Annotated in this window: 55 protein-coding genes and 1 pseudogene (2 of these 56 cut by a window edge); 14 read left to right on the top strand and 42 right to left on the bottom strand. The window is 71.0% G+C overall.

Annotated elements, in window-relative coordinates; translation table 11 throughout:
- Window positions 1-1,176 carry the 3' portion of an MFS transporter gene (locus ACFVSN_RS25425; protein ID WP_387956639.1) on the top strand. 159 nt of this gene lie to the left of the window's left edge, so only the last 1,176 of its 1,335 coding nucleotides appear in the window; its start codon lies beyond the left edge, outside the window; it ends in the stop codon at window positions 1,174-1,176.
- Window positions 1,177-1,250: 74 nt separating this feature from the next.
- On the opposite strand, the gene ACFVSN_RS25420 is transcribed toward ACFVSN_RS25425, so the two are convergent.
- From ACFVSN_RS25420 to ACFVSN_RS25365, 12 genes and pseudogenes are all read right to left on the bottom strand, one after another.
- A complete protein-coding gene (locus tag ACFVSN_RS25420; protein WP_387599292.1) occupies window positions 1,251-1,991 on the bottom strand; it encodes a BTAD domain-containing putative transcriptional regulator in 741 nt (246 codons plus the stop codon).
- 72 nt (window positions 1,992-2,063) lie between these two features.
- Window positions 2,064-2,717, bottom strand: a complete 654-nt coding sequence (locus ACFVSN_RS25415) for a hypothetical protein (protein ID WP_387956638.1) — start codon at window positions 2,715-2,717, stop codon at window positions 2,064-2,066.
- A 301-nt stretch (window positions 2,718-3,018) separates the two neighbouring features.
- The gene (locus tag ACFVSN_RS25410; RefSeq protein WP_387956637.1) at window positions 3,019-3,897 is read right to left on the bottom strand and encodes a glycosyltransferase family 2 protein; all 879 of its coding nucleotides are present in this window, start codon (window positions 3,895-3,897) and stop codon (window positions 3,019-3,021) included.
- A 121-nt stretch (window positions 3,898-4,018) separates the two neighbouring features.
- Window positions 4,019-4,432 (bottom strand): NUDIX hydrolase, encoded by a 414-nt coding sequence (locus tag ACFVSN_RS25405; RefSeq protein ID WP_387956636.1) that lies wholly within the window; start codon window positions 4,430-4,432, stop codon window positions 4,019-4,021.
- Window positions 4,429-4,586 (bottom strand): annotated as a pseudogene (locus tag ACFVSN_RS25400) (NUDIX hydrolase); the annotation flags it as partial. The gene ACFVSN_RS25405 and the pseudogene ACFVSN_RS25400, both read right to left, overlap by 4 nt.
- A gap of 185 nt (window positions 4,587-4,771) precedes the next feature.
- On the bottom strand, window positions 4,772-5,302 hold the full coding sequence (locus tag ACFVSN_RS25395; RefSeq protein ID WP_387956635.1) for a GNAT family N-acetyltransferase: 531 nt from the start codon (window positions 5,300-5,302) through the stop codon (window positions 4,772-4,774).
- Entirely contained in the window at window positions 5,299-5,448 is a 150-nt protein-coding gene (locus ACFVSN_RS25390; RefSeq protein ID WP_387956633.1) for a hypothetical protein, read from the bottom strand. The genes ACFVSN_RS25395 and ACFVSN_RS25390 overlap by 4 nt, the downstream gene beginning before the upstream one ends.
- 47 nt (window positions 5,449-5,495) lie before the next feature.
- Window positions 5,496-6,047: a GNAT family N-acetyltransferase gene (locus ACFVSN_RS25385; RefSeq protein ID WP_387956691.1), complete on the bottom strand. Its 552-nt coding sequence runs from the start codon at window positions 6,045-6,047 to the stop codon at window positions 5,496-5,498.
- Window positions 6,048-6,054: 7 nt separating this feature from the next.
- Window positions 6,055-6,789 carry a lasso peptide biosynthesis B2 protein gene (locus tag ACFVSN_RS25380; RefSeq protein WP_387956632.1) on the bottom strand — a complete coding sequence of 245 codons (735 nt, stop codon included), beginning with the start codon at window positions 6,787-6,789 and terminating at the stop codon, window positions 6,055-6,057.
- Window positions 6,782-8,602, bottom strand: a complete 1,821-nt coding sequence (locus tag ACFVSN_RS25375; RefSeq protein ID WP_387956631.1) for an albusnodin/ikarugamycin family macrolactam cyclase — start codon at window positions 8,600-8,602, stop codon at window positions 6,782-6,784. Before ACFVSN_RS25375 ends, ACFVSN_RS25380 begins: the two co-directional genes overlap by 8 nt.
- Window positions 8,603-8,668: 66 nt before the next feature.
- The gene (locus ACFVSN_RS25370; protein WP_387956630.1) at window positions 8,669-8,806 is read right to left on the bottom strand and encodes an albusnodin family lasso peptide; all 138 of its coding nucleotides are present in this window, start codon (window positions 8,804-8,806) and stop codon (window positions 8,669-8,671) included.
- A gap of 286 nt (window positions 8,807-9,092) precedes the next feature.
- A complete protein-coding gene (locus ACFVSN_RS25365) occupies window positions 9,093-9,776 on the bottom strand; it encodes an ATP-binding protein (protein WP_387956629.1) in 684 nt (227 codons plus the stop codon).
- A 322-nt stretch (window positions 9,777-10,098) separates the two neighbouring features.
- Between ACFVSN_RS25365 and ACFVSN_RS25360 the strand changes: the two genes are divergently transcribed.
- Complete coding sequence (locus ACFVSN_RS25360) at window positions 10,099-11,412, top strand: DNA-binding protein (RefSeq protein ID WP_387956628.1); 1,314 nt, start codon at window positions 10,099-10,101, stop codon at window positions 11,410-11,412.
- On the opposite strand, the gene ACFVSN_RS25355 is transcribed toward ACFVSN_RS25360, so the two are convergent.
- On the bottom strand, window positions 11,413-12,438 hold the full coding sequence (locus ACFVSN_RS25355; RefSeq protein ID WP_387956627.1) for an NAD-dependent epimerase/dehydratase family protein: 1,026 nt from the start codon (window positions 12,436-12,438) through the stop codon (window positions 11,413-11,415).
- Between the two features lie 411 nt (window positions 12,439-12,849).
- On the opposite strand from ACFVSN_RS25355, the gene ACFVSN_RS25350 reads away from it, so the two are divergent.
- Complete coding sequence (locus tag ACFVSN_RS25350) at window positions 12,850-13,587, top strand: hypothetical protein (protein WP_387956626.1); 738 nt, start codon at window positions 12,850-12,852, stop codon at window positions 13,585-13,587.
- 205 nt (window positions 13,588-13,792) lie between these two features.
- Here ACFVSN_RS25350 and ACFVSN_RS25345 read toward each other — a convergent pair whose 3' ends face one another.
- Genes ACFVSN_RS25345 through ACFVSN_RS25310 form a run of 8 tightly spaced genes read right to left on the bottom strand, consistent with a single transcriptional unit; the run spans window position 13,793 to window position 20,603 of the window.
- The gene (locus tag ACFVSN_RS25345) at window positions 13,793-14,203 is read right to left on the bottom strand and encodes a metal-sulfur cluster assembly factor (RefSeq protein ID WP_380444475.1); all 411 of its coding nucleotides are present in this window, start codon (window positions 14,201-14,203) and stop codon (window positions 13,793-13,795) included.
- A 22-nt stretch (window positions 14,204-14,225) separates the two neighbouring features.
- Window positions 14,226-14,678 carry a Fe-S cluster assembly sulfur transfer protein SufU gene (gene sufU, locus ACFVSN_RS25340; protein WP_380444473.1) on the bottom strand — a complete coding sequence of 151 codons (453 nt, stop codon included), beginning with the start codon at window positions 14,676-14,678 and terminating at the stop codon, window positions 14,226-14,228.
- 17 nt (window positions 14,679-14,695) lie between these two features.
- A complete protein-coding gene (locus ACFVSN_RS25335; RefSeq protein ID WP_380444471.1) occupies window positions 14,696-15,955 on the bottom strand; it encodes a cysteine desulfurase in 1,260 nt (419 codons plus the stop codon).
- Window positions 15,952-16,716 (bottom strand): Fe-S cluster assembly ATPase SufC, encoded by a 765-nt coding sequence (sufC, locus tag ACFVSN_RS25330; protein WP_380444470.1) that lies wholly within the window; start codon window positions 16,714-16,716, stop codon window positions 15,952-15,954. The genes ACFVSN_RS25335 and sufC overlap by 4 nt, the downstream gene beginning before the upstream one ends.
- 6 nt (window positions 16,717-16,722) lie before the next feature.
- Entirely contained in the window at window positions 16,723-17,040 is a 318-nt protein-coding gene (locus ACFVSN_RS25325; RefSeq protein WP_329928500.1) for a bifunctional 3-phenylpropionate/cinnamic acid dioxygenase ferredoxin subunit, read from the bottom strand.
- 5 nt (window positions 17,041-17,045) lie between these two features.
- Window positions 17,046-18,275 carry a Fe-S cluster assembly protein SufD gene (gene sufD / locus ACFVSN_RS25320; protein WP_387956625.1) on the bottom strand — a complete coding sequence of 410 codons (1,230 nt, stop codon included), beginning with the start codon at window positions 18,273-18,275 and terminating at the stop codon, window positions 17,046-17,048.
- 60 nt (window positions 18,276-18,335) lie between these two features.
- Window positions 18,336-19,751, bottom strand: coding sequence for a Fe-S cluster assembly protein SufB (gene sufB / locus ACFVSN_RS25315; RefSeq protein WP_380444466.1), 1,416 nt, complete (start codon window positions 19,749-19,751; stop codon window positions 18,336-18,338).
- 9 nt (window positions 19,752-19,760) lie between these two features.
- On the bottom strand, window positions 19,761-20,603 hold the full coding sequence (locus ACFVSN_RS25310; RefSeq protein ID WP_380444464.1) for a helix-turn-helix transcriptional regulator: 843 nt from the start codon (window positions 20,601-20,603) through the stop codon (window positions 19,761-19,763).
- Window positions 20,604-20,766: 163 nt separating this feature from the next.
- Between ACFVSN_RS25310 and ACFVSN_RS25305 the strand changes: the two genes are divergently transcribed.
- Entirely contained in the window at window positions 20,767-21,696 is a 930-nt protein-coding gene (locus ACFVSN_RS25305; protein WP_387956624.1) for an ABC transporter ATP-binding protein, read from the top strand.
- A 41-nt stretch (window positions 21,697-21,737) separates the two neighbouring features.
- Window positions 21,738-22,457, top strand: a complete 720-nt coding sequence (locus ACFVSN_RS25300; RefSeq protein ID WP_380509540.1) for an ABC transporter permease — start codon at window positions 21,738-21,740, stop codon at window positions 22,455-22,457.
- Between the two features lie 73 nt (window positions 22,458-22,530).
- Here the strand turns inward: ACFVSN_RS25300 and ACFVSN_RS25295 are convergent, their stop codons facing one another.
- Window positions 22,531-23,223 carry an LAETG motif-containing sortase-dependent surface protein gene (locus ACFVSN_RS25295; protein ID WP_387956623.1) on the bottom strand — a complete coding sequence of 231 codons (693 nt, stop codon included), beginning with the start codon at window positions 23,221-23,223 and terminating at the stop codon, window positions 22,531-22,533.
- A gap of 299 nt (window positions 23,224-23,522) precedes the next feature.
- A complete protein-coding gene (locus ACFVSN_RS25290) occupies window positions 23,523-24,851 on the bottom strand; it encodes a choice-of-anchor A family protein (protein WP_387956622.1) in 1,329 nt (442 codons plus the stop codon).
- 178 nt (window positions 24,852-25,029) lie between these two features.
- Between ACFVSN_RS25290 and ACFVSN_RS25285 the strand changes: the two genes are divergently transcribed.
- Window positions 25,030-26,010: a heme A synthase gene (locus ACFVSN_RS25285; protein WP_380444481.1), complete on the top strand. Its 981-nt coding sequence runs from the start codon at window positions 25,030-25,032 to the stop codon at window positions 26,008-26,010.
- 74 nt (window positions 26,011-26,084) lie between these two features.
- Here the strand turns inward: ACFVSN_RS25285 and ACFVSN_RS25280 are convergent, their stop codons facing one another.
- A complete protein-coding gene (locus tag ACFVSN_RS25280; protein ID WP_387599339.1) occupies window positions 26,085-26,417 on the bottom strand; it encodes a hypothetical protein in 333 nt (110 codons plus the stop codon).
- 92 nt (window positions 26,418-26,509) lie between these two features.
- On the opposite strand from ACFVSN_RS25280, the gene ACFVSN_RS25275 reads away from it, so the two are divergent.
- The gene (locus ACFVSN_RS25275) at window positions 26,510-27,151 is read left to right on the top strand and encodes a DUF2461 domain-containing protein (RefSeq protein ID WP_380444455.1); all 642 of its coding nucleotides are present in this window, start codon (window positions 26,510-26,512) and stop codon (window positions 27,149-27,151) included.
- A gap of 78 nt (window positions 27,152-27,229) precedes the next feature.
- Here ACFVSN_RS25275 and ACFVSN_RS25270 read toward each other — a convergent pair whose 3' ends face one another.
- The gene (locus tag ACFVSN_RS25270; protein ID WP_380444454.1) at window positions 27,230-28,177 is read right to left on the bottom strand and encodes a heme o synthase; all 948 of its coding nucleotides are present in this window, start codon (window positions 28,175-28,177) and stop codon (window positions 27,230-27,232) included.
- Between the two features lie 448 nt (window positions 28,178-28,625).
- On the opposite strand from ACFVSN_RS25270, the gene tkt reads away from it, so the two are divergent.
- From tkt to pgl, 5 genes are all read left to right on the top strand, one after another.
- Entirely contained in the window at window positions 28,626-30,725 is a 2,100-nt protein-coding gene (gene tkt / locus ACFVSN_RS25265; RefSeq protein WP_387599343.1) for a transketolase, read from the top strand.
- 85 nt (window positions 30,726-30,810) lie between these two features.
- Window positions 30,811-31,953, top strand: coding sequence for a transaldolase (tal, locus tag ACFVSN_RS25260; protein WP_380444452.1), 1,143 nt, complete (start codon window positions 30,811-30,813; stop codon window positions 31,951-31,953).
- A gap of 70 nt (window positions 31,954-32,023) precedes the next feature.
- A complete protein-coding gene (gene zwf, locus ACFVSN_RS25255) occupies window positions 32,024-33,571 on the top strand; it encodes a glucose-6-phosphate dehydrogenase (RefSeq protein ID WP_380444480.1) in 1,548 nt (515 codons plus the stop codon).
- Entirely contained in the window at window positions 33,568-34,680 is a 1,113-nt protein-coding gene (gene opcA / locus ACFVSN_RS25250) for a glucose-6-phosphate dehydrogenase assembly protein OpcA (protein WP_380444450.1), read from the top strand. Before zwf ends, opcA begins: the two co-directional genes overlap by 4 nt.
- Entirely contained in the window at window positions 34,677-35,465 is a 789-nt protein-coding gene (gene pgl / locus ACFVSN_RS25245; RefSeq protein ID WP_380444449.1) for a 6-phosphogluconolactonase, read from the top strand. The genes opcA and pgl overlap by 4 nt, the downstream gene beginning before the upstream one ends.
- A gap of 58 nt (window positions 35,466-35,523) precedes the next feature.
- Here pgl and ACFVSN_RS25240 read toward each other — a convergent pair whose 3' ends face one another.
- The 11 genes from ACFVSN_RS25240 to uvrA form a co-directional block, all read right to left on the bottom strand.
- A complete protein-coding gene (locus ACFVSN_RS25240; protein WP_030308030.1) occupies window positions 35,524-35,811 on the bottom strand; it encodes an RNA polymerase-binding protein RbpA in 288 nt (95 codons plus the stop codon).
- A 240-nt stretch (window positions 35,812-36,051) separates the two neighbouring features.
- Window positions 36,052-36,288, bottom strand: coding sequence for a preprotein translocase subunit SecG (gene secG / locus ACFVSN_RS25235; RefSeq protein ID WP_380444447.1), 237 nt, complete (start codon window positions 36,286-36,288; stop codon window positions 36,052-36,054).
- An 87-nt stretch (window positions 36,289-36,375) separates the two neighbouring features.
- On the bottom strand, window positions 36,376-37,161 hold the full coding sequence (gene tpiA / locus ACFVSN_RS25230) for a triose-phosphate isomerase (RefSeq protein WP_359960816.1): 786 nt from the start codon (window positions 37,159-37,161) through the stop codon (window positions 36,376-36,378).
- A gap of 5 nt (window positions 37,162-37,166) precedes the next feature.
- Entirely contained in the window at window positions 37,167-38,369 is a 1,203-nt protein-coding gene (locus tag ACFVSN_RS25225) for a phosphoglycerate kinase (RefSeq protein WP_380444445.1), read from the bottom strand.
- A 154-nt stretch (window positions 38,370-38,523) separates the two neighbouring features.
- Window positions 38,524-39,531: a type I glyceraldehyde-3-phosphate dehydrogenase gene (gene gap, locus ACFVSN_RS25220; protein ID WP_380444443.1), complete on the bottom strand. Its 1,008-nt coding sequence runs from the start codon at window positions 39,529-39,531 to the stop codon at window positions 38,524-38,526.
- Window positions 39,532-39,860: 329 nt separating this feature from the next.
- A complete protein-coding gene (gene whiA, locus ACFVSN_RS25215; RefSeq protein WP_218199523.1) occupies window positions 39,861-40,841 on the bottom strand; it encodes a DNA-binding protein WhiA in 981 nt (326 codons plus the stop codon).
- Window positions 40,832-41,929 (bottom strand): uridine diphosphate-N-acetylglucosamine-binding protein YvcK, encoded by a 1,098-nt coding sequence (yvcK, locus tag ACFVSN_RS25210; protein ID WP_387599377.1) that lies wholly within the window; start codon window positions 41,927-41,929, stop codon window positions 40,832-40,834. Before yvcK ends, whiA begins: the two co-directional genes overlap by 10 nt.
- A gap of 63 nt (window positions 41,930-41,992) precedes the next feature.
- Window positions 41,993-42,877 carry an RNase adapter RapZ gene (gene rapZ / locus ACFVSN_RS25205; protein WP_380444441.1) on the bottom strand — a complete coding sequence of 295 codons (885 nt, stop codon included), beginning with the start codon at window positions 42,875-42,877 and terminating at the stop codon, window positions 41,993-41,995.
- 118 nt (window positions 42,878-42,995) lie between these two features.
- Window positions 42,996-45,050, bottom strand: coding sequence for an excinuclease ABC subunit UvrC (gene uvrC, locus ACFVSN_RS25200; protein ID WP_380498188.1), 2,055 nt, complete (start codon window positions 45,048-45,050; stop codon window positions 42,996-42,998).
- 96 nt (window positions 45,051-45,146) lie between these two features.
- On the bottom strand, window positions 45,147-45,593 hold the full coding sequence (locus ACFVSN_RS25195; protein WP_380444438.1) for a Rieske (2Fe-2S) protein: 447 nt from the start codon (window positions 45,591-45,593) through the stop codon (window positions 45,147-45,149).
- A gap of 97 nt (window positions 45,594-45,690) precedes the next feature.
- Window positions 45,691-48,603 carry an excinuclease ABC subunit UvrA gene (gene uvrA / locus ACFVSN_RS25190; protein ID WP_380505493.1) on the bottom strand — a complete coding sequence of 971 codons (2,913 nt, stop codon included), beginning with the start codon at window positions 48,601-48,603 and terminating at the stop codon, window positions 45,691-45,693.
- Between the two features lie 268 nt (window positions 48,604-48,871).
- On the opposite strand from uvrA, the gene ACFVSN_RS25185 reads away from it, so the two are divergent.
- Window positions 48,872-49,606 (top strand): maleylpyruvate isomerase family mycothiol-dependent enzyme, encoded by a 735-nt coding sequence (locus ACFVSN_RS25185; protein WP_387956621.1) that lies wholly within the window; start codon window positions 48,872-48,874, stop codon window positions 49,604-49,606.
- 45 nt (window positions 49,607-49,651) lie between these two features.
- Window positions 49,652-50,305: an MBL fold metallo-hydrolase gene (locus tag ACFVSN_RS25180; protein WP_380498191.1), complete on the top strand. Its 654-nt coding sequence runs from the start codon at window positions 49,652-49,654 to the stop codon at window positions 50,303-50,305.
- Window positions 50,306-50,380: 75 nt separating this feature from the next.
- Here the strand turns inward: ACFVSN_RS25180 and ACFVSN_RS25175 are convergent, their stop codons facing one another.
- The 6 genes from ACFVSN_RS25175 to zapE all read right to left on the bottom strand — a co-directional run.
- The gene (locus ACFVSN_RS25175) at window positions 50,381-51,358 is read right to left on the bottom strand and encodes a TerC family protein (protein WP_387956620.1); all 978 of its coding nucleotides are present in this window, start codon (window positions 51,356-51,358) and stop codon (window positions 50,381-50,383) included.
- Between the two features lie 224 nt (window positions 51,359-51,582).
- Window positions 51,583-52,161, bottom strand: coding sequence for a TerD family protein (locus ACFVSN_RS25170; protein ID WP_380444424.1), 579 nt, complete (start codon window positions 52,159-52,161; stop codon window positions 51,583-51,585).
- 256 nt (window positions 52,162-52,417) lie between these two features.
- Entirely contained in the window at window positions 52,418-54,508 is a 2,091-nt protein-coding gene (uvrB, locus tag ACFVSN_RS25165; RefSeq protein WP_380444422.1) for an excinuclease ABC subunit UvrB, read from the bottom strand.
- Window positions 54,509-54,552: 44 nt separating this feature from the next.
- Complete coding sequence (locus ACFVSN_RS25160) at window positions 54,553-54,861, bottom strand: helix-turn-helix domain-containing protein (protein WP_380444421.1); 309 nt, start codon at window positions 54,859-54,861, stop codon at window positions 54,553-54,555.
- Complete coding sequence (locus ACFVSN_RS25155; protein WP_387956619.1) at window positions 54,858-55,235, bottom strand: type II toxin-antitoxin system RelE/ParE family toxin; 378 nt, start codon at window positions 55,233-55,235, stop codon at window positions 54,858-54,860. Before ACFVSN_RS25155 ends, ACFVSN_RS25160 begins: the two co-directional genes overlap by 4 nt.
- A gap of 60 nt (window positions 55,236-55,295) precedes the next feature.
- Window positions 55,296-55,992 carry the 3' portion of a cell division protein ZapE gene (gene zapE, locus ACFVSN_RS25150; RefSeq protein WP_380505534.1) on the bottom strand. 350 nt of this gene lie beyond the right edge of the window, so the window shows 697 of its 1,047 coding nt (coding positions 351-1,047); the start codon falls outside the window, past its right edge — the gene reads right to left on this strand; its stop codon occupies window positions 55,296-55,298.

Here is a 55,992-nt window from a genome sequence, read left to right as displayed (position 1 = left end):
CTGGTCGCGGCCGGCCTGCTGTTCATGCTCATCGGTGCCAACCTGGCGACGCCGATCTACCCGATGATCCAGCAGCGCCTCGGCCTGACGACGCTCGACACCACGATCCTCTTCACGATCTACATCTTCGCGCTGGTCCCGGTCCTCGCCGTGGTCGGCCACTGGTCCGACCTGCTCGGCCGCCGCGCCCTGATCCTGCCGGCCGTCGCGCTCGCCGCCGCGGGCGACGTGGTCTTCGCCACCGCAGGGAGCTTCTGGCAGCTCGCCCTCGGCCGGGCCGTCCAGGGCATCGCCGTCGGCCTGTCCACCGGCGCCGCCGGGGCCGCCCTCGGCGATCTGCTGCCGGACCACCCGACGCTCGCCGCCAAGCTCACCCTGGCCTGCTCGGCGGGCGGTGTCGCGCTCGGCCCGGTGGTCGGCGCCCTGCTGGCCGACGGCTCGGACCCGCTGCTGACGCCGTTCCTCCTGCACGCCATCGCGCTCGGTGCCCTCTGCATACCCCTGGCCGTCGTGCACCCCCGGATGCCCGGCCGCAACCGCCCGCCGGCCTCGCCGCCGCGCATCACCACCCCGGCCCACCTGCGCCCGCGCAAGCCCGCCCTGCCGATCGCCGGCCGCCGCGAGTTCCTGTTCGCCGCGACCGCCGGCTTCATCTCGTACGCGGTGTTCGGCGTCTACCTCAGCCTGGCGCCGTCCTTCGCGGCCAAGCTGCTGCACACCCCCTCCCACCTGGTCGGCGCCGTCGTCGCGGCCCTGCTGCTGGGCTCCTCCGCGGCCGCCCAGCTGCTCGTCCCGCCGACCTCCGACCGCCTGGTCATCGCCCTCGGCATGACCGGCCTGGCCACCGGCCTCGGCCTGGTCGTCGCGGCCGGGTACAGCGGCACCCCCGCCCTGCTCTTCATCGGCAGCGTCCTCGGCGGCGCCTGCCAGGGCGTGGCGTTCCGCTCACTGTTCACCAGCGCCGTCGCCGCGATGGACCCGGAACGCCGCGGCTCCGAACTGTCCTCCCTGTGGATCATCGTCTACCTGGGCAGCTCGCTCCCGATCGTCATCGTCGGCGCCCTCGTCCAGGCCTACGGCCTCCTCCCCGCCGTGAGCGGCTTCGCCACCGTGGCCGCCCTCCTCTGCACGGCCCTCGCCGTGGCGGTGGCCCGCAAGCCCAAGCAGACGGCCTGACCGGCAGCGCACGAAGCCGAATGCCGCCGCCCGGAAGCCCCGGACGGCGGCATTCGTCGTTCCCTCGCCCCCGGCTATCCCGACTCGGCGACCAGGCGCCACAGGCGGGACGGGGCGGGGAGGCCGAGTTCGGTGCGCAGGCGGCGTTCGTAGCGTTCGACGTCCTGCAGGGCGTCGCCGGGGTTGCCCTCGGCGAGGTGGGCGCGGATCAGGCACGCCTGGCTGCTCTCGCGCAGCGGGTCCGCCCGGACGGCCGCGCCGGCCGCGGCCACCGCCTCCGGGAAGCGGCCGGTCCCGACGAAGGCGCAGGCCAGGGCCTCCAGGGCGTGCACCCGCAGGCGCCGCCAGCCGTCCGCCTCCAGCAGCGTCCAGTCCTCGTACCAACCCGGCAGCAGGTCGGCCGAGAGGTCCTCGACGGCCGCCAGCCCGAGGCCGTCCCGGCCCGGCGCCGAACCGGGGGCGAGGATCCGGCGGGCCAGCGCCCGGGCGTCGCGCAGGTCCACGCCGACGCCGTCGGCCAGCCTCAGCTCGGTCGGGCCGATCTCCAGCGCCGACCGGCCCGCCGCCGGCAGGCGGGACAGCGCCGAGCGCAGGCTCGCGAGCGCGCAGCGCTCCGTGGCGTCCGGCCACAGCGTCCCGGCGACCAGCCCTCGCGGCACGTTCCCGTTGCAGCACAGGGCGACGAAGGCGATTAATCGCTCCGCCCCCGCGGAGACGGCCACCGGCGCCCCACCGGCCGACAGCGCGAAGCCGCCCAGCAGGCCGAGCCGCACGCCCGCGCCCCGAACCGGCGGGCCCCGATCGCCGCAGGCCATCGAACCACCATCTCTTCGCGTACGGATGGACCTCCTCATCCATGCTGCGCCGCACGCCGTGGGCTGTCGACCTCAGTCGAAGTTGACGCAGTACCCGACCGGGATCGAGGCCGTGACCCGCCCCGAGGTCAGGTCGATCGCCCGCGCGGTGGCGTTCTTCGTCCCGCAGTTGAACGGATGGCCGGTGAACAGGCCGAAGCTGCCGCCCGCGAACCCGGCGTTCCGGACCGCCGTCACAGTCTGCGACCACTGCACGGTGCCGGTGGAGTTCAGGACGATCTGCACCCGCACCCCGCCGTTGACGTTGAAGTGGTCACCGCCGAACTCCAGTTGGCCGTTGGTGTCGTCGGCCCAGATCCGCACCGCCAGCCGCCGGTCGTCGGCCTGGCCGTTGTCGAACCGCGTCTGCGACCGCGTCTGCGGCGGCACGCAGACGGTGTCGCCGACCCAGGCCTCGCGCCAGACGAAGCCCTGGACGCAGAAGCCGTCCGGCAGGGTCCGGAAGGGCACCTGGCTGTTGTCGAACGCCGCCTGGGAGCGGATGTCCGGGGTCACGCAGACGTGGTCCCCCGGCCTGGCGTCGCGCCAGACGAAGCCCTGGCGGCAGGTGTCCGGGCCGAAGTCCTGGGCGTGCGCCGAGGACGCCCCCAGCGCGGCGCCGCCGAGGGCCATGACCGCGGCCATCGCCGTGGTCACCCCGGTTCGCAGGATCCGTCGAGTGCTCATCGTCCGCACCTCCTCGAAGAACCTGCGCCCAGCCTGCGCCGCCCCCCGTCACAGCGGTGTGACGGCCGGGAACGCCCTCCTCGGGGTGAACCCCCGCGCGCCATCTGCTCCGCTGAGCAGGGCTACCACCGTTCCCCACCATCCACCCCCCACCCGCCTCCCGGCGGGTGCCCGCCCCCGGCCCGCGCGGCGCTGGGCGACCAGGTCGAGGGCAAGGATGCGCGCGTAGGCGGACGTGCAGCGCGTCATCGACGCGCTGCACGTCATCTGGTCCTGACCCCCGGTGTGCTGAGGCCGGCTGTCAGATCACCGGCGGCCGGCCCAGCCGCGTCATCCGCCACACCGTGCTCCACCGCATCGGCCGCCGCGGCGGGCACGGCACCCGAACACCCTCGAAGAACCCGGACCACCAGGCCTTCAGCCCGGACATCGGCGGCCGGCGAACCAGCGTGTACAGCGCCCAGGAGGTGAGGTAGACCGGTACCAGAGGAGCGGGCAGGTGACGCTTGGCCAGCCACACCCGGTTGCGGGCCGTCATCCGGTAGTAGGCGGCGTGACGGGCCGGGTCGGTACGCGGGTGCTGCAGCACCAAGTCGGCGCGGTAGTCGATCCTCCAGCCCGCGTCCAAAGCACGCCAGGCGAAGTCGGTCTCCTCGTGCGCGTAGAAGAACGGGGCGGGGAACAGGCCGACCTGGTCGATCACGCTCATACGGATGGCGTGCCCGCCACCCAGGAACGTCGTGACCGGACCGGACTGCATCGGATCGCTCGCGCCGAAGCGCGGCACGTGGCGACGCTGGGTGAACCCGGTCTCATCCGCGATCCGGAAGCTGACGATGCCGAGCTTCGAGTCCCGCTCGAAGGCATCCCGGATCAGCCGGAACGTGTCGGTGCGGGGCAGCAGCCCGTCGTCGTCCAGGACGACCAGCACGTCCATACCGCCCAATTCGCGCAGCCGCTCGACGCCGGCGTTGCGGCCCCCAGGGATGCCGAGGTTCTGCGGCAGCTCCACCGCGTCCACCCACTCCGGCAGCTCGGGCAGCTTCACGCCCTGCCCGAGCACGACGGTCCGAACCCCGCTGTCACCGCCGTCCTGGGCCCGTACCGACTCCAGCAGCGCCGCCAGCTCCGCAGGCCGGTTTCCCATCGTCAGCACCACCACACCCAGCGTGACGCCCATCGCACCCGACCCTTCGAGGAACCTTCATGATCTCGCCGATACCTTGCCCGCCGGGCAGCACACGGCGCTGATGCACCAAGTGACCACCGGCTCCATGGGTGACCACCCATGGAGCCGGTGGTCAGGCAGTGAGCGCAATGTCCAGGTACGCCTGCACCGGCTCGAAGAGCCTGTACGGCACGTGTTCAGGGATCTCGGCGAGAGCCACCCAAGCGAGCTGGTCCAGCTCCTCCGTATCGACCACTTCAGCCGTACCGCTGACGGCCTCGCAGGCCGTATACGACATCAGCCGACCAGTCTTCGGATGAACCCGCTCTCCCAGGAGCTTGACAGCGGCTACGCGGAGCCCGGTCTCCTCCGCCGTCTCCCGGACAGCCGCCTGCTCGGGCGACTCCCCGACCTCGATCTCACCGGCCGGGAACTGCCAGGAGAGCTGGCCCTCGCTCACCCGGCGCCTCACCATCAGGACGCGGCCTTCGTGGACCACGATCGCGGCGGCAATACCCGGGCGTTCCTCCGCAGCCTGCTGTGTCACGTCTGCTCCTCCGGGACGGCCAGGACGGGTGGGAAATCGTATCGGCGTCGATAAAGCGGGTCACCGAGTTTCGAGAAACCCACATCACGCCGACGTTCTCGACGGCGTCACTTTTGGTTGCCTCGCCGGCCAGGTACTCACACACGAAGCACTCGTAGGACACGTACCCCACCTTGGCCGCCTATTGGCAGACCTACCACTGCCGCGCAAACGTTTCCCCGAACGAGAGGTTTGCCCAGCGGCCGGTTGACGAAATGACCCGCCCCTGACGCTGTGGACGCTCACCCACGGCGAGCACGGCAACATCGGTGTGTACTACCAAGTGCCGGCGTCCCAGGCTCAGCGGATCGGGCGGATCATCGCGGTCAGCCGGGGCGAGTCCGGAGAGGGCTGTTGCGCATTGAACGCCCTATAGCCCCAGGACTCGTAGAGCCGCTGGACCTTGCCGTCTCCGGCGAGCGGGTTGACCAAGAGGGTGACACGGCCCTCAACGCGGCGGCGCAGCAGGTCATCGTGGATTCGGCGGGCGGCACCCGTGCCCCGCCATGGGATCCGGACGCCGATTTCCTTGACGGCCAGAGCAGGGGTCTCCGCGTAGCCGTCCGGAAGGGGCTCGGTCATGCGCTTCCAGTACCGGTCGCCCGCCTCGATCGTGTTGCCGTAGGCGTAGCCGACCGGTACCTCGCCGTCGTAGCCGAGGACGAGCCCGAAGCCGGGCTCGGTGGCATGCCGATCGAGGCGTTCGGCGAACACGTCGACGCGGTAGTTCGGCAGGTGCAGCAGTGGGGCCCGCACATCGGCGTACACGTCCAGCAAATCCTGCCGGGCCTCAGGAGGCAAAGTGGTGTGGTGGCGGAGTTCAACGGTCACGCGGGGGTCCTCCAGGTGTTGTGGGCGTACGCCGTCCAGGTCCGGTCCGGGCCGCTGCCGTCGGCCAGCTCGTGCAGCGAGGCACCGAAGGCGGCCAGCATCCGGGTGACGCGGGGGTGCACGGAGTCCTCTGCCGGAACGGACATGGCGAGTGACCTCCACGCCATGTCACTGCGCGAATCGTCCTCGTGGCCTACGGCAGAAGAGACGTGATCGCCGAGGGGCCGGGGAACTCGTCAGCGATGGCGTCCATGATCAACTCGTCGCAGACCCGGCCGAGCCAGTACCCGGCTTGACGGAGGCTGCCTACAGCACGGAACCCGGCCTTCTCGTAGGCGCGGACGGCTGCCACGTTGGGGGCGAGGACCTTGAGCCAGATCATCCGCAGGTTAGTGATGTGGAAGCCGTAGTCGAGGACGAGCCGAGTCGCGGCGGTGCCCAGGCCCTTTCCGCGGGACTCGGGGGCAAGCATGATCACGTACTCGGCGGTGCGCACGGACGGATCGGGCAGCAGCGTGACGACGCCGACCGGGACAGGCGCCCCACCGGCAAGGTCGTAAACGGTGAAGCGAATGTTGTCGCCACGCAGTTGGGCGGCGATGCCTTCGGTGCGGGCCTCCAAGGATTCGGGTTGCTGGCGGCCGTAACCGACGAGGAGGGCCGGGTCCTGTTCCCAGCGCCAGTACGTCTCGACCAGATCTGCACGATAAGGGCCGAGACCGCAGGTGTTGTCGCGGACCCAGATGATCGGGTCAGAGCTGGTGGCGATGGCGGGCTCCGAGGGTGAGGACGGGCGTGTAGGCGAGGGTGGACGGCGGCTCGGCAACGGGGCTGCCGTCCTCAGTCTGCACCCAGGCGTGGAGGCGAACCGGGTCGGCGGCGACTCCGTGGCACCAGGTAATGCCGAGGCGGCGAGCAGCCAGCAGCAGCACGGCAGCGGCGGACTCCTCCAGACAGGCGGTTCGGGCCGGGGAGTGCCAGGCCGCGCCACGGACGGCGCGGACGGCGGCGGCCGCTTGGTACGGGGAGGCCTGGTGGTGGCAGGTTGACGCGGCCAGGTGGATCGTCCGGATGAGGCGGTGCATCGCGGTCGCGGGGCTGCCGACGCACTTGACGGCGAGGATCGCGGTGAGGGCACTGGCTGCGGTCAGGGTGACGCCCACCGGGGCGCGAGCGGGGCGGTCGACGCCTGCCGGGTGCTCGGTGCTCCCCCAGCTTGCGTCGGGGGCTGCCATCAGCGCCGGCGACCGCCATGGTGCCGGGACAGCCGCAGGAGACAGAAGCCCGGCGCCCAGGAACTGCTCGGCCAACGCCGATGGCAAATCTGTGGTGCGGCCGGTGCGGGCGATCTGCCGCCAGTGTTCGGCTGCGGCCGGGAGGAGTCCTTGGACACGGCCGCTGCGGTAGTCGACGAGGACCAGGACATGGCCGAAGTCGACGACCCTGATGTGAGCAGGCGCCGTGACGAAGGCGGGCAGATCAGTCATGGGAGTTGCTCCTGGCTTGGTCGTAGGTCCAGTCCTGGGTCGGGGCGCGGTGGTGGGTGGCCAGCCATGCCTCGGCTGCCAAGGCCTGCTCGATCGTGGCGAGCGGCATCGGCAACCCGGCTGCGGCCTGGCGCAGATGGCGGCGGAATCGGGCCGGGTGTAGGAGGCCGAGATCGGCAAGGTAGCCGTCGGCCAGGTTCGTCAGGTCCGGGAGGTTGGCGCGCATCCCGGCGTAGTGGTCGGCATCGAAACTGCCCTTGGTGGTGCGAGCCGCGAGTTCCGTAGGCAGCAGGCGGACCATCGCGCTGGCGAGGTGCGGCTTGTAGCGGTGGAGCGCGGGGCGCTGGTCCAGCGGAGTCCGGAGCACGGTGTCGACCACGGCAGAGTCGAGGAACGGGTTCTGCAGGTCGATTCCGTGGACTGCGGCGAGGGCGGCGTCGGCGGTCGCGGTGCGGGCGATCTCCCGGATCTCGTCCACCAGTACCCGTACCGAGGCGTCAAGGCCGGTCAGCGGGTCCTTCGCCGTGACGGCTTCGCGTCCGGCCTGGACCAGTAGGTAGCAAGCGGGTGGCTCCGCCCAAGCGGGGAAAGGCACGAGTGGGAACCAGGTCACCGTGCCGTGGTCATCGCGGTCCGGGGTCCCGACGGTCTCGGCTAGACGGTGCAGAGCTTGGGTTCGGCTGGTCCGGGCCGCGCGAGTGGCGTCGCGGAGCAGGGGCGGCACGCCGGTGTGCCGAAGCCGGGCCCAACCGGTCGCTTCGCTCACCGCTCGGCCAAACCGACGATGGCGAATCAGGTCGGCCAAGTGGATCGGGGGCTGGAAGAGCACGCTGTCACCGCCGTCCCCCGTCAGGTGGGTCCGGGTGCCGAACTCGTCGCGCATCCAGACGAACTGGGCAGTCAGGCGGGCCCGGGTGAGGGTCGAGGGCAGCGGCTCGTCCGTAACCGGGATCTCGGTGATGGCGGTATAGGGCAGGTGGTCGCCGGTCAGGGGCAGCAGGCGGTGGTCGATCCGGCCACTGCGAGCGGCCACGAGCCGCGCATAACGGAGGTCGGCACCGGCTTGGTTGCCGTCGGGGTGGACGGTGACCGCGTTCAGCCGCTGTCCGGCCGGGAGGGACTCGGCGGCCAGGACGGCGACACTGCTGGAGTCCAGGCCACCGGAGAGGTCGCTGGACAGGTCCGAGTCTGCCGTGGTTCGCAGGGCAACGGCCGCTGCGAGCGCGTCATGAAGTTGCAGGCCCGGCTGACGGCCAGACAACGGCTCCGGGCGCCATACCGGCCGGTGGCGGGCCGATCCACCATCGGCGGGCAGCTCGATCCGATGGCCGGGGTTCAGTAGCTCGATGCCAGCGAAGAACGACCTCGTCCCGGCCAGGGCCGGGACGGACGGCAGGAAGAGCGCGCACGCCAGCCGCTGGGTGTCGACCGCGGCGCCGGTGAGCGAGGCCAGCATGCGGGCTGATGTGGACCAGGCCCAGCCGCCCGCGTACCGCGTCGCATAGACGGGGCGGGCGGCGGCCGGATCGGTGTGCACCACCACGGAGTCGGCCGTTTCCTCCACGACCGCGTAGGCGCCGGGCCACCGCCAGGCCACGTCGGGAGGCAGCGTGGTGTCAGCCAGGCAGGACAGCTCGAATTCGCTGGCTCCGCACAGGCCCAGCACCAGAACTCGCCGCGCTCCGGCCTGTGCGGTGACCATCGTGGCCAGCCCATCGCCGAGCTGCCAGCTGCGGGAGCCGTCGGCCAGAAGCCGGGAACCGTGTGGACGTGGGGTGATACGCGTGGCGCTGAATCCTCCGAAGATCACCACGGGACTCCTTCCGGGGCCGAATGGGGTGCTGCCGCCCCCGCCGGGCGGGGGCGGCAGCACGTCGGGTCAGCAGTTGTAGGCGCGCCGCTTGTCCTCGCTGCTGCCGCCGCCCTGGCCCTCGGTCAGAGCGGCGGCATCACCGACCTGGACCAGCGCCGGCTCGTCCTCGTCGGCGGTGTCGACGGGGTGGATCAGCTCGTTCATTCGTTCCTCCTCGAACACGAAGGGGTCTCCATGCCAACCCCGTCGGTCGGCATGGTTCGGCACCACCTGGTGCCGCATCCCGACCTGGCGCAGACCAGGCGGGAAGTCTCAACGGGCAGCTATGCGCTGGGCCCCGGCATCCGGCAGGGTGGACACGATCTGGGGCAGCGTTTCGCCGGAGAGCTGTTACCGGGCGGCTGTCCCGAGCAACCGAGCACGGCGAGGTGTCCGGTCCGCCAGGACACGAGCAGGACGACACCGATCAGGTCGCGCAGTGGGCCGGCCCTCACGCCCGTGCGGCCCGCAGGGTTCGCAGATGGGCCTCGGCGGCCGATCGGGTATAGAAGCGCCTGATCCGGTCCGAGGAGCCCGGAACGCGCACGTACTCGTACTGCTGCCGGTCGTAGATCCCCCAGCACTCGAGCAGACGGAAGTGGGGGCTCCGGGCATCGATCAGGCGGACCTCGTACCGAGGCAACGTGAAAGGTGTGGCGTGAACCTGCGCCGCAAAGACCAGTGCGGCAAGCCTCGCGTCTCCCGTCACGGATTCGTCTGGCGCAACCTCGAACCACACCACTTTGCCCACGCCCCCCGCGTACCAGCCCCAGGAATGGGCCAGCGCCTCCACCAGGACGAGGCTACGACCATTGGTGGACAGGTCGTCGGCCGTGTTCCCGAGCGGCGGCTGCGAACTCCGATCCGCGATCTCGACTCGCAGTCGCGTGCCGGTCCACTGGACCGTGACACAGCAGGGTTCCTGCACGTGGTTGACGGCGTTGGCAAGCAACTCATCGGCGCACAGCTCTACGTCCCGCAGTTCATTGTCCGACAGCGGCAGACGCCAGGACTCAGCAATGTGCCGAATCAGCCGACGCGCAGGTCGGACTGCCTCCGGGCTCGGTTCGACATCCCAGGAACGCGGAGGCGGGATCGTGGCGGAGCACTGTTGAGTGGCGGTGCTGCCGGGCATGCGAACTCCCAGGAGTAACGGGGCTACTGGCAACCCACAATGAATGTGGAACCAACGGCAAATCCGAGGGTGAGGAATGGCACCGTGACCGGAACTCCACTAGGAGCCGGCTAGCTGACCAAGAGTCAGGGAGGAGAGGATGTCACCGCCATTACTCAGCGGGTGCCACCTGGGCACGCCTTTCGGTGACCGATGTGGCGCGAATATGTCGCCTGGGTGTCACGTCGCCAGACGGGGTTGCGGCGGACGATGTCGGGAAGGTCCCCTGCGGGTGAGGGAGTTGACCTGGCGCTGTGCGCCGGATGTTTTCTGAGGAGCTGACATGCGCGAGACGCCCCAGACGCTGCTCAAGGTCTTCGTCGATCAACGGCGCTGGCGATACGTCGACTTCGAGCGCCACTTCCGGCGCTCGGCAGCGGAACTCCTCGACGGCGGAGCCCGGAACCTCACTGTGTCCGAGTCGCAGTTCCGCCGCTGGACCGCCGGCCGGATTCAGACGTTGCCGGGGCCGGACGCTTGCCGAGTCCTGGAGTACATGTTCGGCACCGATGCCGCGACGTTGTTCGGTCCGCCTCCCTCGGATCTACCCGCACCCACGTTCAACCTGGAAGACGAGATCGACATGACTGCACGAGACGCCCAGAACGAGGCCGGCACAGCCGCCGCAGCGTCCATTTCCGATATCGCGCTCGACCAGCTTCGCGATGACGTTTCCACCTTGGCCCGCGAGTACGTCACCACACCGACTTACGTCGTCTTCCAGAAGGCGAAGGAGATGCGGGAGTCGGCCGAGGTGAACCGTGAACGTACGCAGGTCCCCGCCCAGCAGCAGGAGCTCCTCATCATCGCTGGACAAGCCTGCGCACTTCTGGCGACTGCGGCCTTCGATCTGGGTTCACTCGACGGAGCGAGGCGACTTTCCCGGTCGGCTGCGCTGTACGGCGAGGTGGCCCGGTTCGATCCGCTGCGGGCGTTCGCAGGCGGCACGCTCGCCTACATCGCCTACTTCTCCGGGCGGCCGGCTGAGGCCGCGCGGCTCGCTCGTACGGCACAGGCATTCAACGGCCTGGGTGACGTGGCACAACGCAGGCTGGCGGCGATCGAGGCCCGCGCCTTCGGGCATCTGGGGAATGTCTCCTCCGCGCAAATGGCCCTGAACGCCTCGACCACGGACGGAATCGGGCGGAGGGACGATCTCCATGACGAGGTAGGAGGCGAGTTCGGGTTCAGCCTGGAGCGACTGGCGATGTCGAACGCGTCGACCTGCCTGCTCATCGGGGACGGAGGCCAAGCGGAACAGATCGCAGCCCAGGCGTTGGACCTGGCGCGTTCGAGGCCTTCGGCGACCCGGTCCGCCCGCGTGGTCGGTGGTGCAGGTGCCGACCTGGCCGCTGCTCGACTTCTGCGGGACGACCTCGACGGTGCGGCTCAGGCCCTCGAAGCCATGTGGGCGGTGCCGAACGAGCAACGCGCCACCGGCCTGCTGACTCGAGCGGCACTCGTACGACGCGGGCTGGCCAACGACAGGTACGCCCAGGTTGCGCTCGCGGCAGAGCTGGGCGAGCGGATCGAGGACTTCACCCGGCAGTCGGCCCCGCACCAGCTCGGCGCGGGACCACTCACGATCGAAGGCTGATCAGTTCAACGAGGCCAGGATCTTCGCTTCCTTATCAGGGTCGATCCCGTGGTCCGCCCAACGCGGATGGTCCACGGGGCGGCCGTCAGCCTGCCACCACGCCCACGTGTCCGCGATCGTCTCCCGCAGCGGCCGACAGCGCAGCCCAGCCTCCACCGCACTGCTGGCGTCCACCGCCCAGGCACCTGCGTGGGTGCGCCACAGCGGCAGCTCCGTCCACTCCTTCACCCCACGCTCCAACAGTGCTTCCGGCGCCGCCCACACCGGGCGGCCGGAACCCCCGGTCACCTCCAGGCACGCCTCGATGAACCCCGCGAAGGAGATGGCCTCCGGATGGGCAACGTTGTAGGCGCCGCCCTTTCGCGCCTGACTCCGATCCAGCGCGAACGCCGCGACATCGCGCACGTCCACCGGCTGGATCAGCCGGTCGGCGGGGGCGGGAGCCAGGATCGGACCGCCACGCTGAGCACGGGACAGCCACCACGGAAGACGCCCGATGTACTCTCCTGGCCCAAGGATCACACCGGGCCGCAGCACACACGCCCGGGTTCCGCCGAAGGCCGCCAGCACCGCGCGCTCGCAGCCGGCCTTCTGCCGACCGTAGTGGAGGTTGGGGCCCTGCCAGCCCTCCGGGTTCCGCCCGTAGTCCTTGTCGGCGTGCGGCGGCCCGTCCAACAGTGCGTCGCCGACCCGCAGCGGCAGGTCGGGCCACCCGGCGTAGACGCTCACCGTGGAGATGTAGACGTACGTGCCGCTGACGGGCTCCAGGGTGCGTGCTCCCTTGAGGACAGCGCTCGGCGGGAGTTCCGATGCCGAGGTGTCCACCACCGCATCCCAAGGGCCGTACTCGGCAAGGCGGTTGAGGTCATCGACGCTCGTGCGGTCGCCATGGACAGCCTGCACGCCCAGGACATCAGTGCCCGACAGCCCGCGGTTGAAGGTCGTTACGCTCCAGCCTCGGGCCAGCGCATCCGCCACGACAGCCCGACCCAGGAACCAGGTTCCACCCATCACCAGGATTCGCATGGTCACTGATCCTGCCCGTCCAAGGCCGGTTGCCGCCACCTCGCCCCGCGGGTCCTTCCACGCCTGGCCATTCTTGCGGCGCTCCCTTGCCTCGCCAATGGAGCGTCGATGTCAACTGCTCAGGGCACTGGTCTCACGTTGAATGCCACGAACAATTCACGCTACGTCAAATGTCGTGGTACGTTCCGTAATCTAATCAAAAACAGGTGACCCCGGCGGTGCTACCAACACCCCGGGGTCCGGCACCAGGAGCAGCAACTCCAGATGCGGATCCATCGTAGCGCCCACGTGCGCAACTTCACTGTGCTACCCAACGCCGTACTCCAGTACCGGCGGCTGAGTTACACCGCCCGAGGCCTGCTCGCGGACCTCCTCTCCCGCCCCGACGGCTGGCGCGAGGACGGACGGCACATGGCCGACACCAGCCCGCAGGGGCGTGGCGCCGTCCACAAGGCGTTGAAGGAGCTGACCGAGGCCGGGTACTACCGGGTCGAGAAGATCCGCATGCCCGACGGCACGATCATCACCGAAACCCACGTCTACGACACCCCGCAGCTCGCGCCACCGGGTACCACCCGTCCGGCGCCCGGTGAAGCGGCAACCGGCCCTGCTGGCAGCCCTCTTGTAAAGAACCGGCATCAAGAACCCTCCCTCCGCCCGAGCCCGGAAGACGAAAGCGACCGGGGAGGAGAGGAGGAATCGCCCGAGATCCGCGAGGCGGTCGCCACGCTGTTCCGAGTGATCCGACCCGAGCCCCGGCTACGCCTGGGCGAGGCCGAAGCCGCCGAACTCGCGCCCCTTGTCGCACAGTGGCTGCGACGCGGCGCGGACCACGCCGACCTCGCCCAGGCACTGCTGCCGGGCCTGCCCACCCCGGTGCACTCGGCGGCCGCCCTGCTCCGCTACCGCTTGGAGCAGAAGATGCCGCCCGACCGGCCCGTTGCACGGCCACCGGCCCGTTACGCCGAGTGCGCCAGGTGCCACGACCCCGTGCCACGACCGGGCATCTGCCGCCCGTGCGCCGGGCTGACAACCCGCGCCCAAACAGCCGGCAAGGGGGCAGAGGTGGCCGCCGCAGGTGCCGCCCGAGTCCGAACTGCCCTGCGCTCCGCAATGACCGGCAGTGGGCCTGCACAGATCGCAGCCTGAGACGCGTTCCACCAGCACCGGGCGCCGCCTGGCCGGGCGGCGCGCGGCCAGGCCCGGGGTGGGCACCCGCCGGGAGGCGGGTGGGGGGTGGATGGTGGGGAACGGCGGTGAACCTGCTCAGCGGAGCAGATGGCGTGCGGAAACGCCGCTGCCGCGCGAACCCCGGGGGTTCGCGCGGCAGCGGAACGACGATCGACCAGCGACCTCAGACGTTGAAGCCCAGCGCGCGCAGCTGGTCGCGGCCGTCGTCGGTGATCTTGTCCGGGCCCCACGGCGGCATCCAGACCCAGTTGATCCGCAGGTCCTGCACCAAGCCGTCGGTGGCGGTCTTGGCCTGGTCCTCGATGACGTCGGTCAGCGGGCAGGCCGCCGAGGTGAGCGTCATGTCGATGGTGGCCACGTCGGACTCGTCGATGTGGATGCCGTAGATCAGGCCCAGGTTGACGACGTCGATGCCCAGTTCGGGGTCGACGACGTCCATCAGGGCCTCGGTCAGGTCCTCGACGGAGACGGTGCCGGCGGTGGTGCCGACGATCAGGCCGGTCGGCTGCTCCCCCGCGGCGGTGTCCGCAGCGGAGGCCGTGGCGTCGGCGGTGGTGGTGCTCTCGTCACTCATGGTTGGTCCTCCTCTGCTCGGGTCAGTCGTTCACGGCGGGGTGCTGGGCGAGCGCCTTGGCGGTGGCGTCCTTCCAGGCCATCCAGCTCAGCAGGGCGCACTTGACGCGGGCCGGGTACTTGGAGACGCCGGCGAACGCGACCGCGTCCTCCAGCACCTCCTCGTCGCCCTCGCCCTGGCCCTTGCTCTGCATCAGCTCCAGGAAGGCCTCCTGGACGGCCTGCGCCTCGCCCACGGTCTTGCCGACCACCAGGTCGTTCAGCACCGAGGCGCTGGCCTGGCTGATCGAACAGCCCTGGGACTCGTAGGACACGTCCACGACCTTCGCGCCGTCGAGCTTCACCCGAAGGGTGATCTCGTCGCCGCAGGTCGGGTTGACGTGGTGCACCTCGGCGTCGCCGTCCCGCAGCCCCTTGCCGTGGGGGTTGCGGTAGTGGTCCAGGATGATGTCCTGGTACATCGAGTCGAGCTTCATGTCCTGCGCCTGTCCCGTCAGCCGAAGAAGTTCCGGACGTGGTGCAGGCCGTCGATCAGCGCGTCGACCTCGCCCGGCGTCGAGTACAGATAGAACGACGCCCGCGTGGTCGCCGGAATTCCGTACCGCAGGCACACCGGCCGCGCGCAGTGGTGGCCGACGCGCACGGCGATGCCCTGCTCGTCCAGCACCTGGCCCACGTCGTGCGGGTGGATGTCGCCGAGGGTGAAGGAGATCGCGGCACCGCGGTCCACGGCCGTGCGCGGGCCGATGATCCGCAGGTCCGGGACCTCCAGCAGGCGCTCCACCGCGTACTCGGTGATGGCGTGCTCGTGCGCGGCGATCTTGTCCATGCCGATCGACGACAGGTAGTCGATGGCCGCGCCGAGCCCGACCGCCTGGGCGATCGGCGGGGTACCGGCCTCGAACTTGTGCGGCGCCGGGGCGTAGGTGGACGAGCCCATGGTGACGGTCTCGATCATCTCGCCGCCGCCGAGGAACGGCGGGAGGTCCTCCAGCAGCTCCTGGCGGCCCCAGAGCACGCCGATGCCGGTCGGGGCCAGCATCTTGTGGCCGGTGAAGGCGACGAAGTCGGCCTCCAGCGCCTGCACGTCCAGCACCATGTGCGGCGCGGCCTGCGAGGCGTCGATGAGGACCAGCGCGCCGACCGACTGGGCCTTGCGCACGATCGTCTCGACCGGGTTGACGGTGCCGAGCAGGTTGGAGACCAGGGTGAAGGAGACCACCTTGGTCTTCTCGGTGATCAGCTCGTCGATGTTCGACAGGTCGAGCCGGCCCTCGTCGGTCAGCCCGAACCACTTGAGCTTCGCGCCGGTGCGCTGCGAGAGCAGCTGCCACGGGACGATGTTGGAGTGGTGCTCCATCTCCGTGATGACGATCTCGGAGTCGGCGTCCACCCGGTACGGCTCGTCGGCCCAGCCGAGCATGTTGGCGACGAGGTTGAGCGACTCCGAGGCGTTCTTGGTGAAGATCACCTCGTTGCGGCTCGGCGCGTTGACGAACGCCGCGACCTTGTCGCGCGCGCCCTCGTACAGGGCCGTGGCCTCCTCGGCGAGCACGTGCACGCCGCGGTGGACGTTGGCGTTGTGCCGCTCGTAGTAGGCGTTCAGGGCTTCGAGCACCTGGCGCGGCTTCTGCGAGGTCGCCGCGTTGTCCAGGTAGACCAGCGGCTTGTCCTCGTGCAGCACGCGCTGCAGGACCGGGAAGTCCTTGCGGATCGCGTCGGTGTCGAGCAGACCGGTCAGCGTATGGGTCACTCGGAAGCGCCACCCTTCACGTACGTCTCGTAGCCCTCGTTCTCCAGCTTGTCGGCGAGCTCGGCGCCGCCGGACTCGACGATGCGGCCGCCCGCGAACACGTGGACGTAGTCGGGCTTGATGTACCGCAGGATGCGGGTGTAGTGGGTCACCAGGAGGGTGCCGACCTCGCCGGTCGCGCGGACCCGGTTGATGCCCTCGGAGACGATCCGCAGCGCGTCGACGTCCAGGCCGGAGTCGGTCTCGTCGAGGATCGCGATCTTCGGCTTGAGGAGCTCCAGCTGGAGGATCTCGTGGCGCTTCTTCTCACCGCCGGAGAAGCCCTCGTTGACGTTGCGCTCGGCGAAGGCCGGGTCCATCTGGAGGGCGGCCATCGCCTCCTTGACCTCCTTGACCCACAGGCGCAGCTTCGGGGCCTCGCCGCGGACCGCGGTGGCGGCGGTGCGCAGGAAGTTGCTCACCGAGACGCCCGGGACCTCGACCGGGTACTGCATGGCGAGGAACACGCCGGCCTTGGCGCGCTCGTCGACGGACATCTCCAGGACGTCCTCGCCGTCCAGCAGCACGGAGCCGCCGGTGACGGTGTACTTGGGGTGGCCGGCCAGCGAGTAGGCCAGGGTGGACTTGCCGGAGCCGTTCGGACCCATGATGGCGTGGGTCTCGCCCTGCTTCACGGTCAGGTCGACGCCCTTCAGGATCTCGCGCGGGCCGTTCTCGGCGTCGACGGAGACGTGCAGGTCGCGGATTTCAAGGGTTGCCATGTGTACTCAGGACTCCTGGTTGACGGAGACGAGCACATCGTCCCCTTCGATCTTTACGGGGTAGACAGCGACCGGCTTGGTGGCGGGCAGGCCGGAGGGCTTGCCGGTGCGCAGGTCGAAGCTGGAGCCGTGCAGCCAGCACTCGATCATGCAGTCCTCGACCTCGCCCTCGGAGAGCGAGACGTTCGCGTGCGAGCAGGTGTCGTTGATCGCGAACACCCCCTCGTCGGTGCGGACCACGGAGACCGGCACGCCGTTGAGGTCGACGCGCTTGGGGACGTCCTCCTGGAGGTCGCTCAGCGCGCAGGCACGGAGGTAGGTCATCGGGGTCAGACCGCCGCTTCCAGCTCGGCCTCGATCTTCTCCATGAGCTGGTCCTGGACCTCGGCCACGCCGATCTGCTGGAGCAGCTCGGCGAAGAAGCCGCGCACGACCAGGCGGCGGGCCTCGTCCGCGGGGATGCCGCGGGCCTGCAGGTAGAACAGCTGCTCGTCGTCGAAGCGGCCGGTGGCGGAGGCGTGGCCGGCGCCGACGATCTCGCCGGTCTCGATCTCCAGGTTCGGGATCGAGTCGACCCGGGCGCCGTCGGTGAGCACCAGGTTGCGGTTGAGCTCGTAGGTGTCGGTGCCGAGGGCGGCGGCGCGGATCAGCACGTCGCCGACCCAGACCGCGTGGGCGTCCTTGCCCTGCAGCGCGCCCTTGTAGGCCACGTTGGACCGGCAGTGCGGCGTGTCGTGGTCGATGACCAGGCGGTGCTCGAGGTGCTGGCCGGCGTCGGCGAAGTAGAGGCCGAACAGCTCGGCCTCGCCGCCGGGGCCGGCGTAGTTGACCCGCGGGTGGAGGCGGACCAGGTCGCCGCCGAAGGTGACGACGACGGACTTGAACGAGGCGTCGCGGCCGACCAGCGCGTTGTACTGCGCGGCGTGGACGGCGTCGCGGTCCCAGTCCTGGACGGAGACGAAGGTGAGCTTCGCGCCGTCGCCGACCAGGAGCTCGACGTTGGCGGCGCGGGTGCCGGTGCCGACGTGGTTGAGCACCACGACGGCCTCGGCGAACGGCTTGACGTCGATCACCACGTGGGCGAAGCGGACCCCGCCCTCGGCGCGCACGTCGATCCGGACCGGCTCGGTGAGCACCGCGTCCTTGGGCACGGTGACGACCAGGGCCTGCTCGAAGGCGCTGAACGCCTGGGCGGCGACCCGGTCGACCGGCTTGCCGGCCTTGCCCAGGCGGGCGTCGTCGCGGCCGACGGTCTCGGCGGTGACGCCCTCGGGCAGCGCGAACTCGACCTTGTCCTCGCCCCGCTCGGCGGCGGCGGCGGTGCCGTCGTGCAGGCCGCCGAGGCGGTGCATCGGCGTGAACCGCCAGTCCTCCTCGCGGCCGGTCGGCACCGGGAAGTCGTTCACGTCGAAGGACGGCTTGACCGCGACGCGGGCGTCGATCGGCTGCTGGACCGTGGCCCGGCCGGTGCCGGGGCCGGCGAGCTGCGCGCCCGCACCGGCGGTGCCGACCTCGATCGAACCGGCGGTGGTGGAGCCGGTGGTGTTCTGCTCAGCCATGGCTGTTCGTTGTGCTCTCTTCCTCGGAATTCAATGGATGGCGGGTGCTCGGCCGGGGGGTCAGCCGACCGCGCCCTCCATCTGCAGCTCGATCAGCCGGTTGAGCTCCAGCGCGTACTCCATCGGCAGCTCGCGCGCGATCGGCTCGACGAAGCCGCGCACGATCATCGCCATCGCCTCGAACTCGGTCATGCCCCGGCTCATCAGGTAGAACAGCTGGTCCTCGCTGACCTTGGAGACGGTCGCCTCGTGGCCCATGGACACGTCGTCCTCGCGGACGTCCACGTACGGGTAGGTGTCCGAGCGGGAGATGGTGTCGACCAGCAGCGCGTCGCACAGGACGTTGGACTTGGCGCCGTGCGAGCCCTCGCCGATCTCGATCAGACCGCGGTAGGAGGTCCGGCCGCCGCCGCGCGCCACCGACTTGGAGACGATGTTGGAGGAGGTGTTCGGCGCCATGTGCACCATCTTGGCGCCGGCGTCCTGGTGCTGGCCCTCGCCCGCGAAGGCGATCGACAGGGTCTCGCCCTTGGCGTGCTCGCCCATCAGGTAGACGGCCGGGTACTTCATGGTGACCTTGGAGCCGATGTTGCCGTCGACCCACTCCATGGTCGCGCCCTCGTACGCCACGGCGCGCTTGGTGACCAGGTTGTAGACGTTGTTCGACCAGTTCTGGATGGTCGTGTAGCGGCAGCGGCCGCCCTTCTTGACGATGATCTCGACGACCGCCGAGTGCAGCGAGTCGGAGGAGTAGATCGGCGCGGTGCAGCCCTCGACGTAGTGGACGTAGGCGTCCTCGTCGACGATGATCAGCGTCCGCTCGAACTGGCCCATGTTCTCGGTGTTGATCCGGAAGTAGGCCTGCAGCGGGATGTCGACGTGCACGCCCTTCGGCACGTAGATGAACGAGCCGCCGGACCACACCGCCGTGTTCAGCGCGGCGAACTTGTTGTCGCCGGCCGGGATGACGGTGCCGAAGTACTCCTTGAAGATCTCCGGGTGCTCGCGCAGCGCGGTGTCGGTGTCCAGGAAGATGACGCCCTGCTCCTCCAGGTCCTCGCGGATCTGGTGGTAGACGACCTCGGACTCGTACTGGGCGGCGACACCGGCGACCAGGCGCTGCTTCTCGGCCTCCGGGATGCCCAGCTTGTCGTAGGTGGCCTTGATGTCCGCGGGCAGGTCCTCCCAGGACTCGGCCTGCTTCTCGGTCGAGCGGACGAAGTACTTGATGTTGTCGAAGTCGATGCCGGAGAGGTCGGAGCCCCAGGTCGGCATGGGCTTCTTGCCGAACAGCTTCAGGCCCTTGAGCCGCAGGTTCAGCATCCACTCGGACTCGCTCTTCTTCGCCGAGATGTCGCGGACGACGTCCTCGCTGAGCCCGCGCTTGGCCGCGGCACCGGCGGTGTCCGGGTCGGCCCAGCCGTACTCGTAATTGCCGAGGCCTTCGAGCTCGGGGTGCGAAACGGTGTCAGTCATGCGAGCTTCCTAACGCGCGGACGCTGAATCTTCGGTGGACGTACCGGCAGTCGGCACTGCATCGGGACCCGGCCGCGCGCTGCGCGCGGCGGACGACGATGCGGCACCGGGTGCCGGCACATAGGTGGTGCAGACCCCGTCGCCGTGGGCGATGGTGGCCAGCCGTTGCACATGGGTGCCCAGGAGCTGGGAGAAGACCTCGGTCTCCGCCTCGCAGAGCTGGGGGAACTGCTCGGCGATGTGCGCGACCGGGCAGTGGTGCTGGCAGAGCTGGGCGCCCGCCGGGGCCTTCGCCGCGGCCGACGGGACCCGCCGCACCGTGGCAGCGTACCCGTCCGCGCTCAGCGCCTGGGCGAGCGCCTCGGTGCGCTCGGAGGCTTCGGCCGTTCGCAGGGTCTCCAGGTACTTCTGGCCCTGCTTGCCGAAGCGGGCGCGCGCGAAGGCGGCGACCGCCTCCTCGCCCGCCTTGCCGCCGCCCACCGAGTCGGAGATCCAGCGCAGCGCGTCGGCCGCGAGCTGGTCGTACGCCTGGTAGAAGGCGTCCCGGCCACCGTCGGTGAGGGCGAAGACCTTGGCCGGACGGCCCCGGCCGCGGCTGCCGTAGACCCGCTGGTCGCGGGACTCGACCAGGCCCGCGGCGGCCAGTCCGTCGAGGTGGCGGCGCACGGCGGCGGCGGTGAGGCCGAGCCGGGTCGCGAGGTCGGCGGCGGAGGACGGGCCGTGGTCCAGGATCGACCGGGCGACCCGGTCGCGCGTGGCGCGGTGGCCCTCCAGCAGCACCTCGGCCGCCGTCACGGGCACGTCACAGCCGGGGGCCGACTCGGCCTCCTGGTGCGTGGCGTGCTCGCGCATGTTTTTCACAACACCAGTGTTGCGTAATTACTTCCAACAGGACAAGCCGTGATCCAGGCCTCACCCGTGTCATCAGTCACGCAGGTAAGGCTTACCTGACCTGCAGAAACGATCACCGAGGCCCCGGCGGGGCCCGGCGTGAGGCCCTCTTAGACTCGCCGGTATGCACTCCGAACCCGCGGTCCAGATCGCCGGGCTGGTCAAGCACTACGGTGACAAGCCCGCGGTGGACGGCCTCGACCTCACCATCGAGCGCGGCGCGATCACCGCCGTCCTCGGCCCCAACGGCGCCGGCAAGACCACCACCATCGAGACCTGCGAGGGCTACCGCCGCCCCGACGCCGGCACCGTCCGCGTCCTCGGCCTCGACCCGGTCGCCCAGCACGCCGCCCTGCGCCCGCGGATCGGGGTCATGCTGCAGTCCGGCGGGGTGTACGCGGGCGCCCGCGCCGTCGAGATGCTGCGGCACACCGCCACGCTGCACGCCCACCCGCTGGACGTCGACGCCCTGGTCGAGCGGCTCGGCCTCGGCTCCTGCGGCCGCACCACCTACCGGCGCCTCTCCGGCGGCCAGCAGCAGCGGCTCGCCCTCGCCATGGCCGTGGTCGGCCGCCCCGAGCTGGTCTTCCTCGACGAGCCCACCGCCGGCCTCGACCCGCAGGCCCGCCGCGCCACCTGGGAGCTGGTCCGCGACCTGCGCCGGGACGGCGTCACCGTGGTCGTCACCACGCACCACATGGACGAGGCCGAGCAGCTCGCCGACCACGTCGCCATCGTCGACCGCGGCAGGGTCATCGCCGCCGGCACCCCCGAGGAGCTGTGCCGCGGCGGCGCCGAGAACGCGCTGCGCTTCGACGGCCCGCCCGGACTCGACCTCGGCCCGCTGCTCAAGGAGCTGCCCGGGGGCACGGCCGCCACCGAGACGGCCCCCGGCAACTACCGCGTCGAGGCCGCGACCGTGGACCCGCAGCTGCTGGCCGCCGTCACCTCCTGGTGCGCGGCCTCCGGCATCCTCCCCGAGCGGCTCGCCGTGCAGCGCCGCAGCCTCGAAGACGTCTTCCTCGACCTGACCGGACGGGACCTGCGCTCGTGACCGACTACTCCCCCAGGCCGGGTGCGGCCCCCGTCGGCCGGATGCTGCTCGCGCAGACCGCGTTCGAGACCAGGATGCTGCTGCGCAACGGCGAGCAGCTGCTGCTCACGGTCGTCATCCCGACCGTCCTGCTGGTGCTGTTCTCCGCCGTCGACGTCGTCACGGTGGAGGGCCCCGGCAAGCGGGTCGACTTCCTGGCACCCGGTCTGCTGGCGCTCGCCGTGATGTCCACCGCGTTCACCGGCCAGGCCATCGCCACCGGCTTCGAGCGCCGCTACGGCGTGCTGAAGCGGCTCGGCGCGAGCCCGCTGCCGCGCTGGGCGCTGCTGACCGCCAAGACCGGCTGCGTGCTGGTCACCGAGGCGCTGCAGGTCGCGCTGCTGTCGGTGATCGCGCTGGCGCTCGGCTGGTCCCCGCACGGCGACCCGTTCTCGGTGGCCGCGCTGCTGGTCCTCGGCACGGCCGCCTTCTCCGGGCTCGGCCTGCTGATGGCCGGCACGCTCAGGGCCGAGGCGACACTGGCCGCCGCGAACCTCGTGTTCATCCTGCTGCTGCTGGGGGGCGGGGTGATCGTGCCGCTGACCAAGTTCCCGTCCGCCGTGCAGTCGGTGCTGGAGCTGCTGCCGATCGCGGCGCTCTCGGACGGCCTGCGGTCCGTCCTGCAGACCGGTGCAGGGGTGCCGTGGTCGGACCTCGGGATCCTGGCCGGCTGGGCCGTCGTCGGCCTGGCCGCCGCCGCGCGCTTCTTCCGCTGGGAGTAGTCCCGGCCATCAACGCACGGCGCCCCCCGGCCACTTGAGGCCGGGGGGCGCCGTGCGTACTACCGGTGGACCGTCAGCTCTGGCTGCCGCCACGGCGCTTGCGGGCGAACAGCACGATCGCGCCGCCGAGCAGCAGCACCCCGGCGCCGGCCGCCGCGATGACGGGGGTGGCCGAGCTGCCACCGGTCTCGGCGAGGGCCGGACCGCCGGTGCTCGGCGCCGGGGCCGGGGTCTTGCTCGCGGGCGGCGTCACCGACGGGGCCGCGGTGCCCGGCGGGGTGGTGCTCGGGGTCGGCGTCACGCTGGGGACCGGCGTCGGCGGGGTGGTCGGCGTCGTCGTCGGGGTCGGCGTGGGGGTGGGCGTCTTGGTGGGCGTGGGGGTCGGCGTCGGCGTGTGGCAGGGCTGGATCGTCTCCGACTCGTCGATGTTCCAACCGGGCTCGGCCGGGGTCTCCGTGGTGGTCACCACGAAGGTCGCCTTGATCGGCGCGGAGTGGTCCTTCACCGGGAAGGTGCCGTGGAACTCCTTGCCGAACTTCTTGTCCAGCACCTTCTCACCGTCGATGGTGAGCGTGACGTTGTTCGTCACGGTGTCCTTCTCGCTGTACTTGACCAGATCGATCACGATCTTGTCGCAGTCCACCTTCCACGCCGGCACGTGGGCCGAAGCCGGCCCGGCCAGGCTCAGGGGCAGGAGGATTCCGGCCGCCACCGTACCGGCGAGTGCCGCCGCTCCGATCCCGAAGTGCCGCTGCTGTCGTGCCATTGCCCTGTTCCCCTCCGAACGGTCTTGTGCAGCAGGCGTGTTGAGTGCTTCGCGGTGGCCCGCTACGGCTGTCCGGGGGACTCTACCGGCACTCCCGCACCTCGCCACACCCCGCCGTACGACCGGATTTCGTCTGTCGGTCTCACGATGGATGTGCATGACCAGCCCACCACAGGCGCCACCACGCACAACGCGGAATCGGCGAACCCGAATGGACTTCGTCACCTGACTGAAAAAACGCAGCCCCCGGTGATCAGGTTCAATCACCGGGGGTGCGGCTTCGATCAGCCGACGAACGGTCAGGCCTTCTTCGCCGCCCGACGACGCGTCGCCACGACGATTCCACCGCCGGCCGCGAGCACCACGGCGCCGCCGATCGCCAGCGGCAGGACGGGCCCGGAACCGGTGTGCGCGAGCCCGCCTCCGGTGTTCGCCGACGCCGAGGGGCTCGCCGGCGCGGAGGCCGCCGGCGCACTGGTGGACGGCGAGGCGGACGCACTCGGCGACGCGCCCCCGCTCGGCTTCCCGCCCGCCGGTCCCGACGGCGTCCCCGACGGCGTTCCGGACGGCGTTCCGGACGGCTGCGCGGTGGCGCCCGGCGTCGACGGCGTGCCGGTCGGCACCACCGGCGGCACGGTCGGCGTCCCGGTCGGGGTCGCGGACGGCGTCGGGAGGACGGCCGGCAGGCAGCCGGTGAAGGGGTAGTGGTGCGTCTCGGCGCCGCCCTTGCCGGTCAGCGAGGCGGCGATCACCGAGCCGTTGACCGGGCCGCCGCTGCCGAGGTCGAAGGCGGCGTTCGGGGCGAGCACCGTACCGGCCCAGGCGGCCTTGCTGCTCTTGACCACCTTGGTCGCGGACGGGAAGTTCCAGAGCAGCCCGGCCCGGACGGCACCGCCGGCCGCGCTCTGGAGCTTGTCGTCCAGGACGTAGGCCGCCTTGGCCTCGTCCCACAGCTGGAAGCCGGTGGTCCCGGCCGCCGCCATGCCGTACGACGATCCGGTCACGGTGACGACGGTCACCGAGCCGGCCGGCACCCGGACGAAGACGTCCTTCGCGCCCTGGAGCTTCGCGGCGTCGACGGTGAAGCCGTTGTACTTCGCGTCCCCGCCGGTCAGCGTCAGCCTGCCGCCGTCGGCCTGGACGGTGGCCCCGGCGGTCTGCGGCACGGCGGCCAGCGCGGCGGAGGCGGCGCGCAGCTTGGCGAACTCGGCCTTGAAGTCGATCGGGGAGGCACCCCGGCCGACCTTGCCCTGGTGAGCCTCCAGCACCCCGGTCAGCGTGCCGCCGTAGACGCCGTTGCCCTTCATCACCTGGGTGTTGGTACCGGTCAGATCGCCGGCCACCACGAGGGCGTTGCCGCCCGGCAGGGCGGCGACCTGCTCGGCGGTGAGCTCCTGGCCGACCGAGAACCCGCCGCGGAAGTCGGCGTTGCCGCCCACCGCGACCGCGCCCTCGGCGTCCGGGGTGTGGGTGTCGTCGCCCTCGACGAACTCGCCGTAGAGGCCGGCGACCCCGAGGCCGCGGCACTCCTGGTCGGCGCCGACGGCCTGGGCGGCCGGCGCGACGAGGCCGGCCAGTGCGAGCGAGCCGCCGACCGCGAGCGCGGCGGCGGACGTGGATATGCGCATGTGCAGAGCTCCGCTTACGTGCGGGAGGAGTGGAGGGGGGCCCGAAAAAGGTCTGGACCAATCCGCACTCTTTCGGCCAAACGGGTGAATGGTCAAGACCATTGACCGCCTTGACCGTAAGATCCGCTTTTGCGCTGACCCATGCCCCGCCCCAAGATCGGCTGTAAGGCCCCCTACGATTGACCGCGTGCTGAACCCCTTCTCCCTGCTCGCCGACCGCTGGCAGCCGTCCGCCGCGATGGTCCGGCGCGCCGCGTTCGCCGCGCTGGTGATGAGCGTGGTGATCGTCGTCACCGGCGGCGCCGTCCGCCTCACCGCCTCCGGCCTCGGCTGTACCACCTGGCCCCGCTGCACCGACGAGAGCCTGACGCCCACCGCCGAGATGGGCTTCCACGGCATCGTCGAGTTCACCAACCGGATGCTCACCTACGTGCTGAGCGCCGCGGTCGGCTGGGCGATCCTGGCCGCGCGCTGCCACCGCCCCTGGCGCCGCAGCCTGACGAAGCTGGGCTGGGCGCAGTTCTGGCTGGTGATGAGCAACGCCGTCCTCGGCGGCATCACCGTGCTGACCGGCCTCAACCCGTACACCGTCGCGCTGCACATGATCGCCGCGATGGCCCTGGTGTGGGTCGCGCTGCTGATGTGGGAGCGCAGCAAGGAGGGCGACGGCCCGGCGAAGCTCGCGGTGGCCGGCCCGATCCACCGGCTCTCCTACGTGCTGGTCGCCGCGATCGGAACGCTCGTCGCCGCCGGCACCCTGGTCACCGGCGCCGGCCACCACCCCGGCACGCCGCAGGACAACAAGATCGTGCCGCGCATCCCGATCGACTACGACCGCCTCGCGCAGTTCCACGCCGACTTCGCGTTCGTCTCGGTCGGCCTGGCGATTGCCGTGATCTTCGTCTTCGCGGCGGTCAAGGCCCCGCAGCCCGCCCGCGCCAGGGCCAAGGAACTCCTCGCCGTGCTCCTGCTCCAGGGCGTGCTCGGCTTCGTCCAGTACTTCACCGACGCTCCCGAGCTCATGGTCGGCCTGCACATGTTCCTGGCCACGCTGACCTGGATCGCCGCCCTGCGCGTCCCCCTCGCCCTGCGCACCCGCGCGGACGGGGAAGCCCCCGGACAGCTGCCCGCGCAGACCCCGCAGACCGCCTCGGTCTGACCGCTGCGACACGCACGACGGCCCGGCTCCCCCACAAAGGGAGCCGGGCCGTTCGCCGTACGGGGGCCGGGCGGTCAGCCGCCGAGCTGGATGCCGGCCATCCGCTTCCACTCGTACGGGCCGGTCTTCACCTTGAGGGCCAGCTCGCCCTCGAAGTCGTCGTGCAGGGTCAGCCCGGCCAGCTCGGCGGCCCGGCGGCCGACGGCGTAGCTCGGGGCCACCTGGTCGCCCCAGGCGCCGTCCGCGCCGACCACGACGATCCGGGTGGCCACGGCGCCGACGTACTCGACGACCGCGTCGGCGCTGCCGCCGTGCTGCGCGGCGAAGCTGGTCAGGTTCCTGGCGATGCGCTTGGCGCGGCGCTCGGTGCGGGCGTCCGACGCGGCGGGGGTGGTCTCTGCGCTCATGCCCGCATGCTACCCACCGGTAGCGGCGCTGGCGACGGGAGCACCCTGTGCACCGGGCCACATACTGCCCCCGCTCGATCCATACTGGCCGTGTGACCTTCTCCGGCTGGCCTGCCGAGGCGCTCGAATTCTACGAGCACCTGGAGGCCGACAACTCGAAGACCTTCTGGCAGGCCCACAAGGACCGCTACGACGAGGCCGTGCGCGCCCCCATGGAGGAGCTGCTGGCCGAGCTGGAACCGGAGTTCGGGCCGGGGAAGATCTTCCGCCCCAACCGCGACGTCCGCTTCAGCGCCGACAAGTCCCCGTACAAGACGCACATCGGCGCCCACCTGGAGGCGGGCGGCTACGTCCAGCTCTCCGCCGACGGCCTGGCCTGCGGCAACGGCATGTACCAGCTCGCCGCGGACCAGCTGGAGCGCTACCGCGCGGCCGTCGCCGAGGACGTCTCCGGGGCCGAACTGGAGCGCGTGATCGCCCGGGTGGAGAAGGACGGCCCGCAGGTCTTCGGCCGCGACAGCCTGAAGTCCGCCCCGCGCGGCTACCCCAAGGACCACCCGAGGATCGAGCTGCTGCGCCACAAGGGCCTCGTGGCCTGGCAGGAGTGGCCGCCCGCGAAGTGGCTGGGCACCCGCACCGCGCACACCCGGATCGCCGCCTTCCTGCGGGCCTCCCAGCCGCTCAAGGACTGGCTGGACGGCCACGTCGGCCCGTCCGGACTCCCGGCCCGATGAAGGCCGGCGAACAAGGCCGGTGAACGCGGAAGAGCCCCGGTCCACCCGGACCGGGGCTCTTCTTCCGTACTGCCGCGCCTACTTCACGAACGGGTCGATCGCGCAGACCACGAACAGCAGCGACAGGTAGGTGATCGACCAGTGGAACAGCCGCATCTCCTTCAGCTTCGCGCCGACGACCCCGGCCTTGGCCCGCGCGTACAGCGCGTGCGCCTCGCGCAGCCAGGCCGCGCCGAGCACCACCGCGGCGACCGGGTACAGCCAGCTCATGTGCCCCAGCGGCCACAGCGCCAGCGAGACGGCCACCATGACCCAGGAGTAGGCGACGACCTGCTTGCCCACCGCCACGTTGCCCTTGACCACCGGCAGCATCGGCACGCCGGCGCGCAGGTAGTCGTCGCGCACCTTCATCGACAGCACCCAGGTGTGCGGCGGCGTCCAGAAGAACACCACCAGGAAGAGGATGACCGCCGCCCAGGACAGGGAGTTGGTGACGGAGGACCAGCCGACAAGCACCGGCATGCAGCCCGCGATGCCGCCCCACACGATGTTCTGAGAGGTGCGCCGCTTGAGGCCCAGCGTGTAGACGAAGACGTAGAACAGCAGGGCGCCGAGCGCGAGTCCGGAGGACAGCCAGTTGACGCCGAAACCGAGCAGCAGCGTCGAGACGACCGCGAGGACGATGCCGAACACCAGCGCCTCGCGCGGCGACACCATGCCGGTGACGATCGGGCGCCGCTCGGTGCGCGACATCACCGCGTCGATGTCGCGGTCGATGTACATGTTGAGGGCGTTGGCGCCGCCCGCCGAGAGGTAGCCGCCGACCACGACCTTCAGCACCAGCAGCATGTTCGGGACGCCCTGCTGGGCCAGGAACATCACCGGAACCGTGCTCATCAGCAGCAGTTCGATGATCCGCGGCTTGGTCAGTGCGACGAACGCGCCGACACGGGCCCCGATGGGCCGGTGCGCAGGAGTCGCCCCGGTGACCCCGGCGGGACGGGTTTCGACGGCGGTCACTAACACCCCAACTGAAGATGAATCCTCGCAGGCGTCGAAGGAAACGAAGGTCCCGAATCGTCCGCTCTGCGCGTACCACGCCACCTTAGACGCTCCATATCTCCCCACCGGCTCCGGGGTCCCCCGGCGGGGCGGAACGCACACCCCTGGGTGAACCCACGAACTCCGACCACTCGGTCCCGCCTCCCCCGTCCTGCTCATCGGAGGGGCAGGGCCCGCCAAAACAGGAGAGCCTGGGACAAAACGCCCCAGAGCGGCATCGTGGGAATCGCCATACCCGAATTCCGGTTGTCCCAGCACGCAGGGTGAGCCCCGGGCCGGACGGTAGGCTCGCACACAGAAGCGGGATCTACCCTCCGTGACCGGCACCACCAGCGTCGGGACCACAGCGCCGTGGCCGACCGGGTCCCCTTCACGGGGTCACTCTTCACAACGGAAGGAGCCCTGAGACAGGGTGAGCACGACGCCGACGAACACATTCGAGTGGTCCGAACTGGATGAGCGCACGGTTGACACGGCCCGGGTCCTGGCCATGGACGCCGTCCAGAAGGTCGGCAACGGACACCCCGGGACGGCCATGTCGCTGGCCCCGGCGGCGTACCTGATCTTCCAGCGTTTCCTGCGGCACGACCCCACCGACCCCTCCTGGGTGGGGCGCGACCGATTCGTCCTCTCCCCCGGGCACACCAGCCTGACCCTCTACACCCAGCTCTACCTCTCGGGCTACGGCCTGGAGCTGGACGACCTCAAGGCCTTCCGCGTCGCGGGCAGCCGCACCCCCGGTCACCCCGAGCACGGCCACACCGCCGGCGTCGAGACCACGACCGGTCCGCTCGGCCAGGGCATCGCCAACGCGGTCGGCATGGCGATGGCCGCCCGCTACGAGCGCGGCCTCTTCGACCCGGACGCCCCGGCCGGCGAGTCCCCGTTCGACCACACGATCTGGGCCATCGTCTCCGACGGCGACCTGGAGGAGGGCATCTCGGCCGAGGCCTCCTCGCTGGCCGGGCACCAGCAGCTGGGCAACCTCGTCGCCCTGTACGACGACAACCACATCTCCATCGAGGGCGACACCGAGACGGCCTTCTCCGAGGACGTCCTCAAGCGCTACGAGGCGTACGGCTGGCACGTCCAGCGGGTCACCCCGAAGGCGAACGGCGACATCGACGTCGCCGCCCTCGCCGACGCGCTGGCCGCCGCCAAGGCCGAGACCGCCCGCCCGTCGATGATCGCTATGCGCACGATCATCGCCTGGCCGGCCCCGGACGCCCAGAACACCGCCAAGGCCCACGGCTCCGCCCTCGGCGCCGCCGAGATCGCCGCCACCAAGAAGGTCCTGGGCTTCGACCCGGAGAAGACCTTCGAGGTCTCCGACAAGGTCATCGAGCACGCCCGCCTGGTGATCAAGCGCGGCAAGGCCGCCCGCGACGCGTGGCAGGGCTCCTTCGAGGCCTGGCGCGCCGCCAACCCGCACCGGGCCGGCGAGTTCGACCGCATCCAGGCCGGCGAGCTGCCCGAGGGCTGGAAGAAGACCGTCCCGTCCTTCCCGGCCGGGAAGGACGTCGCCACCCGCAAGGCCTCCGGCGAGACCCTCAAGGCGATCGGCGCGGTGGTCCCGGAGCTGTGGGGCGGCTCGGCCGACCTCGCGGAGTCCAACCTCACCACCATCGACGAGGAGAGCTCCTTCCTCCCCGAGGGCAACCCGCTGAAGTCGGCGAGCCCGTACGGCCGGACGATCCACTTCGGCATCCGCGAGCACGCCATGGGCTCGACCATGAACGGCATCGCCCTGCACGGCAGGACCCGCGTGTACGGCGGCACCTTCCTGGTCTTCGCGGACTACATGCGCCCGGCCGTCCGCCTGGCCGCGCTCATGAAGCTGCCGGTCACCTACGTCTGGACGCACGACTCCATCGGCCTCGGCGAGGACGGCCCGACCCACCAGCCGGTCGAGCACCTGGCCTCGCTGCGCGCCATCCCGGGCCTGTCCATGGTCCGCCCGGCCGACGCCAACGAGACCGCCGTCGCCTGGCGCACCGTCATCGAGCGGCAGACCAGCCACCCCGGCCCGGTCGGCCTGGCGCTCACCCGCCAGAACGTCCCGACCTTCGACCGCGAGGTCTTCGGCTCCGCCGAGGGCACCGCGAAGGGCGGCTACATCCTGGCCGAGGCCGGCAACGGCGACCCGCAGGTGATCCTCCTGGGCACCGGCTCCGAGGTCCAGCTGGCCGTCAAGGCCCGCGAGGTCCTGGAGGCCGAGGGCATCGCCACCCGCGTCGTCTCGCTGCCGTCCTTCGAGTGGTTCCAGGAGCAGGACCAGGCCTACCGCGACAGCGTGCTGCCGCCGTCGGTCAAGGCCCGCGTCTCGGTCGAGGCCGGCATCGCCCAGGGCTGGCGCGAGCTGGTCGGCGACCACGGCCGGATCGTTTCGCTGGACCACTTCGGCGCCTCCGCGGACTACCAGGTGCTGTTCGAGGAGTTCGGCCTGACCGCCGAGCGCGTGGTGGCCGAGGCCCACAACGCCCTGCGCTCCCTCGAAGCCGTCAACCGCTAGCCCCTCGGGCCGCGTACCCGCCCGCACGCGGGTACGCGGCCCCTCTGACGACCCCACGAAGACAGAAGAAGAAGGACTGAGCACCATGACCGACGCACTCAAGCGCCTCAGCGACGAAGGCGTGGCGATCTGGCTGGACGACCTCAGCCGCAAGCGGCTGAACTCCGGCAACCTGGCCGAGCTGGTGCAGAACAAGCACGTGGTGGGCGTCACCACCAACCCGACCATCTTCCAGAAGGCCATCGCCGGCAGCGGCGACAGCTCCTACGACGGCCAGCTGCGCGACCTCGCCGTCCGCAAGGTCACCACCGACGAGGCGATCCGCATGATCACCACCTCGGACGTGCGCGACGCCGCCGACGTGCTGCGCCCGGTCTACGACGCCTCCAACGGCCGCGACGGCCGCGTCTCCATCGAGGTCGACCCGCGCCTGGCGCACGAGACCGCCCCCACCGTCGCCGAGGCCAAGCAGCTGTGGTGGCTGGTCGACCGCCCGAACGTCTTCATCAAGATCCCCGCCACCAAGGCCGGCCTGCCCGCCATCGCCGAGGTCATCGGCAAGGGCATCAGCGTCAACGTCACGCTGATCTTCTCGCTGGACCGCTACAAGGCCGTCATGGACGCCTACCTGACCGGCCTGGAGTCCGCCAAGGCCAAGGGCCTGGACCTCTCCCAGATCGAGTCCGTCGCCTCCTTCTTCGTCTCCCGCGTGGACACCGAGATCGACAAGCGCCTGGACAAGATCGGCGGCGACGCCAAGAACCTGCGCTCCAAGGCCGCCCTGGCCAACGCCCGCCTCGCCTACCAGGCCTACGAGGACGTCTTCGGCAGCGTCGACGGCCAGACCGCCGGCAGCGCCCGCTGGAAGGCCCTGGAGGCCGCCGGCGCCAAGCCGCAGCGCCCGCTCTGGGCCTCCACCGGCGTCAAGGACCCGGCCCTGCCGGACACCCTGTACGTCACCGAGCTGGTCGCCCCCGGCACCGTGAACACGATGCCCGAGGCCACCCTGGACGCCACCGCCGACCACGGCGTGGTCACCGGCAACACCATCGTCCCCAACTACGCCGACGCCAAGGCCGTCCTGGACGCCATCGCGGCCGCCGGCGTGGACTACGACGACGTGGTCCAGGTGCTGGAGGACGAGGGCGTCGAGAAGTTCGAGCAGTCCTGGACCGAGCTGCTCGACACCGTCACCGCCTCGCTCGCGTCCTTCGCCGACGAGAAGTGACCCCTGCTCACCGCCAGCGCACGAAAGCGGAGCCCATCAAGTGAGCACTGATTTCCCCGAGTTGACACCGGTGTCGGACGCGGACGATCTCCCGGCCACTCCCGTCAACCCGCTTCGTGACCCCGCAGACCGACGGCTCCCGCGCATCGCGGGGCCGTCGGGCCTGGTCATCTTCGGGGTCACCGGCGACCTGTCCCGCAAGAAGCTGATGCCGGCGATCTACGACCTCGCCAACCGCGGACTGCTGCCGCCGGGCTTCTCGCTCGTCGGCTTCGCCCGCCGCGAGTGGGAGGACGAGGACTTCGCCAAGGAGGTCCACGACGCGGTCAAGGACCACGCCCGGACCCCGTTCCGGGAGGAGGTCTGGCAGCAGCTCGCCAAGGGCATGCGCTTCGTCCAGGGCACCTTCGACGACGACGACGCCTTCGACAAGCTCCGGGCGACCATCGAGGAGCTCGACAAGGCCCAGGGCACCGGCGGCAACTTCGCCTTCTACCTGTCCGTCCCGCCGAAGTTCTTCCCGACCGTCGTCCAGCAGCTCAAGAAGCACGGCCTGGCCGACCCTCCGCAGGGCTCCTGGCGCCGCGCCGTCATCGAGAAGCCCTTCGGCCACGACCTGGAGAGCGCGCAGGAGCTCAACAAGGTCGTCCACGAGGTCTTCCCGCGCGACGAGGTCTTCCGGATCGACCACTACCTGGGCAAGGAGACGGTCCAGAACATCCTGGCGCTGCGCTTCGCGAACCAGATGTTCGAGCCGATCTGGAACCGGTCCTACGTCGACCACGTGCAGATCACGATGGCCGAGGACATCGGCATCGGCGGCCGCGCCGGCTACTACGACGGCATCGGCTCCGCCCGCGACGTCATCCAGAACCACCTGCTCCAGCTGATGGCGCTCACCGCCATCGAGGAGCCCGCCTCCTTCCACCCCAAGGCGCTGGTCGCCGAGAAGCTGAAGGTGCTCAGCGCCGTCAAGCTCCCGGCCGACCTCGGCCGGCACACCGTGCGCGGCCAGTACGCGGCCGGCTGGCAGGGCGGCGAGGAGGTCGTCGGGTACCTCGACGAGGACGGCATCGACCCGGACTCCAAGACCGACACCTACGCGGCCATCAAGCTGGAGATCAACAACCGCCGCTGGGCGGGCGTCCCGTTCTACCTGCGCACCGGCAAGCGCCTCGGCCGCCGCGTCACCGAGATCGCGGTCGTCTTCCAGCGCGCCCCGTACCTGCCGTTCGACTCCTACGCGACCGAGGAGCTCGGGCAGAACGCCCTGGTCATCCGGGTCCAGCCGGACGAGGGCGTGACGGTGCGGTTCGGCTCCAAGGTCCCGGGCACCTCCTTCGAGGTCCGCGACGTCACGATGGACTTCGCCTACGGCGAGTCCTTCACCGAGTCCAGCCCCGAGGCCTACGAGCGGCTCATCCTCGACGTGCTGCTCGGCGACGCCAACCTGTTCCCGCGCCACCAGGAGGTCGAGCTCTCCTGGCAGATCCTCGACCCGATCGAGAGGTACTGGGACACCCACGGCAAGCCCGCCCAGTACGCGGCGGGGACCTGGGGCCCCGTCGAGGCGGACGAGATGCTCGCACGAGACGGCAGGAGCTGGCGCCGGCCATGAAGATCGACCTCACCAACACGACGTCGAGCAAGATCAACGCCGCCCTCATGGAGGCGCGCCGGGCCGGTGGCAGCACCGCCGCCGGCATGGTGCTCACCCTGGTGATCGTGACCGACGAGGGCAGCGCCTACGACGCCCTCAAGGCCGCCAACGACGCCTCCCGCGAGCACCCCTCGCGCACCCTCGCGGTGATCAAGCGCGCCGGGCGCTCGCCCCGGGCCCGCGCCGAGACCCGCCTGGACGCCGAGATCCTGGTCGGCTCGGACGCCGGCTCCGGCGAGACGGTCATCCTGCGCATGCACGGCGAACTCGCCGCGCACGCCCAGTCCGTCGTCCTGCCGCTGCTGCTGCCGGACGCCCCGGTCGTCGTCTGGTGGCCGGACAACGCGCCGCTCCACCCGGCGCAGGACCCGCTCGGCTCGATCGCCCAGCGCCGGATCACCGACGCGGTCACCGCCGAGTCCCCGGTCGGCCAGCTCGCCCAGCGGGCCCAGAGCTACACCCCGGGCGACACCGACCTGGCCTGGACCCGGATCACCGGCTGGCGCTCGATGCTCGCCGCGGCGCTCGACCAGCGCCCGTCGCAGATCGTCTCCGCCGTGGTGGAGGGCGAGTCGTACAACCCCAGCGTCGAGCTGCTCGGCCTGTGGCTGCACAACCGCCTGCACGTCCCGGTCGAGCGCGTCGTCACCGGCGGCCCCGGCATCACCGCGGTGCACCTGCGCACCAAGGACGGGGACATCACCCTGGACCGCCCGGACGGCCTGATGGGCACCCTGTCGATGCCCGGCTCGCCGGACCGCCAGGTGGCGCTCAAGCGGCGCGAGACCTCGGAGCTGATCGCCGAGGAGCTGCGCCGGCTCGACCCGGACGACATCTACTCGACGGCCGTGCGCACGCCCGTGGACCGCCTCCACGAGCCCGCCAACGCCGAGACGGTGGCCGCCGGGCGGCTCGCCCAGGCGGTCTCCGACGTGCCGGTGGCCAACCCCGACCGGGTGACGGCCGCCGCCGCGGAGAAGAAGCCCGCGGCGAAGAAGGCCGCCAGGAAGGCCGCGGAGAAGGCCGACGAGCCGGCCGGCGAGCAGGCCGCCGGGGACAGCGCATGACCAACGCCACCCCGCAGCTCGTCGTCCACCGCGACAAGGAGCTGATGGCCCAGGCGGCCGCGGCCCGGCTCATCACCCGGATCGTGGACGCCCAGGCCGCCCGCGGCACCGCCTCGGTGGTGCTCACCGGCGGCCGCAACGGCAACGCCCTGCTGGCCGCGATCGCCGCCTCCCCGGCGCGCGACGCGGTCGACTGGGCGCGGCTGGACCTCTGGTGGGGCGACGAGCGCTTCGTGCCCGCCGCGGACCCGGACCGCAACGCCGTCCAGGCCCGCGCCGAGCTGCTCGACGCCGTCCCGCTCGACCCGGCGCGGGTGCACGAGATGCCCGCCTCGGACGGCGTGGACGGCTCGGACGTCGAGGCCGCCGCCGCCCGCTACGCACAGGAGCTGGCGAAGGCGGCCGGACCGGGCGACCGGACCGGCGTGCCGGCCTTCGACGTGCTGCTGCTGGGCGTCGGCCCGGACACCCACGTCGCGTCGCTGTTCCCGGAGCACCCGGGCGTGCGGGAGACCGAGCTGACGGTGGTCGGCGTGCGCGGGGCCCCCAAGCCCCCGCCGACCCGGATCTCGCTCACCCTCCCGGCGATCCGGGCGGCCCGCGAGGTCTGGCTGCTGGCGGCCGGCGAGGACAAGGCGGGCGCGGTCGCGCTGGCCCTGTCCGGCCCGGGCGAGATCCAGGCGCCCGCCTCCGGCGCGTACGGCCGCGGCCGCACGCTGTGGCTGCTGGACCGGGCCGCCGCCGAGCGGATCCCGCCGCAGCTGTACCCGCCGGCCTCGGCCTAGGGACTCAACGCCGAAGGGCGCCACCGTCGTTGACGGTGGCGCCCTTCGGTCTTCCGGCTCAGATCTCGCCGCGCAGCTTGGCCAGCGCCTCGGCGAGGATCGCCTCGCCGTCGGCGTCGGTGCGCCGCTCGCGGACGTAGGCGAGGTGGGTCTTGTACGGCTCGTTGCGCGAGGGGGCGGGCGGGTTGTGCTCGTCCTGTCCGGCCGGGAAACCGCAGCGCGGGCAGTCCCAGGTGTCCGGGATGACGGCTTCGGCGGCGAAGCTGGGACGGGTCTCGTGCTTGTTGGCACACCAGAAGGAGATCCGGTTGCGCGGCGCGGACTCGCCGCGCTCCGCCTCGCCCATCGGGCCGGCTCCGACCCTGCTGCCACGGATGGCGTTGCCACTTGCCACGGTCTGACTCCCTGCGTGCTGGTACGCCGACCCGCCGCGGTGCGCGTCGGTGGCGAAAGTCGTCCTAGTGTAAGCAGGAGTTAAGGGTGCGCCACCATCGCCTCCGCCCCCGACCGTCCCAGGATAGGCGCTCGGGCGACGGGGCGTCAGGCTTGTGCGGGCTCCGTTACCAGCAGAGGTGTGCGGCCGGTCCTAGCCCTTGTACTTGAGCAGCAGGCTCAGCACCATGATGGAGGCGAACCAGCCCAGACCGACCACGATCGTGATGCGGTCGAGGTTGCGCTCGGCCACCGCGGAGCCGCCACCGGTGGACATCGCGCCACCACCGAACATGTCGGACAGACCGCCGCCCTTCCCCTTGTGCAGCAGCACGAGCAGGATCATCAGCAGGCTGAAGATGATCAGGGCAATAGAGAACCCGAGAACCACGACGGGACCAACTCTCTCGTATCTTCGGCGAAGGGGCCGGGCCGCGTCCGGCGGTCCGGCCCCAAAGCCTACGTTGCTGCGGCGGCGTTAGCCTACTGCCTGGTCACGGTAGCGCACGATCTTGGCGAACTCCGCGGCGTCCAGCGAAGCACCGCCGATCAGTCCGCCGTCGATGTCGGGCTTGGCCATCAGGCCGGCCGCGCTCGACGACTTGACCGAACCGCCGTACAGCACACGGACCTTGTCGGCCAGCGCGCCGTCGTACAGCTCGGCGATCCGCTTGCGGATGGCCGCGCAGACCTCCTGCGCGTCCTCCGGGGTCGCCACCTCGCCGGTGCCGATCGCCCAGACCGGCTCGTACGCGATCACGACGGTCTCGGCCTGCTCGGCCGGGACGTCCTTGAGGCCGCCGTCCAGCTGGGCCAGCGTGTGCTCGACGTGGGTGCCGGCCTTGCGGACCTCCAGCGGCTCGCCGATGCACAGGATCGGGGTGATCCCGGCCCGGTAGGCGGCCTTGACCTTGGCGTTGACGATCTCGTCGGTCTCGGCGTGGTACTGGCGGCGCTCCGAGTGGCCGATCACCGCGTAGGTGCAGCGGAGCTTGGCCAGCATCGGGCCGGAGACCTCGCCGGTGTAGGCGCCGGAGTCGTGCTCCGAGATGTCCTGCGAGCCGTACTTGATCTTCAGCTTGTCCGTCTCGACCAGCGTCTGCACCGAGCGCAGGTCGGTGAACGGGGTCAGGACGGCGACCTCGACGGCCGCGTAGTCCTTGTCGTTCAGGGTGAAGGCGAGCTTCTGGGTGTGCTGGATGGCCTCAAGGTGGTTGAGGTTCATCTTCCAGTTGCCCGCCATGAGCGGGAGACGTTCGGTCATTGCGTTCAGCCTTCCAGGGCGGTGAGACCCGGGAGCTGCTTGCCCTCCAGGTACTCCAGGCTCGCGCCACCGCCGGTCGAGATGTGTCCAAAGGCGTTCTCGTCGAAGCCCAGGATGCGGACGGCCGCGGCGGAGTCGCCGCCGCCGACCACGGTGAAGCCGGGGCTGTCGAGCAGCGCCTTCGCGACGGCCTTGGTGCCGTTGGCGTAGTCGGGGTGCTCGAAGACGCCCATCGGGCCGTTCCAGAACACCGTCCCGGCGTCGGCCAGCTTCTCCGCGTACAGCTCGCGGGTCTTCGGACCGATGTCCAGGCCCTCCTTGTCCGCCGGGATGGCGTCCGAGGAGACGAGGTCGAAGGTCGCCGGGGTCTTGCCCTTGAGGTCCGGGAAGTCGGCCGACACCAGGACGTCGACCGGCAGGACGAACTCGACGCCCCGCTTCTCGGCCTCGGCCAGGTAGTTCAGGCAGACCGGGATCTGGTCCTCCTGCAGCAGCGAGATGCCGACCTCGTGGCCCTGGGCCTTCAGGAAGGTGTACGCCATGCCGCCGCCGATCAGGATGCGGTCGGCCTTCTTCAGCAGGTTGTCGATCACGCCGAGCTTGTCGGACACCTTGGCGCCGCCGAGCACGACGACGTACGGGCGCGCGACCTCGTCGGTGAGCTTCTTCAGCACGCCGACCTCGGTGGCGATCAGGTCGCCGGCGGCGTGCGGCAGCAGGGCCGGGAGGTCGAACACCGAGGCGTGTTTGCGGTGCACCGCGCCGAAGCCGTCGCCGACGTACAGGTCGGCCAGGGCGGCCAGCTGCTCGGCGAAGGCCTTGCGCTCGGCGTCGTCCTTGCTGGTCTCGCCGGCGTTGAAGCGCAGGTTCTCCAGCAGCGCGACCTGGCCGTCGGCCAGGCCGGCGACGGCGGCCGCGGCGCTCTCGCCCACCGTGTCGGTGGCGAAGGAGACGTCCTTGCCGAGGATCTCGCCGAGGCGCGCGGCCACCGGCGCGAGGGAGAACTTCTCCTCCGGCGCACCCTTCGGGCGGCCCAGGTGGGAGGCGACGACGACCTTCGCGCCGCGCTCCAGGAGCTTGGCGATGGTCGGGGCGACCGCGCGGATGCGGCCGTCGTCGGTGATCGCGGCGCCGTCCAGCGGCACGTTCAGGTCGGCGCGGACGAAGACGCGCTTGCCGGCGACGTCGAGGTCTTCGATGGTCTTCACGGGTTCTTCGGTCTCCTGGGGAGATGGGGGGATGCGCAGGTGGGCGGCACGGCGCAGGGGCCGCCCGGAAGGTTCTTGTACGCAGAACGAGGGCCCGGTCGGCGTCGTGCGCCGTCCGGGCCCTCGCCCTCACATCACGTCAGCTCCCACTGCGTCAGAGCTGGCCACCGACGAGGGTGACCAGGTCCACGACGCGGTTCGAGTAGCCCCACTCGTTGTCGTACCAGCCGAGCACCTTGACCTGGTTGCCCTGGACCATGGTGAGCTGCGAGTCGAAGATGCAGGAGGCCGGGTCGTTGACGATGTCCGAGGAGACGATCGGGTCCTCGGTGTAGGCCAGGATGCCCTTGAGCGGGCCCTCCTGCGCGGCCTTCTGGAAGGCGGCGTTGACCTCGTCCTTGGTCACCTCGCGCTCCAGGGTGACGACCAGGTCCGTGATGGAGCCGGTCGGGACCGGGACGCGCAGCGAGGTGCCGTCCAGCTTGCCCTTGAGCTCCGGCAGGACCAGGGCGGTCGCCTTGGCCGCACCGGTCGAGGTCGGGATGATGTTCTGCGAGGCCGCACGAGCACGGCGCAGGTCCTTGTGCGGGAAGTCCAGGGTCACCTGGTCGTTGGTGAACGCGTGGACGGTGGTCATCAGACCCTTGACGATGCCGAAGCTCTCGTTCAGCACCTTGGCCATCGGCGCCACGCAGTTGGTGGTGCACGAGGCGTTGGAGATGACGTGGTGGTTGGCGGCGTCGTACTTCTCGTCGTTGACACCCAGGACGATGGTGACGTCCTCGTCGGTGGCGGGCGCCGAGATGATGACCTTCTTCGCGCCGGCGGTGAGGTGCTTCTTCGCGGCCTCGGCCTTGGTGAAGATGCCGGTGGACTCGACGACGATGTCGGCGCCCAGGGCGGCCCACGGCAGGTTCGCCGGGTCGCGCTCGGCCGTCACCTTGAAGGTGTGGCCGTCGACGGTGATGCTGTCCTCGGTGTGCGAGACCTCGCCCGGGAAGGTGCCCAGGGTGGTGTCGTACTTGAGCAGGTGAGCCAGGGTCTTCGTGTCAGTCAGGTCGTTGACACCGACGATCTCGATGTCCGCGCCCTGGGCCTTGACCGCGCGGAAGAAGTTGCGGCCGATGCGGCCGAATCCGTTGATGCCTACCCGGATCGTCACGAACCGATCTCCTCGTTAGGTACGCCGGAGCTAAGCCGACGGGGGTGAGATTTGGGAAGTCCCCGACCGCCTATGACCCTACCCCTCCGGGGCCTGGGAGGGCACATCGCACCAATTCGCGAGACGTGGCGTGGCGTGGCCCAAACCCCATTTCAGGCCTTCCGTCCTTGGTTCCCCGGGCAGTTGGACCCGGGCCAGTGGTCTCTACCAATTTGCCAAACCGGACTCCGGCCGCACGGACCCGCGCGGGCCGTCCGGACACGACGGCGGCCGGTGCCCGGAATCCGGACACCGGCCGCGAATCGGTCACGACCGTGATCGTCGGCTCGTCAGTTGAGCGCCATCTCGTCGGTGAGGTTCGCCTCGGTGCTCGGCAGGCCGAGCTCGGAGGCGCGCTTGTCGGCCATCGCCAGCAGGCGGCGGATCCGGCCGGCCACCGCGTCCTTGGTCAGCGGCGGGTCGGCGAGCGCGCCGAGCTCCTCCAGCGAGGCCTGCTTGTGCTGCATCCGCAGCTGGCCGGCCGCGGCCAGGTGCTCGGGCACCTCGTCGCCGAGGATCTCCAGCGCGCGGGCCACCCGGGCGCCGGCCGCGACCGCGGCGCGGGCCGAGCGGCGCAGGTTGGCGTCGTCGAAGTTGGCGAGGCGGTTGGCGGTGGCCCGGACCTCGCGCCGCATCCGGCGCTCCTCCCAGGCGAGCACCGACTCGTGCGCGCCCAGGCGCGTCAGCAGCGCGCCGATCGCGTCACCGTCCCGGATGACGACCCGGTCCACCCCGCGGACCTCGCGGGCCTTGGCGGGGATGCCGAGCCGGCGGGCGGCGCCGACGAGGGCGAGGGCCGCCTCGGAGCCGGGGCAGGTGATCTCCAGCGAGGACGAGCGGCCGGGCTCGGTGAGGGACCCGTGCGCGAGGAAGGCCCCGCGCCAGGCCGCCTCGGCGTCGCAGGTCGCCCCGGAGACGACCGCCGGGGGCAGGCCCCGGATCGGGCGCCCGCGGCCGTCCACGAGGCCGGTCTGGCGCGCGAGCAGCTCGCCGTCCTTGACCACGCGCACGACGAACCGGCTGCCGCGGCGCAGCCCGCCGGGGGCCATCACGACGAGGTCGGAGGAGTGCCCGAAGATCTCCAGCAGGTCCTTGCGCAGGCGCCGCGCGGCCGCCCCCGTGTCGAGCTCGGCCTCGATCACGATCCGGCCGCTCACGATGTGCAGCCCGCCTGCGAACCGCAGGATCGCCGACACCTCCGCCTTGCGGCAGCAGGCCCGGGTGACCGGGAGCCGGCTGATCTCGTCCTTCACCGCTGGAGTCATCGCCATGGCCCGATCCTTCCATGTGTCCGGAAAATCCGGTCGTACGCTGCCGCCAACAGCTCCGGGTCGTGTCGCGGGGTTCCGTCGGTGCGGGCCACCCGGCCGAGCACCAGGGCCGCGCCCATCCGCTCGGCGGCCTTCTCCAGGCCGTCCAGGTCGGCCTGGCCGAAGGCGCCGCCGGTGACGGCCCGCTCGTCCACCAGGATCGCATCCACGGCGAGCCCCGGGGCGTGGTCGGCGATGACATCCAGGTGGCGCTGCGGCGTGAAGCCCTCGGTCTCGCCGGGCTGGGGCGCCAGGTTGAGCGTGAGCAGGCGGCGGGCGCGGGTCTCGACCAGGGCCTTGGCGAGGTCCGGCACCAGCAGGTGCGGCAGCACGCTGGTGAACCAGGAGCCCGGGCCGAGCACCACCCAGTCCGCCTCGCGCACGGCCGCGACGGCCTCCGGGACGGCCGGCGGCTCCTCCGGCACCAGCCGGATCGACTGCACGGTGCCCGGCGTGACCGCGACGCTGGCCTGGCCGCGGACGGCCGTGACCGCGCCCGGGTGGGCCGGGTCGTGGCCGCGGACGGTGGCCTCGATGTCCAGCGGCACCGCCGACATCGGCAGCACCCGGCCCTGGACGTTCAGCAGCCGGCCGACCCAGTCCAGCGCGGCGACCGGGTCGCCGAGCTTCTCCCACAGCGCGACGATCAGCAGGTTGCCCACGGCGTGGCCGCCGAGGTCGCCGCTGCCGGTGAAGCGCTGCTGGATCACCTCGGACCAGGTGCGGCCCCAGTCGTCGTCCCCGCACAGGGCCGCCAGGGCCTTGCGCAGGTCGCCCGGGGGCAGCACGCCCAGCTCGGTGCGCAGCCGCCCGCTGGAGCCGCCGTCGTCGGCGACGGTGACCACGGCGGTCAGGTCGCTGGTGAGCCGGCGCAGGGCCGACAGCGACGCGGACAGGCCCTGGCCGCCGCCGAGGGCGGTGATCCGGGGGGCCGGGTTGGCCCGGGCGGGGCTGCTGCGCGGCTTGCTGGGAGCCGGGGTCCTCGCAGGGACCCCGGTCCGGTCGCCGTTCTTGTGGTGCGGCTGCCGTCCGGGCACGTATCCCGTCACACCCACCTCGCGTTCCTCTTCGCCCGCGGCCGCCCGGCCGGCGGCCCGGCGAGGAGGCGGCGGTTACTCCCGTCCCATGTCTCGGTGGACCAGCACCGTTTCGACGCCGTCGGCGATGAGGCGCTTGGTCAGGCGCTCGGACATCGCGACGCTGCGGTGCTTGCCACCGGTGCAGCCTACGGCAAGCGTCATGTACCGCTTGCCCTCCCTGCGGTACCCCTCCGTGACGATGCGGAGCAGCTCCGCGTAGCCGTTGAGGAACTCGTTGGCGCCGGGCTGCTGGAACACGTAGTCGGCGACGTCGGAGTCGGTGCCGGTGCGGGCCCGCAGCTCGGGGACCCAGTGCGGGTTGGGCAGGAAGCGGCAGTCCACCACGAGGTCGGCGTCGACCGGCAGGCCGTACTTGAAGCCGAAGGACATCACGGTGGCGCGCAGCTCGGGCTCGTCGTGGTCGGCGAACTGGGCGTCGAGCTTGGCGCGCAGCTGGTGCACGTTGAGGTTGGAGGTGTCGATCACCAGGTCGGCCTCGCCGCGCAGCTCGCGCAGCAGGTCGCGCTCCAGGGCGATGCCGTCGACGATCCGGCCGTCGGCCTGGAGCGGGTGCGGGCGGCGCACGCTCTCGAAGCGGCGGACCAGGGCCTCGTCGGAGGAGTCCAGGAAGAGGACCTGGAGCCGGACTCCGCGCTTCTCCAGCTCGTCGAGCGAGGTGAGCAGGTCGTCGAAGAACTGCCGGCCGCGGACGTCCACGACGGCGCCGATCCTGGCGACGTTGCCCTGGGAGCGGGCCCCGAGGTCGACCATGGTCGGGATGAGGGCCGGCGGCAGGTTGTCCACCACGAACCAGCCGAGGTCCTCCAGGCACTTGGCCGCGGTGGAGCGGCCGGCTCCGGACATGCCGGAGATGATCACCAGCTCCGGGACGTTCTCGGCCACGTCTGACACGGTCACTTCGGTTCCCCGCTCTCGGTCTTTCTGCTGGGGAGCACGCGCATGGCGCGGCCGTGCGGCGCCGGTCCGCCGGGGCGGTCGGCGGCCGGGCGCGCCGGCTGACGGGCGGCGTCGGCCGTCATGGCGTCTCCTGGGATGGTGCGGTCGTGGGTGCTGCGGCCACCGGCGCGGTGGCCTGGTCGGCCCCGTCCTCGATGATCTCGCCGGTCGCGGTGTTGACCGCGGGTGCGGCGGGTGTACGGGAGGACAACGCCGCCGCAACAGTCTCCGCCGTGCGGCGTCCGATGCCGGGTACGGCGCAGAGTTCGTCGACGGTGGCGGCCCGGAGCCTCTTCAGCGAGCCGAAGTGCTTGAGCAGCGCCTGGCGGCGAGTCTCGCCGAGGCCCGGGACGGAGTCCAGTTCCCCGGCGGTGAGTCGCTTGGAACGCTTGCTGCGCTGGTAGCCGATCGCGAAGCGGTGGGCCTCGTCGCGGACGCGCTGGAGCAGGTAGAGGCCCTCGCTGCTGCGCGGCAGGACGACGGGGTCGTCCTCGCCCGGCAGCCAGACCTCCTCCAGGCGCTTGGCGAGGCCGCACAGGGCGACGTCGTCGATGCCGAGCTCGTCCAGGGCCCGCCTGGCGGCGGCGACCTGCGGCTGGCCGCCGTCGACGACGAGCAGCTGCGGCGGGTAGGCGAAGCGCTTGGGACGGCCGTCCTCGGTGCGCGGACCGTCCTCGGGCTGGTCGTCCTCGGACTCGACGACGGCCCACTCGCCGGTCTGCTCGCGCTCCTGGAGGTAGCGGCGGAAGCGCCGGCTGATCACCTCGTGCATCGAGCGGACGTCGTCCTGGCCCGCGAAGCCCTTGATCTGGAAGCGCCGGTACTCGCTCTTGCGGGCCAGGCCGTCCTCGAAGACGACCATCGACGCGACCACGTCCTCGCCCTGGAGGTGGGAGATGTCGAAGCACTCGATGCGCAGCGGGACGGAGTCCAGCTCCAGCGCGTCGGCGATCTCCTGGAGGGCGCGGCTGCGGGTGGTGAGGTCGGAGGCGCGCTTGGTCTTGTGCAGCGCCAGTGCCTGCTGGGCGTTGCGCTGCACGGTGGCCATCAGGTCCTTCTTGTCGCCGCGCTGCGGGACGCGCAGGTCGACCTGGCTGCCGCGCAGGCCGCTCAGCCACTCCCGGACCGGCCCGTCCGGCTCCGGCAGGGCCGGGACGAGCACCTCGCGCGGGACGCTCTCGCTGCGTTCGTCGGCAGTGGCGCCGCCGTAGAGCTGCTGGAGGGCGTGCTCGACCAGGCCCGCGGTGTCGACGTCCTCGACCTTGTCGGTGACCCAGCCGCGCTGGCCGCGGACCCGGCCGCCGCGCACGTGGAAGATCTGGACGGCGGCCTCCAGTTCGTCCTCGGCGAGGGCCAGGAGGTCGGCGTCGGTGGCGTCGGCGAGCACGATGGCGTTCTTCTCCATCGCACGCTTGAGGGCGCCGATGTCGTCCCGCAGGCGGGCCGCCTTCTCGTACTCCATCTCCGCGGCGGCCTCCTGCATCCCGTCCTCCAGGCGGCGCAGGTAGTTGCCGGTGCGCCCGGCCATGAAGTCGCAGAAGTCCTCGGCCAGCGCGCGGTGTTCGTCCGCGGTGACCTTGCCGACGCAGGGCGCGGCGCACTTGCCGATGTAGCCCAGCAGGCAGGGCCGGCCGACCTGCCGCGCGCGCTTGAACACGCCGTTGGAGCAGGTGCGGACGGGGAAGACGCGCAGCAGCAGGTCGACCGTCTCGCGGATCGCCCACGCGTGCCCGTACGGTCCGAAGTAGCGCACGCCCTTCTTGTGCGCGCCGCGCATCACCTGGACGCGCGGGTACTCCTCGTTGAGGGTGACCGCGAGCTCGGGGTAGCTCTTGTCGTCGCGGTACTTCACGTTGAACCGCGGGTCGAACTCCTTGATCCAGGAGTACTCCAGCTGCAGCGCCTCGACCTCGGTGGCCACCACCGTCCACTCGACCGACGCCGCGGTGGTGACCATGGTCGCAGTGCGCGGGTGCAGCCCGGCGAGGTCCTGGAAGTAGGACGACAGGCGCGGGCGCAGGCTCTTGGCCTTGCCGACGTAGATGACCCGGCCGTGGGCGTCGCGGAACCTGTAGACGCCCGGTGAGGTCGGAATCGCGCCCGGGGCCGGGCGGTAGGTGCTCGGGTCAGCCATGGGTCCACCGTACCGAGTGGGGCCGGGGGTGCGGAGGGCCGATCCGATCGGCGGACGCCGGCGCGGCGGGGGTCTGTTCGGCGGGGCTCAACTGCGTCAGCTCGGGGTCACCTTGAGGTTGCCGCCCTCGACCGTGACGGTGTAGGCGGGCAGCGGGGAGGGGGCCGGGCCGTCCGCCACGGCACCGTCGGCGATGGCGAACTTGCTGCCGTGGCAGGGGCACTGGATCTGCTGGTTCTTCACCTGGTCGACGATGCAGCCCGCGTGCGTGCACTTGGCACTGAACGCCTTGTACTGCCCGGCGGTGGGCTGGGTGACGACGATCTTCTGCTCGCGGAAGACCTTGCCGCCGCCCTCCGGCACCGCCGAGGCCGGGCCGAGGTCCACCGGGCCCTTGGGGGCGGCGCCGGAGCCGGACGAACCGGCCGACGAGCCGCAGCCGGTGAGCGCCACGGTGCCGCCGGCCGCCGCCAGGACGGCCGCGGCGCCGCAGAGCAGGGTGCGGCGGGAGGTGGCGGGGTTGCTCTCGGGGGCCTCGGACATCGGTGCGCTCCTGCGGGTGGGCTGCGGCGTGGGACCACGGAAGTCTATGCGGCGGGCACGGCCGCTCCCGGGGCGGGAGCGGCCGTGCCCGCGTGCACTACTTCTTCGCCACGGCGGCCCGCTTGCGCGGCGCCTTCTTCGCCGGAACGGCGACCGGGGCGTCGGCGAAGTCGCCCGGGAGGATGTCCCGGAGGAACTTGCCGGTGTGGCTCTCCGACACCGCGGCGATCTGCTCCGGGGTGCCCTCGGCGACCACCGTGCCGCCGCCGGAGCCGCCCTCGGGGCCCATGTCGACGATCCAGTCGGCGGTCTTGATCACATCGAGGTTGTGCTCGATGACGATCACCGTGTTGCCCTTCTCGACCAGCCCGGTGAGCACCTTGATCAGCTTGCTGATGTCCTCGAAGTGCAGGCCGGTGGTGGGCTCGTCGAGCACGTAGACCGTCCGCCCGGTGGAGCGCTTCTGCAGCTCCGAGGCGAGCTTGACGCGCTGCGCCTCGCCGCCGGACAGCGTCGGCGCGGACTGGCCGAGCCGGACGTAGCCGAGGCCGACGTCGTTGAGCGTCCGGAGGTGGCGGGCGATCGCCGGGACGGCCTCGAAGAAGGCCAGCGCCTCCTCGATCGGCATGTCCAGCACCTCGGCGATGGACTTGCCCTTGTAGTGCACCTCCAGCGTCTCCCGGTTGTACCGGGCGCCGTGGCAGACCTCGCACGGCACGTAGACGTCCGGCAGGAAGTTCATCTCGATCTTGATGGTGCCGTCGCCGGAGCAGTTCTCGCAGCGCCCGCCCTTGACGTTGAAGGAGAACCGGCCGGGCAGGTAGCCGCGGACCTTGGCCTCCTGCGTCTCCGCGAAGAGCCGGCGGACGTGGTCGAACACCCCGGTGTAGGTGGCCGGGTTGGAGCGCGGGGTGCGCCCGATCGGCGACTGGTCGACGTGCACCACCTTGTCCACCAGGTCGGTGCCGGTGATCCGGGTGTGCCGGCCCGGCACGCTGCGGGCGCCGTTCAGCTCCCGGGCGAGGTGGGTGTAGAGGATGTCGTTGACCAGCGTCGACTTGCCGGAGCCGGACACGCCGGTGATCGCGGTGAAGGTGCCGAGCGGGAAGCCGACCGTGACGTCCTTGAGGTTGTGCTCGCGGGCGCCGTGGACGGTCAGCTGGCGCTTCTTGTCCCGCTCGCGGCGGGCCCCCGGGATCGGGATGGACCGCTTGCCCGACAGGTACTGGCCGGTCAGCGACTCCTTGTTGGCCAGCAACTGCTTCAGCGAACCGGAGTGCACCACCTTGCCGCCGTGCTCGCCGGCGCCCGGGCCGATGTCGACCACCCAGTCCGCCGTCTTGATGGTGTCCTCGTCGTGCTCGACGACGATCAGGGTGTTGCCGATGTCGCGCAGCCGCACCAGCGTCTCGATCAGCCGGTGGTTGTCCCGCTGGTGCAGGCCGATGGACGGCTCGTCCAGCACGTACAGCACGCCGACCAGGCCGGAGCCGATCTGGGTGGCCAGCCGGATGCGCTGGGCCTCGCCGCCGGACAGGGTGCCGGCCGCGCGGTCGAGCGAGAGGTAGTCCAGGCCGACGTCGACCAGGAAGCGCAGCCGCTCGTTGACCTCCTTGAGGACCCGCTCGGCGATCTGCTTGTCCCGGGCGTTGAGCTTCATCGCGCCCAGGAACTCGGCGCAGTCGCTGATCGACATCGAGGAGACGTCGGCGATCGACCTGTCCTGGACGGTGACCGCGAGCACGACCGGCTTGAGCCGGGTGCCCTGGCAGGTCGGGCAGGGCACCTCGCGCATGTAGCCCTCGAAGCGCTCGCGGCTGCTGTCGCTCTCCGCCTCGGTGTGCCGGCGCTGGATGAACGGGACCGCGCCCTCGAAGCCGGTGCTGTACGAGCGCTCGCGGCCGAAGCGGTTGCGGTAGCGGACCTCCACCTGGTGCTTGTGCCCGTACAGCAGCGCCTTCTTGGCGCGGGCCGGCAGCCCGGCCCACGGGATGTCGGTGCGGAAGCCCAGCTCCTGGGCGAGCGCGTCGATCAGGCGCTGGAAGTACTCCTTGGCGTGGCCGGCCGACCACGGGTGGATGGCGCCCTCGTCGAGCGAGCGCTCGACGTCCGGGACGACCAGGTCCGGGTCGACCTCCATCCGGTTGCCCAGGCCCGAGCAGTCCGGGCAGGCGCCGAACGGCGAGTTGAAGGAGAACGAGCGCGGCTCCAGCTCCTCGAACGACACGTCGTCGTACGGGCAGTAGAGGTGCTCGGAGTACATGCGCTCGCGCTCCGGGTCGTCCTCCGGGAGGTCGACGAAGTCGAGCACGACCATGCCGCCGGCCAGCCGCAGGGCCGTCTCCACCGAGTCGGTGAGCCGCCGCTTGGCGCTCTCCTTGACGGTCAGGCGGTCGATGACCACCTCGACGGTGTGCTTCTCCTGCTTCTTGAGCTTCGGCGGCTCGGCGAGCTGGACCGTCTCGCCGTCCACCCGGGCGCGCGAGTAGCCCTTGGACTGGAGGTCGGCGAAGAGGTCGACGAACTCGCCCTTGCGCTCGCGCACCACCGGGCTGAGCACCTGGAACCGGGTGCCCTCGGCGAGCTCCAGCACCTTGTCGACGACCGCCTGCGGGGACTGCTTGGCGATCGGGCGGCCGCAGTGCGGGCAGTGCGGCTTGCCGATCCGGGCGAACAGCAGGCGCAGGTAGTCGTAGACCTCGGTGATGGTGCCGACGGTCGAACGGGGGTTGCGGTTGGTGGACTTCTGGTCGATCGAGACGGCCGGGGAGAGGCCCTCGATGAAGTCCACGTCGGGCTTGTCCATCTGCCCGAGGAACTGGCGGGCGTACGAGGACAGCGACTCGACGTAGCGGCGCTGGCCCTCGGCGAAGATCGTGTCGAAGGCGAGCGAGGACTTGCCGGAGCCGGAGAGGCCCGTGAAGACGATGAGGGAGTCGCGGGGCAGGTCGAGCGAGACGTTCTTGAGGTTGTGCTCGCGAGCACCGCGGACGATGAGGCGGTCGGCCACTGCTTCTGGCGCCTTTCTCCGGGGCGAGAGGGCTTGCGGTGAGATTGGGTGCTTCTTCCAGGATGCGGCAGCCAGCCTATAGCTCAGACGTTCGAATCTCGACTTTGTCCACCCGAGACCACCCGAACGAGTGAGGACCGCCCCGGGGCCGTCCGTACCCGGACCTGAAAAGCCCCTGCTCGGGCTCCGGTGTCGGCGGTAGCGTCGACTGGTCAACGAGCGGAGCCCCCACGGGGCAACGCACCGCTTCGCACCGAAGGCAGATCCGATGACCGACCCGCAGTCCGCCGCCGCCGTCGCCGCCGAGCGGCTGAGCCTGGTCCGGGAGAGCACCCGGAGCATGCTGGAGACCGTCGCCGGGCTGGAGCCCGCGGCCGTCGCCGAGCCCTCCGCGCTCCCCGGCTGGAGCCGCGGCCACGTGCTGGCCCACCTCGCCCGCAACGCCGACTCCCTGGTCAACCTGCTGACCGGCGCCCGCACCGGCACCGACATCCCGCAGTACGCCAGCGAGGAGGCCCGCGACCAGGAGATCCAGGACGGTGCCGGGCGCCCGCTGGAGACCCAGCTCGCCGACCTGCGCGAGTCGCACGAGCGCTTCGCCGCGGCCGCCGCGCTGATGGCCGACGAGGACTGGGCCACCGACGTCCACCACCGCTCCGGCGCCGTCTTCCCGGCCGCCGACCTGGTCTGGAAGCGCCTCGGCGAGCTGGAGTACCACCTGGTCGACCTGGACGCCGGCTACGGCCCGGCCCGGTGGCCGGAGGTGTTCGCGGTCGTCGAGTTCCACAAGCTCGCCGTCAAGCTCCACGGCACCGCGCTGCCGGGAGTCGAGCTGGTCGCCGAGGACACCGGGGACCACGGCCTGATCGGCACCGGCGAACCCGCCGTGACCGTCCGGGGATCGGTCCGGGCCCTGCTCGCCTGGCTCTCGGGCCGCTCCGACGGCGCCGACCTGAAGCGCACCCCCGACACCGCGCTCCCCCAGCTTCCCCCGCTGGGCTGAGGGGGCGAGGATGATCCCAGGACCGACACGACGAGGAGCGGACGGATGACGTACCACGGAGCGGTCAAGGTCGGCGGGCCCCCGGACGTGCGCGAGCTGGCCCACCTGATCATCACGAAGGTGGCCGTCGGCCCGTACGACAACAACGCCTACCTGCTGCGCTGCCCGGCCACCGACGAGCAGCTGCTGATCGACGCCGCCGCCGACGCCCCGGCGCTGCTGGAGACCGTCGGCGACGACCTGGCGACGGTCGTCACCACCCACCGGCACCACGACCACTGGGGAGCACTCGCCGAGGTGGTGGCCACCACCGGCGCCCGCACCGCCGCCGGGGAGCACGACGCCGAGGGCATCGACGTCCCCACCGAGCTACGGCTCGCCGACGGCGACAAGCTGCTCGTCGGCCGGGCCGAGCTGACCGTCCGGCACCTGGTCGGGCACACCCCCGGCGCCATCGTGCTGATCTACGACGACCCGCAGGGCCACCCGCACGTGTTCACCGGAGACTGCCTCTTCCCGGGCGGCGTCGGCAACACCTGGGGGGACCCGGAGGCCTTCCGGACCCTCTTCCGGGACGTCAACGAGAAGATCTTCGACGTCCTCCCGGACGAGGCCTGGGTCTACCCCGGCCACGGAAACGACACCACCGTCGGCGCCGAGCGCCCGCACCTCGCCGAATGGCGCGAGCGCGGCTGGTAGGCCCCGCCGGAGGCCCTGAACGGCCAGGAGCCCCCGGGACGGCGTCCCGGGAGCTCCTGGCGTGCGTGCGGAGGGTCAGGCGTCGAGCTTCTCGCGCTCGGCCGCCCGCTCCTGCTTCTTCGAGGCCGTCAGGCTGGTCACCGTGGTGACGGCCAGCACCACCACGATGAAGCCCAGCGAGAACGGGATGCCGATCTCCGGCACGTGCACGCCGGCCTCGTGCAGCGCGTGCAGCACCAGCTTCACGCCGATGAAGCCGAGGATCACCGACAGGCCGTACGACAGGTGGACCAGCTTCTTCAGCAGGCCGCCGATCAGGAAGTACAGCTGGCGCAGGCCCATCAGCGCGAAGGCGTTGGCGGTGAACACGATGTACGGGTCCTGGGTCAGGCCGAAGATGGCCGGAATCGAGTCCAGCGCGAACAGCACGTCCGTGGTGCCGATCGCCAGCATGACGATCAGCATCGGGGTCATCAGCCGGCGGCCGTTCTCCCGGATGAAGAGCTTGGTGCCGTGGTACTTGTCGGTCGACGGGAAGCGCCGCTCGATCGACTTGAGCAGGCGGTTCTCCTCGAACTCCTCCTCTTCCTCGTCGGCCCGCGCCTCCTTGATCAGCTTCCAGGCGGTCCAGATCAGGAAGCCGCCGAAGATGAAGAACACCCAGGAGAACTGCGTCACGAGGGCCGCGCCGCCGGCGATGAACACCGCCCGCAGCACCAGCGCGATGATCACGCCGAACATCAGCACGCGCTGCTGGTAGACCCTGGGCACCGCGAACTTGCCCATGATCAGGATGAACACGAAGAGGTTGTCGACGCTGAGGGACTTCTCGGTGATGTAGCCGGCGAAGAACTCACCGGCCGGCTGCGCGCCGGAGTGCCACCAGAGGAAGCCGCCGAAGAGCACCGCCAGCACGACCCAGACCACGGTCCAGATCCCGGCCTCCTTGACCGAGACCTCGTGCGGCTTTCGCCCTCCGATGAAGAAGTCCGCCACGATCAGTGCGATCAGCACACCGACCGTGGTGGCCCACATGGCTACGGAAACGTCCATTACTGCTCCTCCGGCAGCTAGGCGAGACGGTCATCGTCACTGCCGGAGGTCTCTTCCGCCCGCCGGGACGCGCCCGGGCCGGACCAGTGCCCCGGGGCGCCGCGACGGGCGCCCGTGATGACGGGGCTACTGCTACGAGGAATACTCCCCTCCGCTGCCATCGAGAGTAACAGGAGCGGCAAGGAAGGGTAAAGAAGGTAAAGAACCGGGCGAGGTCGGAAGGATCAGAGGAACGGCTCGATCGCCGGGAGCAGGTCCTGGAAGGTCCGCCCGCGGGCCGGGGCGCCGATCGCCTGCATGGCCCAGCCGCCGGAGCCGTCGCGGAAGACCTTCGCCATGATCTGGCCGGTGTGCGGCCCTCCCCCGGCGAGCTCGTAGCGGGCCAGCTCCACCCCGGTCGTCTCGTCCACCAGGCGGCAGTGCGCGTTCCGGACCTCGGCGAAGGTCTGGCCGGTGTAGGAGCTCACCGTGAAGACGACCTGGGTGATGTGCGCCGGCACGCGCAGCAGGTCGACCAGGATCGCCTCGTCGTCGTCCGTGCCCGAGCCGCCCTCCAGGTTGTCCCCGGTGTGCCGGATCGAGCCGTCGGTGGACTCCAGGTGCTGGAAGAACACGACGTCGGAGGGAGTCCGCTCGGCGTACAGCAGGGCCGAGGCGTCCAGGTCGATCTTCCGGGTGCGGGTGCCGAACAGGCCCCGCTTGGGCGCGGCCTGCCAGCCGAGGCCCATCCGGACCACGGTCAGCTCACCGCCCGAGCCCTTCTGGAGGCTGACCTTCTGGCCCTTGGCAAGACTCACCGACACGACGTTGTCCTCTCTGCCCGGCCGCGCGCCCGGTCCGCGCGCGGCTCCCTGCTGGAACACCCCGTCGCCGTCCCCCGGCTGAGGCCCCCTCGTCTTCCGGCCCGCCACTCCGTCCCGGGAGCGCGAATGCCGCAGGCCAGCCTAGGGCCTGCGGCACCCGCGAACCCCAAGCGTTCGCCGGTTTGTGGCAAGGCTGAGACACCGTCGGCGTTGACCGGTGCCGAACCGGCCAGGGCCGACGGTGCCGGGCCGCGCCTCAGGCGACCCCGGCCTCCCGCATCTGGCGCAGCTCCCTCTTGAGCTCCTTGACCTCGTCGCGCAGCCGGGCCGCGACCTCGAACTGGAGGTCGGCCGCGGCCGCGTGCATCCGGTCGGTCATCTCCTGGATCAGCTCCGCCAGCTCGGCGGCCGGCATCGACTTGGCGGGCTTGCGCTCGCTGCCCAGCGCCGGCACCGGGGCCTTGCCCTTCCCCTGGCCCCGGTAGCCGCTGGAGAGCAGTTCGTCGGTGTCGACGTCCTCGCGGGCGAGGGTGTCGAGGATGTCGCCGATCTTCTTGCGCAGCGGCTGCGGGTCGATCCCGTGCTTCTTGTTGTAGGCCTGCTGGACGTCGCGGCGGCGGTTCGTCTCGTCGATGGCCTTCTCCATCGCGGGGGTGATCTTGTCCGCGTACATGTGCACCTGGCCCGAGACGTTCCGGGCGGCGCGCCCGATCGTCTGGATCAGCGAGGTGCCGGAGCGCAGGAAGCCCTCCTTGTCCGCGTCCAGGATCGCCACCAGGGACACCTCGGGCAGGTCGAGGCCCTCGCGGAGCAGGTTGATGCCGACCAGCACGTCGTACCGCCCGGCCCGCAGCTCGCGCAGCAGCTCGACGCGGCGCAGGGTGTCCACGTCGCTGTGCAGGTACCGGACCCGGATGTCCAGGCCGAGCATGTAGTCGGTGAGGTCCTCGGCCATCTTCTTGGTCAGCGTGGTGACCAGGACGCGCTCGTCGCGCTCGACCCGCTTGCGGACCTCGTGCACCAGGTCGTCGATCTGGCCCTCGGTCGGCTTGACGATCACCTCGGGGTCGATCAGGCCGGTCGGACGGATGATCTGCTCGACCTGGCCGTCGCCGCGGGACAGCTCGTACGCGCCCGGGGTCGCCGACAGGTACACCGTCTGGCCGATCCGGCCGAGGAACTCCTCCCACTTCAGCGGGCGGTTGTCCATCGCGGACGGCAGGCGGAAGCCGTGTTCGACCAGCGTGCGCTTGCGCGAGGCGTCGCCCTCGTACATCGCGCCGATCTGCGGGACGGTGACGTGCGACTCGTCGATGACGAGGAGGAAGTCCTCGGGGAAGTAGTCCAGCAGCGTGTTCGGCGGGGAGCCGGGCTCGCGGCCGTCGAAGTGCATCGAGTAGTTCTCGACGCCCGAGCAGGTGCCGATCTGGCGCAGCATCTCGATGTCGTAGGTGGTGCGCATCCGCAGCCGCTGGGCCTCCAGCAGCTTGCCCTGCTTCTCCAGCCGGGCGAGCGTCTGCTCCAGCTCCGTCTCGATGCCGGCGACCGCCCGCTCCATGCGCTCGGGGCCGGCCACGTAGTGCGAGGCGGGGAAGACGTAGACCGAGTCGTCCTGGCTGATGATCTCGCCGGTGAGCGGGTGCAGGGTGTACAGCGCCTCGATCTCGTCGCCGAACATCTCGATCCGGACCGCGAGCTCCTCGTAGACCGGGAAGATCTCGATGGTGTCGCCGCGCACCCGGAAGGTGCCGCGGGTGAAGGCGACGTCGTTGCGCGCGTACTGGATGTCGACGAAGCGGCGCAGCAGCACGTCCCGGTCGATCTCCTGGCCGACCTTGAGCGGCACCATCCGGTCGACGTACTCCTGCGGCGTGCCGAGGCCGTAGATGCAGGAGACGGACGCGACCACGATCACGTCCCGGCGGGTGAGCAGCGAGTTCGTCGCGGAGTGCCGCAGCCGCTCGACCTCCTCGTTGATCGAGGAGTCCTTCTCGATGTAGGTGTCCGTCTGCGGGACGTACGCCTCGGGCTGGTAGTAGTCGTAGTACGAGACGAAGTACTCGACCGCGTTGTTCGGCAGCAGCTCGCGGAACTCGTTGGCCAGCTGGGCGGCCAGCGTCTTGTTCGGCGCCATCACCAGGGTGGGCCGCTGCAGCTTCTCGATCATCCAGGCCGTGGTGGCCGACTTGCCGGTGCCGGTGGCGCCGAGCAGGACGACGTCCTTCTCCCCGCCCGTGATCCGCCGCTCCAGCTCGGCGATCGCCGCCGGCTGGTCCCCGTTGGGCTGGAAGGGACTGACGACCTCGAAGGGCGCCACTGACCGCTCAATACTCGTGATGGGTCGCACGTGTCCACCGTACGACCCACCACCGACAAGCGGTGCCGGTTCGTTCAGGCCGCGTGGGCCTCGAACCTCATGGCCGGCTCGTGGGCCGGGTCGATGCGGACCGTCGAGTCGAAGGCGGCGGCCAGCCGTTCGATCAGCGGCAGCGTCGGATCCACCCCGCTCTCCTCGATGCTCTCGACCGTCTCCACGTCCAGCCCGGCCCGCTCGGCGAGCCGGGCCGGGCTCCAGCCGAGCGCGGCGCGACGGGCGTACACGGCCTCGGCCAGCGCCATCCGCCGCCCGGCCGCCCGGTACTCCTCGGTGTCCCGGTGCTCCGGCGGCACGGTCCAGCGGGTGTGGTAGCCGCTGCTCATCGCTGCTCCTCCCGGTCGTAGACCTCGTGGTCGGCGGCCGGCAGGTGCTCCGCCTCGCAGACCTTCTGGGCGCGGTGTGCCCGCTCGACCTGATCGGTCTCGCGGTTCCCAGTCTTGCGGAAGACCGTCAGCAGCACAGCCCTCCGACCCGGTGCGAGCCAGTACGTGATGCGCATGGGTCCGATGCGCAGCTCCCGCAGCGGCCCGCCCAGGTGGCTCGCGAGGGGGAACGGCAGCATCTCGCCGTCGTCCGCGAGTCGGTCGGCGGCACGCTCGGCCGCACGGTACTCCGCGATCGAGCAGTTCTGGAGCCACACCCGAACCTCGGGCTCGATCTCGATCGTGTGGCCCGCCCGGGACCCCGCACCTGTCACGTCTCTCCCCCTTGCTCTGCCGCTGGAACAACGGTCGGGCGAGGGGGAGAGGTTACGGGCTCAGCTCTTCGCGCTGTCCCGGGCGAGGGCGACGAGGCGGGAGACCGCTCGCAGGTACTTCTTGCGGTAGCCGCCGCGGAGCATGTCCTCGGGGAAGACCTGGTCGAAGGGCAGGCCGGAGGCCGTGATGGGCAGCTCGCGGTCGTACATGCGGTCGGCGAGGACGACCAGGCGCAGCGCCGTGGACTGGTCGTCGACCTGGTGCACGCCGCGCAGGCAGACCGCGGTGACGTCGTCCAGCAGGGCGCCGTAGCGGCTGGGGTGGACGGCGGAGAGGTGGGCGAGGAGGGCGTCGAAGTCGTCGAGGGAGGCGCCGGGGGTGCGCGCGGCGACGGCGTCGACGGTCTCGTCCGGGTAGGGCGGCGGGGCGTCCGGCAGGCCGCGGTGGCGGTAGTCCTGGCCGTCGATCCGCATCGGGCGGAAGTGCGCGGACAGGCCCTGGATCTCGCGCAGGAAGTCGGCGGCGGCGAAGCGGCCCTCGCCGAGCTTCTCCGGCAGCGTGTTCGAGGTGGCGCAGAGCTTGACGCCGTTGTCGACCAGGCGCCCGAGCAGGGTGGAGACCAGGACGGTGTCGCCCGGGTCGTCGAGCTCGAACTCGTCGATGCACAGCAGCGTGTGCCCGGAGAGGGTCCGGACGGCCTGCTGGAAGCCGAGCGCGCCGACCAGGTTGGTCAGCTCGACGAAGGTGCCGAAGGCC

The sequence above is a fragment of the Kitasatospora sp. NPDC057904 genome, assembly GCF_042887925.1.
Classification (GTDB): domain Bacteria; phylum Actinomycetota; class Actinomycetes; order Streptomycetales; family Streptomycetaceae; genus Kitasatospora.
Note: the sequence above shows the minus strand (reverse complement) of the source record. Positions and strands in the feature narration are given on the sequence as shown.

Excerpts from the sequence above, each read along its gene's own strand:
- ACFVSN_RS25420 (WP_387599292.1), bottom strand. The coding sequence starts at position 1,991 with ATGGCCTGCGGCGATCGGGGCCCGCCGGTTCGGGGCGCGGGCGTGCGG.
- ACFVSN_RS25415 (WP_387956638.1), bottom strand. The coding sequence starts at position 2,717 with ATGAGCACTCGACGGATCCTGCGAACCGGGGTGACCACGGCGATGGCC.
- ACFVSN_RS25410 (WP_387956637.1), bottom strand. The coding sequence starts at position 3,897 with ATGGGCGTCACGCTGGGTGTGGTGGTGCTGACGATGGGAAACCGGCCT.
- ACFVSN_RS25390 (WP_387956633.1), bottom strand. The coding sequence starts at position 5,448 with ATGTCCGTTCCGGCAGAGGACTCCGTGCACCCCCGCGTCACCCGGATG.
- ACFVSN_RS25380 (WP_387956632.1), bottom strand. The coding sequence starts at position 6,789 with ATGACTGATCTGCCCGCCTTCGTCACGGCGCCTGCTCACATCAGGGTC.
- ACFVSN_RS25370 (WP_387956630.1), bottom strand. The coding sequence starts at position 8,806 with ATGAACGAGCTGATCCACCCCGTCGACACCGCCGACGAGGACGAGCCG.
- ACFVSN_RS25365 (WP_387956629.1), bottom strand. The coding sequence starts at position 9,776 with ATGCCCGGCAGCACCGCCACTCAACAGTGCTCCGCCACGATCCCGCCT.
- ACFVSN_RS25360 (WP_387956628.1), top strand. The coding sequence starts at position 10,099 with ATGCGCGAGACGCCCCAGACGCTGCTCAAGGTCTTCGTCGATCAACGG.
- ACFVSN_RS25355 (WP_387956627.1), bottom strand. The coding sequence starts at position 12,438 with ATGCGAATCCTGGTGATGGGTGGAACCTGGTTCCTGGGTCGGGCTGTC.
- ACFVSN_RS25350 (WP_387956626.1), top strand. The coding sequence starts at position 12,850 with ATGGCCGACACCAGCCCGCAGGGGCGTGGCGCCGTCCACAAGGCGTTG.
- ACFVSN_RS25345 (WP_380444475.1), bottom strand. The coding sequence starts at position 14,203 with ATGAGTGACGAGAGCACCACCACCGCCGACGCCACGGCCTCCGCTGCG.
- sufU (WP_380444473.1), bottom strand. The coding sequence starts at position 14,678 with ATGAAGCTCGACTCGATGTACCAGGACATCATCCTGGACCACTACCGC.
- sufC (WP_380444470.1), bottom strand. The coding sequence starts at position 16,716 with ATGGCAACCCTTGAAATCCGCGACCTGCACGTCTCCGTCGACGCCGAG.
- ACFVSN_RS25325 (WP_329928500.1), bottom strand. The coding sequence starts at position 17,040 with ATGACCTACCTCCGTGCCTGCGCGCTGAGCGACCTCCAGGAGGACGTC.
- sufD (WP_387956625.1), bottom strand. The coding sequence starts at position 18,275 with ATGGCTGAGCAGAACACCACCGGCTCCACCACCGCCGGTTCGATCGAG.
- sufB (WP_380444466.1), bottom strand. The coding sequence starts at position 19,751 with ATGACTGACACCGTTTCGCACCCCGAGCTCGAAGGCCTCGGCAATTAC.
- ACFVSN_RS25310 (WP_380444464.1), bottom strand. The coding sequence starts at position 20,603 with ATGCGCGAGCACGCCACGCACCAGGAGGCCGAGTCGGCCCCCGGCTGT.
- ACFVSN_RS25305 (WP_387956624.1), top strand. The coding sequence starts at position 20,767 with ATGCACTCCGAACCCGCGGTCCAGATCGCCGGGCTGGTCAAGCACTAC.
- ACFVSN_RS25300 (WP_380509540.1), top strand. The coding sequence starts at position 21,738 with ATGCTGCTCGCGCAGACCGCGTTCGAGACCAGGATGCTGCTGCGCAAC.
- ACFVSN_RS25295 (WP_387956623.1), bottom strand. The coding sequence starts at position 23,223 with ATGGCACGACAGCAGCGGCACTTCGGGATCGGAGCGGCGGCACTCGCC.
- ACFVSN_RS25290 (WP_387956622.1), bottom strand. The coding sequence starts at position 24,851 with ATGCGCATATCCACGTCCGCCGCCGCGCTCGCGGTCGGCGGCTCGCTC.
- ACFVSN_RS25280 (WP_387599339.1), bottom strand. The coding sequence starts at position 26,417 with ATGAGCGCAGAGACCACCCCCGCCGCGTCGGACGCCCGCACCGAGCGC.
- tal (WP_380444452.1), top strand. The coding sequence starts at position 30,811 with ATGACCGACGCACTCAAGCGCCTCAGCGACGAAGGCGTGGCGATCTGG.
- opcA (WP_380444450.1), top strand. The coding sequence starts at position 33,568 with ATGAAGATCGACCTCACCAACACGACGTCGAGCAAGATCAACGCCGCC.
- pgl (WP_380444449.1), top strand. The coding sequence starts at position 34,677 with ATGACCAACGCCACCCCGCAGCTCGTCGTCCACCGCGACAAGGAGCTG.
- ACFVSN_RS25240 (WP_030308030.1), bottom strand. The coding sequence starts at position 35,811 with ATGGGCGAGGCGGAGCGCGGCGAGTCCGCGCCGCGCAACCGGATCTCC.
- tpiA (WP_359960816.1), bottom strand. The coding sequence starts at position 37,161 with ATGACCGAACGTCTCCCGCTCATGGCGGGCAACTGGAAGATGAACCTC.
- whiA (WP_218199523.1), bottom strand. The coding sequence starts at position 40,841 with ATGGCGATGACTCCAGCGGTGAAGGACGAGATCAGCCGGCTCCCGGTC.
- uvrC (WP_380498188.1), bottom strand. The coding sequence starts at position 45,050 with ATGGCTGACCCGAGCACCTACCGCCCGGCCCCGGGCGCGATTCCGACC.
- ACFVSN_RS25195 (WP_380444438.1), bottom strand. The coding sequence starts at position 45,593 with ATGTCCGAGGCCCCCGAGAGCAACCCCGCCACCTCCCGCCGCACCCTG.
- ACFVSN_RS25185 (WP_387956621.1), top strand. The coding sequence starts at position 48,872 with ATGACCGACCCGCAGTCCGCCGCCGCCGTCGCCGCCGAGCGGCTGAGC.
- ACFVSN_RS25180 (WP_380498191.1), top strand. The coding sequence starts at position 49,652 with ATGACGTACCACGGAGCGGTCAAGGTCGGCGGGCCCCCGGACGTGCGC.
- ACFVSN_RS25175 (WP_387956620.1), bottom strand. The coding sequence starts at position 51,358 with ATGGACGTTTCCGTAGCCATGTGGGCCACCACGGTCGGTGTGCTGATC.
- ACFVSN_RS25160 (WP_380444421.1), bottom strand. The coding sequence starts at position 54,861 with ATGAGCAGCGGCTACCACACCCGCTGGACCGTGCCGCCGGAGCACCGG.